This window comes from Aquabacterium sp. A08, assembly GCF_011742065.1.
In genome coordinates, this window is record NZ_JAAQQT010000610.1 from 1 (window position 1) to 49,061 (window position 49,061).

The window sequence follows — 49,061 nt, forward strand, 5'->3', positions numbered from 1 at the left end:
TGGCGGCGTTCCGGCACCTGGGCCTCGAACCCCCCGCCGCGGCGGGGGGGCTGTTCGAGGCGGCTTAGAACGACTTCGTCACGCCCAGGTACACGTTGCGGCCCATGCCCGGCACGGCGGTGCCCCACTGGGGGTAGTTGGGCAGGGCGGGGTTGCTCATGGTGGTGCCTTGGCCGGTGTACGCGCCGCCGGTGGGCAGCAGGTACAAACGGTCGAACAGGTTTTCCACGCCAAAGTCCACGCGCCAGTTGCCCCAGCGGTAGCTGCTGCGCAGGTGTACCAGCGCGTAGCCTGGGGTGGAGATTTCGTTGCGGGCGCGGGAAACGTCGGTCTTGCTTTGCACCAGCACCAGTTCCACCCGGTTGTCCCAGCCGGCTTGTTGGTGCGTCAAGGTGAGTTTGGCGTTGAGCGGCATCACGTTGTAGAGGCCGTCACCGGTGTCGCGGTTGCGGCCATGCGTGTAACTGAGCAGGCCTTGCAAGCCCCATTGCCCCCAGCCGTTCTGGCCCAGCGGCATGCGGCCCGACAGGTCCAGGCCGTAAAGCCGGGCCGACTGGTTGGCGTACCGCAGCACGCCGAACCGGTTGACCGCCGGTGTGAGCGGGACTGCGTCGATGTAGTCGTCCACCCAGGTGATGTGGGGCGTGACCTGGAAGGCGGAACGCCGGTCGGCGCTGGCCCACGCGTAGGTGGCCGACAGGGTGTCGGCCTTTTCTGGGCGCAGGGCCAGGTTGCCGACGTAGCCGTTGCCGTCGCCCACGAAGTTGTTCATCAGGGCGGCCATTTGCCAGGACGACCAGGCGTAGCGCTCGTAGAGGTTGGGCGAGCGTTCCTTGTGGGCGTAGCCGAATTCCAGCGTTTGCGCGTCGTCCAGCTGCCAGCGGGCCATGGCGGTCAGGTCCACGTTGTGGTCGGTGCGCTGGCGGTCGGCGGCGTTGAAGGCTGCGGCTTCGGCGCCCTGGTTGCCACCACCGGCGGGGTTGTAGCCACGCACCTCGCCGGCGTTCGTGCCCACCCGCTCCACCCGCACGCCCACCAGCCCGGTCCATTGGGCAGACAGTTGGCCTTCCCATTCGGCAAAAAGCGCGGCACGGTCGCGTTGTCCGTTGTTCACGTTCCAGAACGTGCCTGGGAACATGCCGCCGCCCGAGGGCGGCCACCAGTCGTTCAGGGTGTACTGCTGCCACTCGGTGCCCAGGCGCAGCACCCCGTTGTCTTGCAGCCGGACGTCGCCCTTCAGGGTCAGGCCGGTGGTGGTGCCTGCGGTGTACATGGGCATGCCGGCGGCACAACCGCCCATGCCGCCGCTGATCGGTGCACAGGGGTAGCCGTTGAACGGGTCGCCAGGCACGTTGGACTGGCCGCTGTACCAGTAGCGCTTGTCGGCCCCAAAGTCCATGTAGTGGTCCACCGTCTCGTGGTACACGCGGGCCTGCAGTTGGCCCCAGTCCATTTGGCCGGTGTAGCTCAGGTTCAGGCTTTGTTGGTCGTTGCCCAGCAGGTCCATGCGCTGGTTGGGGTAGAGCTGGTACGGCATATCCTGCACGTTCAGTCGGGCTTCCAGCAGGTGCCCCTCGCGCTGCACGGCCACGCTCAGGGCGTGGTTGCGGGTGAGGTAGGCGGTGGAGCCCACTTCGTCGCGTGCCAGGGTGTGACCGGGTCGACCGGTGAAGTCGTAGGTCTTGAAGTCGCCGCCGGCGGTGTAGTTGTCGGCTTGGCTGACAGAGCCGTCGTAGCGCACGCTGGTCCGTTCGGTGGCGTAGGTGGCCGACACGTGGGCGCCTTGCGCGCCGTTGTTGCTGCGGTAGAAAGCGCCCACCTCACCGGTTTGCAGCGGGGTTGTGCCGGGTGGGGCAAACCGGGGGACTTTCGATTCGGCCACGATGCTGCCCCCGATGCTGTCGCCACCCACGCTGACCGGCGAAATGCCTGCGTACACATTCAGGGTGCCCAGCGCCGAGGGGTCCAGGTAGGACAGCGCCGGGTTCATGTGGTTGGGACAGGAGGCGATGAGGTCCATGCCGTCCACCTTGATGCGCAGGCGATCGTCGGCCAAGCCGCGCAGCGCGGGCAGGCCGGAGACGCCGCCGGCCGCGTTGACGGACGCGCCCGCAACGTCCCGCAGCAGGCTGGCGGTGTCGGAGGTGTGGGCCCGTTGCGCGGCCAGGTCGGTGGGGCTCAGGCGTTGCCCTTCGCCCAGGGTCGGAGGGCTGTCGGCCTGGACGGTGACCGTGGCCAGGGTGCCTGGGCTGGTCGGCGTGGCGTGGACTTGGGCGCAGGCGCCGCCCGCGGCGAGGCTGAGCACAGGCAGGGCCAGCCAGGGGCAGGCCCGGTGCAAAGCCGCGGGCAGCGGCAAGAGGCTGTGGGGCGCACGGCGGGGTGCGGGCGTGTCGGTGCCAGGGTGAGGCATGGAGCTTCTCCAGGGGGTTGCAAACAGGGCAGTCGCCGCCGGCGGCGCATCTGCCGCGGGCGCGACCCATCGGGTACCGGGCCCCGGCGGGGGCCGTGTGTTGGGGGCGGGTCGGTGGCGCTGTGGCACACCGTGCTGCCGCTTCAGGTTGGGCCGGTGTGGGCCATGGCGGGGATGACGCGGTGCGGCACCACGGCCAGGCTCTGCCCAAGGGGCAACAGCCGACCTCGGCCATCGGCACGGAGGGCGAACTTAAAGGCGCGTCAGGCGGCGCAGGGCGGTGCGCGCGATTGGGCCGGCAACCAGACGGTGGCGGCGTGTGCGCTGCGGTAGAAAGCGGGGGGAAGGTCGGTCAGCCGGGCCGGCAGAGCCAGCGTGGTCTGGGCCGGCGGACCGCATGCGGCGTCCCCGTGCGGGGTGCACCAGGGGCAGTGCTTGGAGGGGCTGGGTTCGGACGGCGCGGTGTCGGTCGTCACGCCGGTCTCGGCTTGCACCCACAGCATGCCGGTGGCGGTGCACACCTCCACCCAGGCGGGTGGGGCCTGGTGGGCCACCCAGGCCTGCGCCAGGGTCGGGGCGAGCGCGCTCCATACCACCGCCAGCCAGGCCAGCCAAGCGGCGGTGCGGCGGTGAAGTCGCAACCCATTCATGTTTTCATTTTATCAAATTGGCTCAGCTGACGAATTCGTCCCGACCGCCGAGGTTCAGGTGCGCCGCGTCGGCCCAGCCCACCAGGGTCAGGCCATCGGGCGTCCAGAGCACGCGGTTGATGGCGGCGTTGCCCAGCACCCAGGTGCGCGGGGCCTGGAGTGCCAGGCCGGTGCTCAGGCGGTACAGCACGTCCAGCACGCCGCCGTGCGCCACCACCACGATCTGTTCGCCCAGGTGGCGCTCAGCCAGTTCGGTGAAGGTGCGTTCCACCCGTTCGCGCAGCGCCAGCAGCGATTCGCCCCCGGGCGGGGCGAAGTCGGGCACGCGGCGGCGCCACTGCTCGGCCACCTCGGGGTGTTGGGTCTCCAGTTCGGCCCAGGTCGATCCCTGACACACGCCAAAGTGCCGTTCGCGCAGGCCGTGGTGGTGCTGCACCGGCCGCGCCAGCGCGGCGCCGATCGCCGCGGCGGTTTGTGCGGCGCGCTGCAGGTCGCTGGCGTAGACGGCGGTCACGTCCTCGCCGCGCAGGGCCTCGGCGGTGCGTTGCGCCTGCCACAGGCCGGTGTCGTTGAGCGGGATGTCGAGCTGGCCCTGGATGCGGGTGTCCTTGTTCCAGGCGGTTTCGCCGTGGCGGATGGCCAGGATGCGGGTGCAGTGCAAACGAACTCCTTGTGCGGGCGCGCCAACGTGGCGGGGGGCAACGGTTGTGCCTAGAATGGTAACAACCGACGGGCCGCGGGCCCGCCACGCACCAGGAAATCCCATGAGCGCCTCCTCCGTCCAGAAGGACATCGACGAACGCACCAACCTGACCGGCTCCAACAAGTTCGAGATGCTCTTGTTCCGCTTGGGCCCCTCGGCCGGCAGTGACCGGTCCGAGCTGTTTGGCATCAACGTGTTCAAGATCCGCGAGATCGTGGCCATGCCGCCGGTGACCGCGATGGCCGGCGCCCCCCAGCACGTGCTCGGGGTGGTCAACCTGCGCGGCCAGGTGATTCCGGTGATCGACCTCCCGGCGGTGGTGGGCTGCACGCCCCAGACCGGCCTGAACATCATGCTGGTGACCGAGTATGCGCGCACCACCCAGGCGTTTGCCGCCGAGTCGGTGGAGGACATCGTGCGGCTGGACTGGAACCAGATTTTGTCGGCCGACGGCACCGTGGCGCGCGGCTACGTGACCAGCATTGCCCGGCTGGACGGCGACCAGAACAGCACCCGGCTGGCGCAGATCCTTGACGTGGAGTCGATTCTGCAGCGGGTGCTGCCCAACGAGGCAGTGGACGTCAAGGCCGAAACCGTGGGGCCGGTGGTGCGCATCAAGACCGGCAGCGTGGTGGTGGCGGCCGACGATTCCTTCGTGGCGCGCAGCATGATCGAGCAGGAACTGAAGGTGCTGGACCTGCCCTTCGTGATGGCCAAGACCGGCCAGGAGGCCTGGAACCGGTTGCTGGAGATGGCCGCCGACTGCGAGGCCCAGGGCATTCCGGTGCACGACAAGGTGGCGGTGGTGCTGACCGACCTGGAAATGCCCGAGATGGACGGCTTCACCCTGACGCGCAACATCAAGAAAGACCCGCGCATGCGTGGGTTGCCGGTGGTGATCCATTCGTCCCTGACCGGCGACACCAACGAAAACCACGTGCGCAGCGCCGGGGCCGACGCCTACGTGGCCAAGTTCGCGGCCAAGGAACTGGCCGACGTGCTGCGCACCGTGTTGGCGCGCTACGACCACCTGCCGGCCTGAGGCCAGCGATCGGGCCTGGGGACCCGGTTCACCCGGTGCAGGGGCCGACGGGGCGCCTGGGGCTGTGCTCAACGCGGCACGTCGATGACGACGCGACGCGGACCCGTGGGCGGTTGCGGGAAGCCGTCCAGCGCGGCCTGCACCAGGGCTTGCCACAGGACCGGGGTGTCGTGCCAGGGGCCGTCGTGCGCGGCCCGGGTTTCGTAAGCCACCACGCCGGTGCGGGTGTCGCGCAGCAGCACCGCCACTTCGCGCTGGTAATAAGGCGGGGCCATGCCGGCGAAGGGGGGCAGGCGCACCAGCCGACCGCTGCCGGTGACCACGTAGTCGCGCCCGGCCAGCCCGGGGCCGGGCCAACGGTCGACCGGGTGTTCCCAGGGGGCATGGGGCATTTGCAGTGAGCGGGCGCTCACTTCTACCGACCAGCGCGCACCCTGGGGTGCGTCGGCACTGGTCGGGACCAGACCTGCGGCCACCAGGCGTTCGGCCACCCAGCCTTCCAACTGGGTCTGCTCCGGCGCCGCCCGGGTTTGCGACGGCAGGCGCTCGATCCGGAAGCGGTCGCCCGCCGCCGGCGCCGCTTGGGCGGGCCAGCGCGGGTAGCTCTGCACGTCGTTGTCCAGCCGGATGACGCCGGCACAGCCGCCCAGCCACAGCGCCGAGGCGCAGGCCAGGCCGAGCGCGGCCCCGCGCAGGCCGCGACCGAGCCGGCCTGCGCGCAGGGAAGCGGGGGCCGAGGCGGTTGGGGCGGTGACGGCAACGGACATGGTGGGCAGCGCAGGCCGGTGTCAGCCGGCGGACGTCAGGGCAATGACCTGTTCCCCTGGCGGCGTCGGCGCGGCGGGCAGGGGTTCCTCGTCAAAGGCGGTGTCGCCGTTGTCGTCGGGCACGCCGGTGGTCTGCAGCGTCTCGAACGGGAACAGCTGGCGGTCCATCAGGTGGCTGGGCACCACGTTCTGCAGGGCGCGCAGCATGTTGTCCAGTCGGCCGGGGAATTTCTTGTCCCATTCGAGCAGCAGGTTGCCCACCTGCACGCGTTGCAGGTTCTCCTGGCTGCCGCACAGGGTGCAGGGGATGATGGGGTATTGCTGCACCTGCGCCCAGCGGACGATGTCTTTTTCGGCCACGTAGGCCAGCGGGCGGATGACCATGAACTCGCCGTTGTCGCTGACCAGCTTGGCCGGCATACCCTTGAGCTTGGCGCCGAAAAACATGTTCAGGAACAGGGTCTGCAGCATGTCGTCGCGGTGGTGACCCAGGGCGATTTTGTTGCAGCCCAGCTCGCGCGCCACCTTGTACAGAATGCCGCGGCGCAGCCGGCTGCACAGGCTGCACATGGTCTTGCCCTCGGGAATCACCTTTTTGACGACGCTGTAGGTGTCCTGCGTTTCGATGTGAAAGGGCAGGCCCAGCTTGGCCAGGTATTCGGGCAGGATGTGCGCCGGAAAGCCGGGCTGCTTCTGGTCCAGGTTGACGGCCACCAGCTCGAAGTCGATCGGGGCGCGCTGGCGCAGCTTCATCAGGATGTCGAGCAGGGTGTAGCTGTCCTTGCCGCCCGAGAGGCAGACCATGACCCGGTCGCCGGCTTCGATCATGTGGTAGTCGCCGATGGCCTGACCCACCTGGCGGCACAGGCGCTTTTCCAGCTTGTGGTCTTCGCGTTCGATCTTCAGCGCCTGGGCGGCGGAGGCGGGGGGTGCCGGGGTGGCGGTGTCGGGGGTCATGTGCATTCCTCAGGGGTCACCATTGCCCGCTTTCCATGCGGATGGCGACCTCGCAGTCGTCAAAAATTTCCAGTTTCGCGATTTTCACCCGCACACCGATCACGCCGGGCAGCTGCATCAGCCGGTGTGCCAGCTTGCCGATCAGGCTTTCCAGCAGGTTGACGTGTTCGGCGGTGCATTCGTCGATGATGATTTCGCGCACCTTGCGGTAGTCCAGCACGTGGCTGATGTCGTCGTCGTGCGGCATCAGCGGCTGGGTGCCCTGGTTCAGCTCGGCGTCCACCTGGATGGGCTGGGGGCCGGTTTTTTCGTGGTCGAGGATGCCCAGGTTGGCGTCGAAGCGCAGGCCGGTCAGCGTCAGGATCTGGGTGCCGGCTTTGGAGGCGGGGTGGTTCATGGCGAGTCGGGCTTGAGGCGGAACACTTCCACCCCCACCGCTTCGCAGTCGGGGTAGACGTCGGGCTTGCGGGTGGACAGGCGCACCGCGCGCACGCCCGGGTGGGCCAGCAGGCGGTCGGCCAGGTCGTCGCACAGGGTTTCCTGCAGTTCGATGTGGCCTTGCGCCAGCCGCAGCGCCACCTCGGTGCGCACAAAGTCGTAGTCCACCACCTCGTGCAGGCGGTCCAGCGACGGCGTCGAGCGCGCCAGCGGCACCCACAATTCCACGTTGACAAGCAAGCGCTGGGCCACGCCTTTTTCAAAATCGTGCGCGCCGATGTGGGCCTGCACCTCGTGGTTGCGCAGGAACAGACGGCGGCAGGTCAGCGCCAGGTCGTCCATCAGGCTGTGGTGCATGGGCAGGGTCAGGTCGTTCATGGCATCAAAGGGGGGTGGCCGCTGTCCACGGCGAACATCACGTCGCGCGCCAGCGGCACCAGGTGCTGGCCGTTGTCCACGCACAGGGTGGTGCCGGTCAGGCCGGCGGTGCTGGCCAGGAACAGGCAGGTGCGGGCCACGTCGGCCGGGTCGATGGGGCGGCGCAGCAGGTTGACGCGGCTGGCGCGCTCGAAATTCTCGGGCGATTGCGGGCCGCTGAGGAACATCAGCCCCGGCGCCACGCCGCACACCCGCACCTGGGGCGCCAGCGCCTGCGCTTGCAGCGACACCGCGCGTTCCAGGGCCAGCTTGGTCAGCGTGTACGAAAAATAGTCGGGGTTGAGGTTGTAGACCTTCTGGTCCAGCACGTGCAGCACGCAGGCGCTGCCGTGGGCGGCTTCGTTGTCGGCGGCGGGCCAGTCGGCGGCCAGCCGGCGGCCCAGCGCCAGCGGGGCGATCAGGTTGACCTCCAGCTGGCGCCGGGCCAGGTCGGCATCGAAGGTGGCGCCGGTGTCGGGCTCGAAGGCCGAGGCGTTGTTCACCAGGCAGCGCAGCGGTCCGGCCACGGCACGTGCCGCGTCCATCAGCGCGTCGCGGCCGGCGTCGGTGGTCAGGTCGCCGTCCAGCGGGGTGGCTTGGTGGCCCTGGGCGCGCAGTTGCTCGCACAGGGCCAGCGCCGCCGCGCCCGATTGCCGGTACTGGCAGACCACGTGCCAGCCCGCCTGCGCGAACGCGGTGCAGATGGCCGCGCCCAGCCGCACCCCGCCGCCGGTGACGAGCACGGCGGGCGCTGCGGGGGAAGACGGGGCGGGGTACAAGGCAGTGGACATGGAGGCGGCGGGCAAGGCCGGTGGGCGCGGCCACCGTATGATGGCACCGCCCCTTGTTCCCAGAAGCGACCCACCGTGAGCGAACCATCCCCAACCGACCGGCTGAAAGCCCATATTGTCCGCGAGCTGGCCGGCGCCGGCGGCTGGCTGCCGTTTGACCGCTTCATGGCGCTGGCTTTGTACACCCCGGGCCTGGGCTATTACGCCAACGACACCCTCAAGTTCGGCACCATGCCGGGCGGGGGCAGCGACTTCGTGACCGCGCCCGAGCTGTCGCCCTGGTTCGGCCGCACCCTGGGTCGCCAGGTGGCACAAGCCCTGCGCGCCACCGGCACCGATGAGGTGTGGGAATTCGGCGCAGGCACCGGCGCGCTGGCGCACCAAGTGCTGAAGCAACTGCGCGCCGAAGGCGTGGCCGTGCACCGCTACCGCATCGTGGACCTGTCGGGCACCCTGCGCGAACGCCAGCGCGCGCGCCTGGCCGAGTGGGCCGACGTGGTGGACTGGGTGGACCAACTGCCCGAGGCGCTGAACGGCGTGCTGCTGGGCAACGAGGTGTTGGACGCGATGCCGGTGCAACTGCTGGTGCGCCTGAACGGCGCATGGCACGAACGCGGCGTGGCGCTGGCCCCGGCGGCCGACGGCACCGCTGCCTTGGCTTGGGCCGACCGCCCGACCGACCTGCGCCCGCCGCTGGCCGTGCCCGGCCCGCACGACTACCTGACCGAAATCCACCCCCAAGCCGAGGCTTTTGTGCGCACCCTGGCCGAACGCTGGCAGCGCGGCGCGGCCTTTTTCATCGACTACGGCTTCCCCGAGGCCGAGTACTACCACCCGCAGCGCCACATGGGCACGCTGATCTGTCACCGCGCCCACCGCAGCGACCCCGACCCGCTGACCGACCTGGGGCTCAAAGACATCACCGCCCACGTCAACTTCACCGGGGTGGCGCTGGCTGCACAGGACGCCGGCCTGCAGGTGATGGGCTACACCAGCCAGGGGCGCTTCCTGCTGAACGCGGGCCTGCTGGACCTGGCCGCCGAGGCCCCGCTGACCGACCGCGCCCACCTGGCCAAGCTGGTGAACGAGCACGAAATGGGCGAGCTGTTCAAGGTGCTGGCGTTGGCGCCGGCTGCCAGCGCCGACGACTGGCTGCCGCTGGGCTTTGCCCAGGGCGACCGCACCCACACCTTGTGAAGGCCGCCGCATGATCCGCTGGATGATCGTCATCTTTCTGGCACTGGTGCTGATCAGCTGGTTCACCCCTTTGTTGCAAAAGCTGGGTTTCGGCAAGCTGCCTGGCGACCTGCGCTTTCGCGCCTTTGGGCGCGAGTGGTTTTTGCCCGTCACCACCACGCTGCTGCTCAGCGGCGCGGCCAGCCTGATCCAGCGGCTCCTCTGACCTGCGGGCTATACGGTTGCCGGTATCTTGAAAAGGCCGGCAGGGCCTGCACATACATGGCCAGCCGTTACCGAAAGTCTTCGCCATGACCGATCCCCTGCACCTCGTCTGCCCGCACTGCCACACCACCAACCGCGTCGCCCCGGCCCACCTGACCAGCGCGCCGGACTGCGGCAAATGCCACCGCCCGCTGTTCACCGCGCGCCCGGTGGCGCTGGACGAGGGCAATTTCGACAAGCACATTGGCCGCAGCGACCTGCCGGTGCTGGTGGACTTCTGGGCGCCCTGGTGCGGCCCATGCCGCGCGATGGCGCCGGCGTTTGAGGCGGCCGCGGCGCAGTTGGAGCCCGAGGTGCGCCTGGCCAAGGTCAACACCGAAGCCGCGCAGCAACTGGCCGCCCGGTTCCAGATCCGCAGCATTCCCACGCTGGCGCTGTTCCAGGGTGGGCGCGAAATCGCGCGCCAGCCCGGTGCCATGGGGCAGGCCGACATCGTGCGTTGGGTGCGGGCGCACCTGGGGCGCTGAAGCCGGCGGGGGCCGGTGTGCCGCTCAGGCGCCGCGGGCCCGCCAGCGCTGCAGCAGCCGCGCACCGAACAGGTTGACGCCCAGGCCCAGCATCAGCAGCGCGCCCCCGGCCAGGTGCACCGGCTGCAGGGCCTCGTCGAAGGCCAGCCAGCCCGTGGTCAGCCCCACCACCGGCACCAGCAGCGTGAACGGCGAGACCTGGTTGGCCGGGTAGCGCGACAGCAGGTAGGTCCACAGCCCGTAGCCCAGCAGGGTGGCGCCCCAGGCCAGGTAGGCCACCGCCCCGAGCGAGGCCAGGTTCAGCCCCGCCAGTGCGGCGTGCATGGCCTGCGGCCCTTCCAGCCACAGCGACAGGGCCAGAAAGGGCAGCGGCGGCACCAGGCTGGCCCAGACCACGAAGGCGAACTGGTTGATGGGCCCGAGCCGGCTGATCTGGCGCGAGACGATGTTGCCGCACGACCACGACAGCGCCGCGCCCAGGGTGAAGACAAAGCCCAGCCAGGGCATGGCCGCGCCGTGGGCACTGCCGATGCAGCCCAGCCCCAGCGCCGCCAGCCCCAGGCCCACCAGCTGCGGCCGCTGCCAGCGTTCGCGCAGCCACCAGGCGCCCAGCAGCAGCGTGAAAAACGCCTGCGCTTGCAGCACCAGCGAGGCCAAGCCGGTGGGCATGCCCACGTACAGGGCGGTGAACAGCAGCGCGAACTGGCCGACCGAAATCGTCAGCCCATAGGCCAGGTACCAGCGCAGGGGCACCCGGGGCGGGCGCACCAGCAGCACCGCGGGGAAGGCGGCCAGCACAAAGCGCAGGGCGCCCAGCAGCATCGGAGGCAGACCGGCCAGCCCCACCTTGGTGATGGCGAAGTTCACGCCCCACACCAGCACGATCAGCCCGGCCAGCGCCAGGTCTCGGGGTTTCAGACCCATGGTGCTACACCGTGGCGCCCAGGGCCTGGGCCACGGCCTGGGCCCGGGCCTGGGCAATGGCGCGTGCCACTTGCAGGCCAGCCTTGGCTGGGTCGGTGGCGTGGGCCAGCACGGCTTGCGCGATGGGTGCGGTGTCCACTGCCAGCGCCGCGTCCAGCGCCGCGTGCAGGCGCGCGGCCTGGGGGTAGGCGTCGTCCGCGCGGCCCAGGCGGCCGCGGGCGTCGCATTCGCAGGCCCGCAGCACCTCGGCAAAGCGTTGCGGGCGGCGGATCGCGTCGCAGCGTTCCAGCAGGCGCAGCGTGGCCTCGGCACCCAGCCCCAGGCTTTGGTGGACGTGGCCGTGTTCGCGCGCCACCACCTCGGCCAGCTCCTTGCAGTCGCGCGGCACCCGCCAGCGCTCGCACACCGCTTGCAGCAGTTTCACGCTGCGCGCTTCGTGGCCGATGTGGCGCGGCAGCACATCGGCCGGGGTGGTGCCTTTGCCCAGGTCGTGGCACAGGCAGGCGAAGCGCACGGTCAGCGGCGTTTGCAGGCGCGCGGCCATGTCGAGCACCAGGTTCAGGTGCACGCCGGTGTCGATTTCGGGGTGGTATTCGGCCCGCTGCGGCACGCCCCAGAGCCGGTCCACCTCGGGCAGCAGCACCTTCAGGGCGCCGCAGTCGCGCAGCAGGCCGAGCATGCGCGAGGGGCGCGGCTCCATCAGCCCGCGCGACAGTTCCTGCCACACCCGTTCGGGCACCAGGTGGTCCACCTCGCCGTGGTCCACCATCTGGCGCAGCAGGGCCTGGGTGTCGGGGGCCACGGTGAATTCGGGCCAGCGGGCGCAAAAACGGGCCATGCGCAGCACCCGCACCGGGTCTTCGTGGAAGGCGTCGGTCACGTGGCGCAGCACGCGGGCCTGCAGGTCGCGCCGGCCGCCGTAGGGGTCCACCAGCGCGGGGTGCTGCGGGTCGAAGCGGCCGTCGGCGTCCAGCGCCGCGGCGGGCAGGGCCATGGCGTTGACGGTCAGGTCGCGCCGGGCCAAGTCTTCTTCCAGGGTGACGTTGGGGTGGGCCTGAAAGGCGAAGCCGTGGTAGCCGCGGGCGGTTTTGCGCTCGGTGCGGGCCAGCGCGTATTCCTCGCGCGTAATGGGGTGCAGGAACACCGGGAAGTCGCGACCCACCGGCAGAAAACCGCGCGCCACCATGGCCTCGGGCGTGGCGCCGACCACGACCCAGTCGCGGTCGGCGTGCGGCGTGCCGTCGGCACCCGGGTGGGGGGTGTGGTAGTGGCCGAGCAGGCCGTCGCGCACGGCCCCGCCCACAAGGTAAATGTCCATCGGCCGATTGTGCCGCGGCGCCGCGCTGCGGGGGCGGATCGCTGTCGCGGCGGCGGCTGGGGTCAGCGGTGCAGGCGGTAGGGCTCCTCGAAGTCGAGGAAGTCCTGCTCGGCCAGGGCGCCGTCGATCCAGGCCTGCACGCCGGGCAGGGCGCGCACCCGCGCCACGTAGGCGGCCACCGTGGGCGACACCGGCAGCGCGTAGCCGTGCAGCCGCAGGCAGACCGGGGCGTAGTAGGCGTCGGCGATGCCGAAGTCGCCGAACAGCATGGGACCGCCGTGGCGGGCCAGGAGGCCTTCCCACAGGGCGCTCAGGCGGGCCACGTCGGCGCGCACGCCGGGCTGGTCGCGCCAGACCAGCGCGCCCACGTCGGGCAGGTGGGCTTCCACGTTCATGGGGCAGGCGTTGCGCAGCGCGGCAAAGCCGCTGTGCATTTCGGCGCAGGCGCTGCGGGCCACGGCGCGGGCCGCCGGGTCGCGCGGCCACAGGGCGTGGTCGGCAAAACGTTCGGCCAGGTACTCGGCCATGGCCAGGGTGTCCCACACCGTCAGCGGGCCGCCGGGGGCGGCGTGGTCCACCAGCACCGGCACCTTGCCGGTGGGGCTCACGCCGGCCAGCGTTTGCTTGAAGCGCGAATCGGCGTCGAACGAATCGAAGCGCACCATCACCTCGTCAAACGGCAGGTTGAACTGCCGCAGCAGCACCCACGGCCGCATCGACCAGGACGAGTAGTTTTTGTTGCCGATGTAGAGCTGCAGCATGGTGCGGGGGTCTGGGGGTCAGGCGTATTTTTCGAGGATGCGGGTGGAGCGTTCCACGTCGGCCTCGGCCTCGGTGCCGGTCACGGCCTCCATCACCGAGCAGGCCATCATCCGGTAGAAGGCTTTGTCCATGGCTTTGCGCGCGGCCGACATTTGCTGGGCAATGTCCTCGCAGGGGCGGCCGCTTTCCACCATGTCGGCCAAGGCGCGCACCTGGCCCTCGATGCGCCGCAACCGGTTGATCACGTCGCGCTGGTGCTCGCTGCGGTAGGCGTTGGGCAGGCGCGTGGTGGCGGGGGCCGCAGCGGCGGTTTTTTTGGCGGTGGGCACGGGGAAAGCCTTTCGGTATGGCCTGAAACAACCAGGAGTGTGCCAAAAAACCGCGGGCGGGTCTGTAAGCGCGGGACAGTCTGTGTCATTGTTTTCTGTAAAACCCTACCCCCTAGGGTAGATACGGATGTGGGCGGTCCAGCCGTCCGGTTACCGTTGGCGCCGGGATTTGATTTATGTCAAACAAAGTGCCCAACAGCACGGACGAGGAGACACGGATGCAGACATGGAAACGCCTGGCCTTGGCCACGGCCACCACCCTGGTATTGGGGGCGACCAGCGGGTGCGGCACCCTGGGCACCATAGGCAAGCTGGAGGACGGGGCCGCCGCCGAAGCCGGCCGGATGTGGGACCGCTGGGTCGATGGCCAGGGCGACATCGCCGTGGCCACCACCTGGGAACGCAAGGTGAAGGCTGGGGTCAGTGCCAGCGACATCGCCGACATCCTCAAACAGGTCGCGGTGGAGCGCAACATGCGCGACGTGGGGGTGTTGCCCCTGTCCAAGGAACTGGAGGCGCGTTCCGGCCAGCCGGAAAAGCACCTCACCGTCTATTCTTACTGCAGCCCGCTGACCGCCCGCAAGATGGTGGACTTCAGCCCGCACATGGCCGCCTACCTGCCTTGCCGCATCAGCGTGGTGGAGCGCGACGACGGCCTGTGGTTGTACACCCTGAACATGGACATGATGGTCAAGATGGGGCGCAAGCTGCCATCGCCCCTGAAAGAGGAGGCCATGGCCGTGCGCGATACGATCCACGAAATGATGGAGAGGGCCTCGCAAGGGGCGTTCTGACGGTTTGGTTCCAACACACCCCCAGCGAACGAGGAGCAAGCAGATGGGCAAACGGATTTCCTGGACACACGCGGCCGTGGCCGCGGCGGTACTGGCCGGCGGTGGTGCCGCCCATGCCACCAACGGCTACATGCCGCACGGTTTTGGCATCAAGGCCAAGGGCATGGGCGGGGCCAGCACCGCGCTGGCGCACGACGGCTTTGCCGGCGTCAACAACCCGGCCTCGTCGGCGTTTGCCGGCAACCGCTGGGAAATCGGCGGGGAGATTTTTCAGCCCAAGCGCTCGGCGGGGTTCGACGGTCTGACGCCGCAGGTGCAGAGCGGCCGGGAGGCATTTCTGATCCCCGAGTTCGGCTCCAACGTGGTCTTGTCTGACAAACTGTCTCTGGGCCTGACGGTCTATGGCAACGGCGGCATGAACACCAGTTACGCCCCGTTCCCGGACAACTCCAACCTGTTTGGCGGCACGGGCAAACTGGGGGTGGACCTGATGCAACTCATCATTGCCCCCACGGTGGCTTACAAGGTGGCAGATGGCCATGCCCTCGGTGTCTCGCCCCTGCTGGTGTACCAACGGTTCAAGGCCTACGGTCTGGACGGCATGGGTCTGCCCAACCAGGGCAACGACCACAGCCGTGGTTTGGGCGTGCGTGTCGGTTACTTTGGCAAGTTGAGCGACAGGGTGAGCGTCGGGGCGTCCTACTCGCCCAAGATCAGCATGTCCAAGTTTGACAAATACGCCAACCTGTTCGCCGAACAGGGCGATTTCGACATTCCCGAGAATTACAGCATGGGTGTGGCGTTGCAGGTGACGCCCACGGTGCAGGTGGCGCTGGATTACCAAGGTATCCAGTACAGCAAGGTCCGCTCGATTGGCAATCCCAGCAACAGCATGGGTGCGCCGGGGTCGGCCGATGCCCCTGGGTTTGGCTGGCAAGACATCAACGTCGTCAAACTGGGGGTTCAGTGGCAAATGAGCCCGCAGTGGACCCTGCGTGCGGGCTACAACGACGGCGACAACCCGATTCGCCCCCAGGATGTTCAACTCAACATTCTGGCCCCGGGTGTCATTGAAAAGCATTTGACCTTGGGAGCGACCTATCGGCCCAACAACCAGGAAGAGTTGAGTTTTGCGGTCTGGCACGGCAAAAACAACGCCGTGAATGGGCCGGCCTATTTGGGTCTGGATGGCGAAAACAACCCGGTTTTTGGGTCGGCCACCATCCGCATGAAACAAAACGGCTTCGGCTTCCAGTACGCCCGCAAGTTCTGACGCTCCAGCCTGGCCTGTGACCCCGTTGCACGGTCACACACACAACAAAGAACCCGGCGCTGGACAGGCGCCGGGTTTTTTAATTCGCCGCTTAGCGCGGTTGGGTGTAGCGCTGGCGGATGCGCAGCAACGGGTCGGCCAGGCCGGCCGTGTCCAGGTAGGCGGCCGCCACCGGCTCCAGCGCCGTGGGCGCAATGCCCAGGTCGGCCTGGGTGGGGGCGGTGCCGCTGGCCACGTTGGGCACTTCCATGGAACTCAGGTTGTCGGTGCTCATCAGCGGTTCGCCGGGCAGGCATTCCATGAACAGGGCCTGGAAATAGCCCAAGGCCCGGGGCAGCCCGAACACCGGCCGCGGGTGGCCCGACAGCCGGCCCGACAGGCGCACCAGATCGGCCAGGGTGTACACCTCGGGGCCCACGCAGTCGTAGGTCTGGCCCACGGCCTGGCCCTGTTGCAGGCTGCGCACCACGGCCTGGGCCACGTCGCCCACCCACACCGGCTGGAAGCGGCTGCAGGCCCCGGCCAGCGGCACCAGCGGCAGGCTGGCCTGCAGGCGCGCGAACAGGTTGAGGAAGCGGTCCCCGGCGCCAAAGATGACGCTGGGGCGCAGTACCGTGAGGTCCAGGCCGGCCTCGCGCAGCACCGCCTCGCCGCGGGCCTTGCTGCGCAGGTAGCGCGACGGCCCATCCACGCTGGCGCCCAGGGCGCTCACGTGCACCAGCCGGCGCACGCCGCTGGCCTGCATGGCGCGGGCCAGGGTCTGCGGCAGGGTCACGTGCACGCGTTCAAACGCCCGTTCGCTGCCGTGCAGGATGGCCACCAAATTGACCACCGCGTCGTGGCCGGGCAGCAGCCGCGCCAGTGCGGCTTCGTCGTGCACGTCGGCCACGGTCACGTCCACCAGCGGCAGGGTCTGCACCGTCTGGGCGTTGACGGGCCGGCGCGTGGGCACGGTGGCCCGGATGCCAAGGCGGTTGAGTTGTTCGCACACTTGGCGGCCGACAAAGCCGGTGCCGCCCAAAACCAGGACTTTTTTCATAAATACGCGCAACAGGAGGGGGGAAGGGTCAGGGAAGGTCGTTGTTCGGGGCCTGGGCGGTGGCCAGGCGCGGGCCGATCGGGGCCAGCCGGTCGCCCAGGCGCTGGGGCTGGCCGCTGATGAGCGCGGCGTAGTTGGTGGTGTTGGCCAGCACGCGCTTGACGTAGTCGCGCGTTTCCTCGAAGGGGATGTTCTCGATCCAGACCGGGGCTTCCAGCACCGGGCCGTTGCGCCAGTTGCGCGGTCGGCCAGGACCGGCGTTGTAGGCGGCCGCGGCCATGGCCATCGAGCCCTCGAAGTCGTCTAGCGCCAGTTTCAGGTAGGCGGTGCCGATGGCGATGTTGGTGTCGCGCTCGGTGATCTGTTCGGGCTTGAAGTCGCGCAAGCCGATGCGTTTGGCCGTCCAGCTGGCGGTGGCGGGCATGACCTGCATCAGCCCCGAAGCGCCCACGTGCGAGCGGGCCTGGGTGATGAAGCGGCTTTCCTGGCGGATCAGACCGTACACATAGGCCGGGTCCAGGCCGATGTCGCGGGCGCGCTGCAGCACCGCGGTACGAAACGGCATGGGGAAACGCTGGGCGTGGTCCACCTCGCCTTGGGTGCGCTTGCTGGTGTTGATGCAGCGGTCCCAGACCTCGCGTTCGCAGGCCAGGTCGGCGGCGGCCAGCAGTTCGCGCTCGGGCATGCCGCCGGGGCTGTGCAGGGCCACGCTGTAGTGCCATTCGCGCACACCTTCGGTGCGCAGGCCCAGCTCGATGGCGGCCAGCGCCCGCTGCAGCCCGGGGTGCTGGCGCGCCGCGGCTTTTTCGGCCGCGGTCAGCGGCGCCGGGGCCGGTGGGGTCACCACCGGGCGGTTCAGCGCCTCCAGCGACAGCTGTTCGTAAAACCCGGCGCTGCCGGCGGTGCGCTCGTACAAGGCGCGGGCCTGGGTACGGGCTTCGGGCGTGCCCTGGGCAGCGTAAGACCGCGCCAGCCAGTAGCGCCAGACCGGTTCCTCGCGCTGTGCTGCCCCCATGGCCAGAATCGCCGCCTGCACCTGCGGCCACTGGCCGGCGCGCAGGGCGGCCCGGGTTTTCCAGGCCAGCAGGTCGTCGTTCAGGTGGCGGTTGTCGGCCTGGGCAAAGTGCGCCATCGCGTCGGGCGACAGGCGTTGCGCGGCCCGTTTGCCGATCACGCCCCAGACCCAGCCCAGCTCCTCGTCGGTGAGCTGCGCCTTCCAGCGCAGGCGCGAGGCTTCGGTGGCGGCGACCTCGGGGTCGCGCACCGCCAGGCGGATCAGCGCCAGCGTCACCAGCTCCTTGGTGCGCGGGCGGATGGCGGTGACCTTTTCGTCCAGGTAACGCGCCGGGTCGGTGTGCACCGTTTGCACCAGTGGTACCCAGGCCGGGTTCAGCAGGCCCACCGCCTGGGTGGCGACGGCGGGCTGGTTGTTTTCCAGGGCCCAGCGGGCGCGATGCCAGGCGGCCTCGGCGGGCAGGTCGCCGCTGGCCAGCAGGCGGCCGGCCAGGGTGGCGCAACCGTCGTCGGCGCGGCGCTGGGCCAGCCACAGGCTGCGGGCCTCGGCGGCCACGCTGGCCAGGGGCCGTTCGCGCTGGGCCAGCAGGGCGTAGCACTGCACCTCGCGGTCGTCCTGCATGCGGTAGTGCGGCAGTTCCTGGGCGAAGGTGGTCCAGTCGCGGGCCTTGCCCAGCTGCAGCAGCCAGTCGTTGCGCAGGCGGTCCTCGTGGTAGGTGCCGGCGTGGCGTTGCAGGAAGGCACGGATTTCGGTCGGGTCCGCGGTCTGGAGGCGCGCCCGCAGTTCCCAGTAGGCGGCCTGGGGCTCCAGCAGGTGGCCCTGCAGTTGGGGCAGCAGGGCGCTCAGGCGCTGGGTGTTGCCGGCCTGGAAGGCCTGGCGCATGTCGAGCAGGGCGCGTTCGGCGCCGGTCTGCGCCCCGGCAGACGGGAGACAGAAGGCGGCGGCCACAGGCAGTAAGATGCGGGTGAGCACCGCCATCAGCCGCTTTGGCGTGGGTGTGAATTGCATAGGGGAATTATGGACAACAAACACCCCGTTGCCCAGCTGGGCCAGGGAGGACTGAAGGCCCAATGGCGCAAACGCCTGGTCGAGGAGCGCCTGCACCTGGAAGACCGCCTGGCGCGCAACGACGCGCTGCAGCGCGTGATGCGTGTGTGGCTGGTGGACCGACCCGACGTGGTCATCGGCGCCTACTGGCCCATCAAGGGCGAATTCGACCCGCTGCCGGCGCTGTTCCGCTGGCAGGAGGCCGGCATGGAGGCCGACGCGCTGGGCGCCAGCCGGCGCCGCCAGATCGGCCTGCCGGTGATCAACAAGGTCACGAAAACGCTGACCTTCCACACCTGGTACCCCGGTTGCCCGATGGAGGAAGACGCCTACGGCATCCCCAAGCCCAAGGACACCGAAACCATCGAACCGACGCTGCTGTTCGTGCCCTGCGTGGGCTACGGCCCGGGCGGCTACCGGCTGGGCTACGGCGGCGGCTTTTACGACCGCACCCTGAGCGAGCTGCGGCCCAGGCCCTTCACCGTGGGGCTGGGGTACACCCACGGTTTCCTGCCCGACCTGGAGCCCGAGCCGCACGACGTGCCGCTGGACGCGATCCTGAACGACAACGGGGTGGTCTGGCCGCTGGCCTGAGCCGCTGGCTCAGGGGTGGTCGACGCTGGTGTGGACCTCGGCTTGGGCGTGGATGCGCTCGTGCCGCACCAGGTACAGCCCGCTGGCCACGATGATGGCCGCGCCCAGCAGGGTGTAGCCATCGGGCAGCGTGTACCACAGCAGCCAGTCCAGCCCCACGCCCCAGGCCAGGGCGGTGTATTCGAACGGCGCCACCGCCGATGCTTGGCCGTGCCGGAACGCTTCGGTGATGGCCAGCTGGCCGCCAAAGCCGGTGAGCGCCAGGGCCAGCAGCAGGCCGGCGTCTTCGGCGCGCAGCGGCACCCAGCCCGGCAGCGCCAGCACCCCGGCGAACAACGCCAGCAGCAGCATGGACCAGAGCACCAGGCTTTCGGGCGCGTCCGTGCGGCACAGCAGCCGCCCCGCCACGGCCGAGGCCGCGTAGCAGGCCGCCGCGCCCAGCACCGCCAGGCCGGCCCAGCCCAGGAAGGCGTCGGGACTGGGGCGCAGCGCCACCAGCACCCCCAGCAGCCCGACCGCCACCGCCCAGCCGTGGGTGCGCGGCACCCGTTCGCCCAGGAACCCCACCGCCAGCAGCGTGATGAGCAGCGGCGCCACGAAAAACAGCGTGTAGGCGTTGGTCAGCGGCAGGCCGCGCACGCCATAGGTGAACAGCCCCAGCATGCCCACCGACAGCACGCCGCGCAGCAGGTGCAGCGGCCAGCGCAAGCGCCAGACCCGGCCCCAGGCGCCGCGCCAGCTCAGGTACACGAACACCAGGGGCAACGCCACCAGGCCGCGCAAGGCAGCGACCTGCAGCGCCGGGTAGTGCGCCGCCAGCAGCTTGAGCACCGTGTCCATGAGCGCAAAAAACCCCACCGCCACGACCATGGCGGTGATGCTGCGCAGGTTGCCGGGGGCGCGGGGTGGGGCGGTCATCGGCGCCGACTATAGCCGGCGCCGGGCCGGCGTGGCGGGCACGCCGGCGACAGGCCTCACATGTTGCGGCGGTACTGGCCGCCCACCTCGAACAGGGTCTGCGTGATCTGCCCCAGCGAGCACACGCGCACCGCGTCCATCAGCACCTCGAACACGTTGCGGTTGTCGATCACCGCCTCCTTCAGACGCTGCAGCATGGCCGGCGCCTGGTCCGCGTGGCGGCGCTGGAAGTCGGCCAAGCGGGTGAGCTGGCTCTGCTTTTCGTCGTCGGTGGAACGCGCCAGCTCCAGACTTTCCAGCACCTCGTCGCCCTTGGGGTTGCGGAAGGTGTTGACGCCGATGATGGGGTATTCGCCCGTGTGCTTGAGCATCTCGTAGTGCATGGATTCGTCCTGAATCCGCCCACGCTGGTAGCCGGTTTCCATGGCACCCAGCACCCCGCCGCGCTCGGCGATGCGCTCGAACTCGCGCAGCACGGCCTCTTCCACCAGCTCGGTCAGCTCGTCGATGACGAAGGCGCCCTGGTTCGGGTTCTCGTTCTTGGCCAGGCCCCATTCGCGGTTGATGATGAGCTGGATCGCCATGGCGCGGCGCACCGACTCCTCGGTGGGCGTGGTGATGGCCTCGTCAAACGCGTTGGTGTGCAGGCTGTTGCAGTTGTCGTACACCGCGATCAGCGCCTGCAGCGTGGTGCGGATGTCGTTGAACTGGATTTCCTGCGCGTGCAGCGAGCGGCCGCTGGTCTGGATGTGGTACTTGAGCTTCTGGCTGCGCTCGTTGGCGCCGTATTTGTCGCGCATCGTCACCGCCCAGATGCGCCGTGCCACGCGCCCCAGCACCGTGTACTCCGGGTCCATGCCGTTGCTGAAGAAGAAGCTCAGGTTGGGCGCGAAGTCGTCGATGTGCATGCCACGCGCCAGGTAGGCTTCCACAAAGGTGAAGCCGTTGGACAGCGTGAACGCCAGCTGCGAAATCGGGTTGGCCCCGGCCTCGGCGATGTGGTAGCCGGAAATGGACACCGAGTAGAAGTTGCGCACGTCGTGGTGCACGAAGTACTCGGCGATGTCGCCCATCACCTTCAGGCTGAACTCGGTGCTGAAGATGCAGGTGTTCTGGCCCTGGTCTTCCTTCAGGATGTCGGCCTGCACCGTGCCGCGCACGTTCGCCAGGGTCCACTCGCGGATCTTGGCGGCCTCGGTGTCGGTCGGCTCGCGGCCGTTGTCGGCCTTGAACTTGTCCAGGTTCTGGTCGATGGCGGTGTTCATGAACATCGCCAAAATGCTCGGCGCCGGACCGTTGATGGTCATCGACACGCTGGTGGTCGGGTTGCACAGGTCGAAGCCGCTGTACAGCACCTTCATGTCGTCCAGCGTGGCGATGCTCACGCCGGAGTTGCCCACCTTGCCGTAGATGTCCGGGCGCGGGTCCGGGTCGGCGCCGTACAGCGTGACCGAATCGAAAGCGGTGGACAGGCGCTTGGCCGGCATGCCTTCGCTCACCATCTTGAAGCGGCGGTTGGTGCGGAAGGCGTCGCCTTCGCCGGCGAACATGCGGGTCGGGTCTTCGCCCTCGCGCTTGAAGGCGAACACACCCGCGGTGTAGGGGAAGCTGCCGGGCACGTTGTCCAGCATCAGCCATTTGAGGATTTCGCCGTGGTCCTCGTACTGGGGCAGCACCACCTTGCGGATGGTGGTGCCCGACAGGCTTTTCGTGGTGAGCGCGGTGCGGATTTCCTTGTCGCGGATCTTCACGACGTACTCGTCGCCGCCGTAGGCCTGCTGCATGTCGGGCCACTGCTGCAACAGCTTGCGGGCGGCCGGGTCCTGGTCGAACTCGCGTTGCTGCGCCAGGTCCACCACGGCTTCGGCGGCTTTGGGCCGGTGGGCTTTGCCCACCTTGAGCATGTCGGCGGTGGCGTAGAGCTGCTGGATTTCGCGCGCCAGCCGGGCCTGCTGCAGCGCTTTCTTCTTGTAGCCGCGCACGGTGTCGGCGATTTCGGCCAGGTAGCGGGTGCGCGCGGGCGGCACGATCGGGGTCTGGTTGCTGCTGTGGCGCACGCTCACGAGGGGCAGTCGGCCCTCGGTCAGCGACAGGCCCAGGTCGCCCAGGCGCACCTTCAGGGCCTGGTACAGGGCGGTCACGCCGTCGTCGTTGAAACGCGCGGCCATGGTGCCGAACACCGGCATCTGCTCGGTCGGCGTGCCCCAGGCTTCCTTGTTGCGCTGCACCTGCTTGGCCACGTCGCGCAGCGCGTCGCTGGCGCCCTTGCGGTCGAACTTGTTGATGGCCACGAACTCGGCAAAGTCCAGCATGTCGATTTTTTCGAGCTGGCTGGCCGCGCCGAATTCGGGCGTCATCACGTACATCGGCACGTCCACGTGCGGCACGATGGCGGCGTCGCCCTGGCCGATGCCGGAGGTTTCGACGATCACCAGGTCAAACCCGGCCACCTTGCAGGCCGCCACCACGTCGGGCAGCGCGGCCGAAATTTCGCTGCCAAAGTCGCGCGTGGCCAGGCTGCGCATGTACACCCGCGCGCCCTGCTGCCAGGGGCCGATGGCGTTCATGCGGATGCGGTCGCCCAGCAGCGCGCCGCCGCTCTTGCGCCGCGAGGGGTCGATGCTGATGACCGCGAGGCGCAGGCGGTCGTCCTGGTCCAGCCGGAAGCGGCGGATCAGCTCGTCGGTGAGCGACGATTTGCCCGCACCGCCGGTGCCTGTGATGCCGAGCACAGGCACCTTCAGGCCCTGGGCACGGGTGCGCAGCTGGTCCACCAGGCCGGCGTCGGCCGAGCCGTTTTCCAGCACGGTGATGAGCTGGGCCAGGGCGCGCCAGGCGGTTTCGGTCTGCCCTTGGATGGCGTCGATGGACGTCGGCGCGTAACCCGAAATGTCCTGGTCGCAGCGCATCACCATCTCGCCGATCATGCCGGCCAGGCCCATGCGCTGGCCGTCTTCGGGGCTGTAGATGCGGCCCACGCCGTAGTCGTGCAATTCGCGGATTTCGCTGGGCACGATCACCCCGCCACCGCCGCCGAACACCTGGATGTGCGCGCCGCCCCGTGCCTTGAGCAGGTCCACCATGTATTTGAAGTACTCCACGTGCCCGCCCTGGTAGGAGCTGATGGCGATGCCCTGCGCGTCTTCCTGCAGCGCCGCCGTCACCACCTCGTCCACCGAGCGGTTGTGGCCCAGGTGGATCACCTCGGCCCCCATGCCCTGCAGGATGCGGCGCATGATGTTGATGGCCGCGTCGTGCCCGTCGAACAGGCTGGCGGCGGTCACGAAACGGACCTTGTGGGTGGGGCGGTACTCGGCCAGGGCTTTGAATTCGGCGGACAGGTCGGTCATGTCGCGGGTCTCCGGGGGCTGTTGTGGCAGGGCGTCAGCCGCCATTCTGGAATGGGTGGCCAACTTTACGTTTACGTAAACGTCAATCTTAATCGCTTTCCCATGAAAAAGGGGCGCCGCGGCGCCCCTGGGTTTGCCCGCAGTGGCCTCAGCCGCCGGGGGTGCCGTACATTTTTTGTGGCAGCCAGGTGATGATGTCCGGGAACACGAAGCACAGCGCCACCATCAGCAGTTGCAGCAGCACGAACGGGATGACGCCGATGTAAATGTCCTTGATCGTCACGCCCTTGGGCACCGCCCCTTTGAGGTAGAACAGCGAGAAGCCCACCGGCGGCGTCAGGAAGGAGGTCTGCAGCACCAGCGCGATCAGGATCAGGAACCAGGTCATGTCCAGCCCGGTCGCCTTGATGACCGGCGCCAGCAGCGGCAGCACGATGAGCACGATCTCGAACCAGTCGAGAAAGAAGCCGGCGATGAACACCACCAGCAGCACCACCAGCACCAGACCCGTGGGCGACAGGCCCAGGTTCTTGAAAAACTCGCTGATCAGCTCGTCCCCACCGATCAGCCGCAGCACGTAGGCGAACACCGTGGCGCCGATGAAGATGGCGAAGATGAAGCAGGTGGTCAGCGTGGTCTCGATGCCCACCTGACGGATCACGCTCCAGCTCAGTCGCTTGTTGGCCGCGGCCAGCAAAATGGCGCCAAAAGCGCCCAGGCCCGAGGCCTCGGTGGGCGTGGCAATGCCGAAGAAGATGGAGCCCAGCACCAACAGGATCAGGCTCATGGTGGGTAGGGTGGACAGGAAGGCCACGCTCAGCTGCTTGAGCGTGAGCTTCTCGGCGTCGGCCGCGCGCGCCGGCACCAGGTCGGGCCGCACCAGGCCCACCACCAGCAGGAACACCATGTACAGCAGGCCCAGCGCCACGCCCGGAACCAGCGCGCCCATGAACAGGTCGCCCACCGAGGTGGCCACCTGGTCGGCCATCAGCACCAGCATGATGGACGGCGGGATGAGAATGCCCAGCGTGCCCGACGCCGCCACCACCCCCGAAGCCAAGCGCTTGGAATAGTTGTTCTGCAGCATCACCGGCATGGACAGCACCGCCAGCAGCACCACCGACGCGCCCACGATGCCGGTGGACGCCGCCAGCAAGATGCCGATGACGATCACCGTCAGACCCAGCCCACCCTTGATGCCGCCGAACACCTTGACGAAGTTCTTCATCATGATGTCGGCCACACCGGAGCGGTCCAGCATCAGACCCATGTAGACGAACATGGGCAGCGACACCAGCACCCAGTTGGACATGATGGCGTCAAAGCGGTCGACCACCCCGGAGAACTTCATCCAGTTGGTCATCAGGAAGGTGTCCAGCCCGGCGTACTGGCCCAGGTAGATGCCAACGGCGGCGAACAGCAGTGAAATGCCGCCCAGCAGCCACGCCACCGGGTAGCCGGTGAACAACGCACCGATGAAGATCACCATCAGGGCGATGGACAGGTATTCGTAAAAAGGCATGGTGCCCGGCTCCTGTGTTGTGGTTTTGTGTGGGAGTGGGGGCGTGACTCAGCGGCCGCCAAACAGCGCGGCCCAGACCCGGGACAGCCGTCCCAGGCCCACCAGCGCCAGCAGCACGAACGCACTGACGATGAAGGATTTGATGAACCAGCGGTAGGGCAGGCCGCCCGGCGCGGCCGAGACCTCGCTCAGGTTCCACGACGTGGCCGTGAACGGCAGCCCGTACCAGATGACGATGAGGGTGAAGGGCAGGAACAGCAGCAGCGTGCCCAGCAGCTCGATCCAGAGCCGGGTGCGCGGGCGGAAGTTTTCGGCCAGCACGTCGATGCGCACGTTGCGTTCGCGCATTTCGGTGAAGGACAGGCCCAGCATGAAGCCGATGGCGTAGAGGTGCCACTGCAGCTCCTCCATCATGATGGAGCCCTTGCCGAAGGCGTAGCGCGCCACCACCTGCACCACGATGACCAGCACCAGCACGGTCCACAGCGCCGAGGCGAATTCGCCCACCCCGGTGATCAGCCGGTCGATGCCCCGGGACAGGGCGGTGGTGGGCAAGGCGATGCCCGAGGCCCCCGCGTTGGACGGGGCATCGGGACTCACGGCGGTGGACATGCTGGTGCTCTCCTCAAGGTCAGGGGGTGGGTGGATCAGTTCTTGTAGTCACGCGGCAGGTAGCCCAGGTCGTGCCACTTGCGGTTCTTGTTCATGAAGGCCGACATGCTGTCGTAGGTCTTCTTGAACATCGGGTCCTTGGCGGACTCTTCGGCCAGCACCTCGCGCGACGCCTTGCCAAACGCGTCCAGCATGGTCTTGTTGAACTGGTGCAGCTTCACGCCTTCTTTCTCGAACTTCTCCAGCGCGGCGGCCTGGGTCGCCTCGGCCTTGGCCATGGCAATCGCCACGCCGGCGGTGCAGGTGGTTTCGATCTGGGCCTGGGTCTGCGGCTTGAGCTTGTTCCACACCTGCAGGTTCACGTACAGGTACTGGTTGGTGGACGGCTGGTGCCAGCCGGGCATGTAGTAGTGCTTGGCTACTTTGGCAAAGCCCAGCTGGTCGTCCACCGACGGCAGCGAGAACTCGGTCCCGTCCAGCACGCCTTTTTCCAACGCCTGGTACAGCTCGCCGCCCGGCAGCATGGTCACCGAGGCGCCCAGCTTCTGGTAGATCTTGCCGCCCAGTGCGGCGGCGCGGAACTTCAGGCCCTGCAGGTCGGCCGGGGTCTTGATTTCCTTGCGGAACCAGCCGGCGCCTTCGGGGCTGATGGAGCCGCACAAGATGGGGTACACGTTGTGCGGGCGGAAGGCCTCTTTCAGCAGCGCGTCGCCGCCGCCGTAGTACATCCAGGCGGCGAACTGCGGCGTTTCCATGCCAAAGGGCAGGGCGCCGTAAATGGCCGACACCGGCACCTTGCCCAGCTCGTAACCCATGAAGCTGTAGCCCGCCTCCACCTTGCCGGTGGAGACCGCGTCAAACACCCCCAGCGCCGGCACCAGCTTGCCCGGCTCGAACACCTGCAGGTTGACGGTGCCGCCCGAGACTTTCTTCAACTGCTCGGACACCCAGGGCATGGTGTCGCCCAGGGCGGTCAGGTTGGAGCCAAAGGACATGGGAATGCCCCAGCGGACGGTTTCCTGGGCCCAGGTGCTCGGTGCGGCGGCAACCAGGGCCGCGCACAGCGGAATGGCTTTCAGCAAGGTTTTCATGGTTTGTCTCCAGTAGGTTTGTGTGCCCAACAAGGCGCCAGCCATTGTGGAGAGCGCTGGCCCGCCGCAGGGACCGGGTTTTCCCGGCCAGTTTTTGGGTTAATTTTCTAAGTCTTTGATTTTTTTTGTGTTTTTTCGGCTTTCACGCGGCTTGAAATTTCTTCAAGCGGGCCGTTGAAAGAAAACGGACCCTGCTGTCGCCTGTGTGCTGGACAGGGGGTGCTGTGGTTGTAGCTTGTGCCGTGACCGGTACATGTCTTTATGATGCGCAAGACCCGCTTTCTCTACCCCAAAGGCCCGCCGATGCGTCCCCTCCAGTTGTTCGACCCCGACTCCAGCACCTACACCTACGTCCTGTTCGATGTGGCCACGCGCGAGGCCCTCATCATCGACCCGGTGGACCTGCAACTGGAACGCGACCTGGCGGTGCTGCGCGATTACGGCTTGCGCCTGGTCTGGACGGTGGAAACCCACGCCCACGCCGACCACATCACCAGCGCCGGCAAGCTGGCCGAGCACGCCGGCGCCAAAACCGCCGCGCCGGCCGGCTGCGGCATCACCACCGCGCTGCGCCAGCTGCACGACGGCGACACCCTGGCCTTTGGCGGCCACACCCTGCGCGTGCTGGCCACGCCCGGCCACACCGCCGGCAGCGTCTCCTACCTGTGGGAGGCCGCGGGCGAGCGCCACGTGTTCACCGGCGACACCTTGTTGATCAACGGCTGCGGCCGCACCGATTTCCAGTCCGGCAGCGCCGAGGCGCTGTACCACAGCCTGACCGAGGTGCTGTTCCGCCTGCCCGACGACACCACCGTCTGGCCCGGCCACGACTACCAGGGCCGCACCCACAGCAGCATTGGCCAGGAAAAGGCCGGCAACGCCCGGGTGGCGGGCAAAACGCGCGACGAATTCGTGGCCTTGATGAGCGGTCTTAACCTGCCACGGCCCAAGCGCATCGACGAGGCCGTGCCCGCCAACCTGACCTCGGGCCAGCGCCACGACGCCGACGGCGCGCTGCTGCAGGTGCCCCGGCCGGCCGCCGGTTACGCCGGCGACGTGTCGCCGCTGTTGGCCTGGCAGTGGGTGCAGGCCGGCGAGGCGGTGCTGGTGGACGTGCGCACCGACGCCGAGCGCGAGTGGGTGGGCTACGTGCCCGACGCGGTGCCGTTGGCCTGGAAGCAGTGGCCCGGCATGGCCATGAACCCGGGCTTTGACGCCGGGGTGCAGGCCGCCGCCGGTGGGCGCAAGCTGGTGCTGCTGTGCCGCAGCGGGGTGCGCTCCATCGCCGCGGCCAAGCGCGCCACCGAACTCGGGCTGGAGGCGTACAACATCCTGGAGGGCTTCGAGGGCGACCCCGACGGGCAGGCCCACCGCGGCCAGCGCGGCGGCTGGCGCTTCCATGGCCTGCCGTGGCGCCAGAACTGAGCGTCTGCTCAAACCGCCACCGGGTTTCTACCCACGCCGCGCCGGCTATCATCTGCCCATGACTTTGCTGGCACTGGATGTGGGTAACACGCGCCTGAAATGGGCCTTGTACGAGGCCCCTGGCGTGGGCGCGCGCATGCTGGCGCACGGCGTGCAGTTTCTGGAAAACATCGAGGCCCTGGCCGAAGGCGACTGGGCCACGCTGCGCGCGCCCACCCATGTGCTGGGCTGTGTGGTGGCCGGCGACGCGGTCAAGCGCCGGGTGCAGGAGCAGCTGGAGCTGTGGGACGTGGCCCCGCAATGGGTGGTGTCCAGCGCCGCCGAGGCCGGCCTGACCAATGGCTACGACCACCCGGCGCGGCTGGGCTCCGACCGCTGGGTCGCCATGATCGGCGCGCGCCAGCGCCTGCTGGCGCGGGGCCAGCGGGTGCCCTGCGTGCTGGTCATGGTGGGCACGGCGGTCACGGTCGAGGCCATCGACGCCGACGGCAAGTTCCTGGGCGGCATCATCTTGCCGGGGCACGGCATCATGCTGCGGGCGCTGGAGTCCGGCACCGCCGGGCTGCACGTGCCCACCGGCGAGGTGCGCAACTTTCCCACCAACACCAGCGACGCGCTCACCAGCGGCGGCACCTTTGCCATTGCCGGGGCGGTGCAGCGCATGGTGGACAACCTGCGCCAGCACACCGGCGTGGACCCGGTGTGCGTCATGACCGGCGGCGCCGGCTGGAAAATGGCCCCGAGCATGACGGTGCCGTTCGAGCTGGTGGAACCCTTGATCTTCGATGGCCTGCTGGCCATCGCCCATCACCGTTTTGCCGACGCCAGCCAGCGCGTGGCCAGCTCCACCCAGTAAGTGCCGCCCAGGGGGATCAGGTCGTCGTTGAAGTCGTAGCGCGGGTTGTGCAGGGTGCAGGGCCCGGCGTCGTGGCCGCCGCCTTCGTAGCCGGCGCGGTGCGCACCGTCGCCGTTGCCAATGAACAGGTAGGCCCCAGGCCGGGCCTGCAGCATGTAGGCAAAGTCTTCCGCACCCATGGTGGGCTCCTGCGCCAGCACCATCGCGTCGCCCACCACGTCGCACATCACCCGGCGGGCGAATTCGGCCTCGGCCGGGCTGTTCACCGTGGGTGGGTAGTTGCGCTCGAACTCGAAGTCGCAACTGGCACCGAAAGCCGCACAGGTGTGCTGGGCGATCTCGCGCATGCGCCGCTCGATCAAGTCCAGCACGTCCAGCGTGAAGGTGCGCACCGTGCCCTGGATCTCGCAGTGGTCGGGTACCACGTTGGTGGCTTCGCCGGTGTGGATCATGGTCACGCTGATCACGCCCGCGTCCACCGGCTTCTTGTTGCGGGTGATGACGGTCTGGAAGGCCTGCACCATCTGGCAGGCGATGGGCACCGGGTCGATGCCGTTGTGCGGCAGGGCGGCGTGGCTGCCCTTGCCGCGGATGACGATCTTGAACTCGTTGCTGGAGGCCATCACCGGCCCGGGGCTGACGGCGAAGCTGCCGGCCGGGTAGCCGGGCCAGTTGTGCATGCCGAACACCGCTTCCACGGGGAAGCGTTCGAACAGGCCGTCCTTGATCATCTCGCGAGCGCCGCCGCCGCCTTCTTCGGCCGGCTGGAAGATCAGCACCACGGTGCCGTCGAAGTCGCGGTGCTGGGCCAGGTGCTGGGCCGCGGCCAGCAGCATGGCGGTGTGGCCGTCGTGGCCGCAGGCGTGCATGCGCCCGGCGTGGCGGCTGGCGTGGGCGAAGGTGTTGAGCTCGGTCATGGGCAGGGCGTCCATGTCGGCGCGCAGGCCCACGGCGCGGCCGCAGGCACCGCCGTCGCGGCCGTGCACCACGCCCACCACGCCGGTGCGGCCCAGGCCCCGGTGCACCTCGATGCCCCATTCCGCCAGCTTGCCGGCCACCAGGTCGGCGGTGCGCACTTCCTGAAAGCACAGCTCGGGGTGGGCGTGCAGGTCGCGGCGCAGCTGCGTCAGCTCGGCGGCGTGCGCCAGGATGGAGTCGTTCAGGGTCATGGCCGGTCTCTCTCGCGTGGAACGGCCATGTTAACGAAAACCCGCCGCTTTGTTCGCGTGGGCGCGCGTGTCGCACAATGGCCGCATGGATTTCACCGCCACCCCCGCCGCCCCTGAAACCGGTGTCCGCACCGTCGTCGGTGCCTGCCCGCACGACTGCCCCGACACCTGTTCCTTCGTCACCACCGTGCAGAACGGTGTGGCCGTCAAGGTGCAGGGCAACCCGCATCACCCGCAAACCGGTGGCGTGCTCTGCGCCAAGGTGTCGCGCTACCACGAGCGCACCCACCACCCCGAACGGCTGCTGACGCCGCTCAAGCGGGTGGGGCCCAAGGGCAGTGGGCAGTTCGAGCCGGTGTCGTGGGACGCAGCGCTGGACGACATCGCCGCCCGCCTGCAGGCCATCGCCGCGCGCGACCCGCGTGCCATCCTGCCCTACAGCTACGCCGGCACCATGGGGCTGGTGCAAGGCGAGAGCATCGCCGCGCGCTTTTTCCACCGCCTGGGTGCCTCGTGGCTGGACCGCACTATCTGTGCCTCGGCCGGCGCGGCCGGGCTGGAGTACACCCTGGGCACCAAACAGGGCATGCGGGTCGAGCATTTCGCCGAATCGCGCCTCATCCTCATCTGGGGCAGCAACTCGGTGGGCAGCAACCTGCATTTCTGGCGCCACGCGCAGGAGGCCAAGCGCCGCGGCGCCCGGCTGGTCTGCATCGACCCGCGCCGCAGCGAAACCGCCGACAAGTGCCACGAACATATCGCCCTGCGGCCGGGCACCGACGCGGCGCTCGCCTACGCGCTCATCCACGCCTGCGTCCAGCACGGCTGGGTGGATCACGCCTACCTGGCGCAGCACACGGTGGGCTGGCCGCAGCTGCGCGAACGGGCGCTGCAGTGGCCCCCGGCGCGCGCCGCCGAGGTCTGTGGCGTGCCGGTGGCGCAGATCGAGGCGCTGGCGCGCGACATCGGCACCTGCTTTGAGCAACGGGCGCCGGTGGCCATCCGGCTGAACTACGGCATGCAGCGGGTGCGCGGCGGCGGCAATGCGGTGCGGGCGGTGGCCTGCCTGCCGGTCGTGCTGGGGGCCTGGCGCCACCGGGCCGGGGGGCTGCTGCTCAGCAGTTCCGGCGCGTTTCCGGTGCAGCGCCAGGTGTTGCAGCGGCCCGATCTGTTCGCCGCCTCGGGTCAAGCGCAGCCCCGCGTGGTCAACATGAGCACCATCGGCGACGACCTGCTGCGGCCCACCTCGGCCGAATGGGGCCCGCGCATCGAGGCGCTGGTGGTGTACAACAGCAACCCGGTGGCGGTGGCGCCAGACTCGTCCCAGGTGGTGCAGGGCTTTGCCCGCGACGACCTGTTCACCGTGGTGCTGGAGCACTTCCAGACCGACACCGCCGACTACGCCGACTACCTGCTGCCCGCCACCACCCAGCTGGAACACTGGGACGTGCACGCCAGCTACGGCCACACCGACGTGCTGCTGAACCGCCCGGCCATCGCTCCGGTGGGGCAGGCACGGCCCAACACGCACATCTTCCGCGAACTGGCGCGCCGCATGGGTTACACCGACCCCTGCTTCCAGGACGACGACGAAACCCTGTGCCGCCAGGCCTTTGGCGATGCGGTGGATTTCGACGCGCTGCTGCGCGACGGCTTCGTCACCCTGCCGCTGCCCGAGGCGCCGTTCGCCCAAGGCGGCTTCCCCACGCCGTCGGGCAAGTGCGAGTTCTTCAGCGAACGCCTGGCCGCGCAGGGGCTGGACGGCCTGCCCGAGGTGCTGCCCAACCACGAGGCTCCGGGCAGCGACCCGCGCCACCCGCTGGCCATGATCTCGCCGCCGGCACGCAACTTTCTCAACTCCACCTTCGTCAACGTGCGCTCGTTGCGCGACGCCGAAGGCCAGCCGCTGCTGGAAATCCACCCGCAAGACGCCGTCCCGCGCGGCATCGCCGACGGCAGCACCGTGCGCGTGTTCAACGACCGCGGCCACTATGTTTGCGCCGCCCGGGTGACCGAGCGCGCCCGCCCCGGCGTGGTCAACGGGCTGGGCATCTGGTGGCGCAAGCTCGGGCTCAATGGCACCAACGTGAACGAACTCACCAGCCAGCGCCTGACCGACCTGGGCCGGGCGCCCACGTTTTACGACTGTTTGGTGGAGGTGGCGCCGGCCTGAGCGACCGGCCGCGGGGTCACTCCAGCGTGTCCATCAGGTCGATGTAGCGCTGCATCGCGTCGTCGGCGCTGGTGCCTTTCAAGGCGGCCCAGGCGTCCCACTTGGCGCGGCCCACCAGGTCGCCGAAGCCGGGCTTGGTGGCGGCGTTGTCGCCCTCGGTGGCCTGCTTGTACAGCGCGTAGAGCTTCAGCAGCGTCTGGTTGTCGGGGCGCTGGGTCAGGTCTTTGGTTGCGGCCACAGAAGCTTCAAAAGCGGCTTTCAGGTCAGACACGGGGGGGTTCCTTCGTCAATGGGTTGCGTCGAGCGTGCATTGTGCAACGCGTCCGCACGGTCGCAGGCTCGGTCAGCCCCGCAGGTGTCGCTGCATCGATAATTGGGTGTTCACTTCAGTAGGAGCACCAGGGCATGATTCTCGTCACCGGCGGCGCCGGCTTCATTGGCAGCAACTTCGTGCTCGACTGGCTGGCCCAGTGCGACGAGCCCGTCGTCAACCTCGACAAGCTGACCTACGCCGGCAACCTGGAAAACCTGGCCAGCCTGCAGGGCGACGCGCGCCACTTCTTCGTCCAAGGCGACCTGGGCGACCGCACCCTGGTGGATGCCCTGCTGGCCCAGCACCGTCCGCGCGCCGTGCTGCACTTCGCCGCCGAAAGCCACGTGGACCGCTCCATCCACGGCCCCGAAGACTTCATCCAGACCAACATCGTCGGCACCTTCCGCCTGCTCGAAGCCGTGCGCGCCTACTGGTCCGCCTTGCCCGAGGCCGAGAAAACCGCCTTCCGTTTCCTGCACGTCAGCACCGACGAGGTCTACGGCACCCTGGCCAAGGACGATCCGCCGTTTGCGGAAACCCACCCCTACGAACCCAACAGCCCCTACAGCGCCAGCAAAGCCGCGTCTGACCACCTGGTGCGTGCCTGGCACCACACCTACGGCCTGCCGGTGCTCACCACCAACTGCAGCAACAACTACGGGCCCTACCACTTCCCCGAAAAGCTCATCCCGCTGATGATCGTCAACGCCCTGGCCGGCAAGCCCCTGCCGGTCTATGGCGACGGCCTGCAGGTGCGCGACTGGCTCTACGTGAAAGACCACTGCAGCGCCATCCGCCGCGTGCTGGAGGCTGGCCAACTGGGCGAAACCTACAACGTCGGCGGCTGGAACGAAAAGCCCAACATCGACATCGTGCACACCGTCTGCGCGCTGCTGGATGAGTTGCGCCCCAAGGCCGACGGCAGCAGCTACCAAGCGCAAATCACCCATGTGCAAGACCGTCCCGGCCACGACCGGCGCTACGCCATCGACGCGCGCAAGATCGAGCGCGAACTGGGCTGGAAGCCGGCCGAAACCTTCGAGACCGGCATCCGCAAGACGGTGCAGTGGTACCTGGATCACCCGGAGTGGGTGCAGCACGTGCAAAGCGGCAGCTACCGGGATTGGGTGAACCAACAGTACGGCGCCGCTGCCGCCGCCCACGCCGCATGAGCCCGCTGCGCATTTTGCTGCTGGGCAAGAACGGCCAGGTCGGCTGGGAACTGCAACGCAGCTTGGCGCCCCTGGGCCACGTCATCGCGCTGGACCGCGACGGCCTGTCGCCCCTGCAAACGGCCCAACTGCCCGCGTGGCAGGGCCTGCCCCCGCTGGACCAGCCCTTGTGCGGCGATCTGTCCGACCTGGCGGGCCTGGCCCGCACGGTGCATGCCGTGCGCCCGCAGGTCATCGTCAACGCGGCCGCCTACACCGCCGTGGACCAGGCCGAGTCCGACGTGGCCCTGGCCCGCCGCATCAACGCCGAAGCCCCGGGCGTGCTGGCCCAGGCCGCGCACGCCGTGGGGGCTTGGCTGGTGCACTACAGCACCGACTATGTCTTCAACGGCAGCGGCCACACCCCCTGGCAAGAGGGCGATGCCACCGGCCCCCTCAACGCCTACGGCCTCACCAAGCTCGAGGGTGAGCAGCGCATCCTGCAGGCCGGACGCCAACACCTCATCTTTCGCACCAGTTGGGTGTATGCGGCGCGTGGCGGCAACTTCGCCAAAACCATGCTGCGCCTGGCGCGCGAGCGCGAACGCCTCACCGTCATCGCCGACCAGTTCGGTGCGCCCACCGGGGCCGAACTCATCGCCGACGTCACCGCCCATGCGGTGCGACACGTCTTGCGCACCGGCGAAGGGCCGGGCATCTATCACTTGGCCGCGGCGGGTGAAACCACCTGGCACGGCTACGCCAACCACGTCATCGCCCAGGCCCGGCGCCTGCGGCCCGAGGCCGACTGGGCGGTCCAGGACGTGGCCCCCGTGCCCACCAGCGCCTTCCCCACGCCCGCGCGGCGCCCGCACAACTCGCGCCTGAACACCACCTTGCTGCAAGCCACCTTCGGTCTGCACCTGCCGCCGTGGCAGCAAGGGGTGGACCGGCTGCTGGCCGAAATTCTGTGAATTTTTGACAGGGAGAAACTCGAACATGACCGCACGCAAAGGCCTCATCCTCGCCGGTGGCTCCGGCACCCGGCTGCACCCGGCCACGCTGGCCATCAGCAAGCAACTGCTGCCGGTGTACGACAAGCCCATGGTCTACTACCCGCTCAGCTCCCTCATGCTGGCGGGCATGCGCGATGTGCTGCTCATCAGCACCCCGCAAGACACCCCGCGCTTCCAGCAACTGCTGGGCGACGGCAGCCAATGGGGCATGAACCTGCAGTACGCCGTGCAGCCCAGCCCCGACGGGCTGGCCCAGGCCTTCATCATTGGCGAGCCTTTCATCGGCAACGCCCCCAGCGCGCTGGTGCTGGGCGACAACATCTACTACGGGCACGACTTCCAGCCCCTGCTCCAGGCGGCCGATGCGCAAACCACCGGCGCCACCGTGTTCGCCTACCACGTGCAAGACCCCGAACGTTACGGCGTGGTGGAGTTCAACGCCCAGGGCCAGGCCATCAGCATCGAAGAAAAGCCCAAACAACCCAAAAGCCACTACGCCGTCACTGGCCTGTATTTTTACGACCCACAGGTGGTGGACATCGCCAAGGCCGTCCAGCCCAGCGCGCGGGGCGAACTGGAAATCACCAGCGTCAACCAAGCCTATTTGCAGCAAGGCCAGTTGAACGTGCAAACCATGGGCCGCGGCTACGCCTGGCTCGACACCGGTACCCACGACAGCCTGCTGGACGCGGGGCAGTTCATCGCCACGCTGGAGCGGCGCCAGGGCCTCAAGATCGCCTGCCCGGAAGAAATTGCCTGGCGCAACGGCTGGATCGGTGCCGAGCAACTGCAACGCCTCGCGCAGCCCCTGGCCAAGAATGGCTATGGGCAGTATCTGCTGGGTTTGCTCAAGTAAAGGTTGCCATGCCCTACACCGTCACCCCCACCGCCATCCCCGAAGTCCTGGTGCTCGAACCCAAAGTGTTCGGCGACGCCCGCGGCTTCTTCTTCGAAAGCTTCAACCAGCGCGACTTCGAGCAAGCCACCGGCCTGCAGGGCGTGCAGTTTGTGCAAGACAACCACAGCAAATCCGCCCGGGGCGTGCTGCGCGGGCTGCACTACCAAATCCAGCACCCCCAGGGCAAGCTGGTGCGGGTGGTGCAGGGCGAGGTGTTCGACGTGGCGGTGGACCTGCGCCAAAGCAGCCCCACCTTCGGCCACTGGGTGGGCGAGGTGCTGAGCGCCAGCAACCACAAGCAGCTGTGGGTGCCGCCGGGCTTTGCCCACGGCTTCTTGACCTTGAGCGAAACCGCCGAATTCCTCTACAAAACCACGGACTACTGGTACCCCGAGCACGAGCGCAGTTTGCTGTGGAACGACGAGGCACTGGGCATCGCCTGGCCATTGCCAGGGCTGCCACTGCTGGCGGCCAAGGATGAACAAGCCACCCCTCTGGCTTTGGCGAATTGTTACAACGCCCAGTGATGGTGCACGTGGTACCCGCCTAGTAGAATCCAACGATTAGTAAAACTCAAGCAGCACATGGGAGTCGCCGCACAGGCACAGTGCTGTCTAGGCTTCACCCATGAATATTCTGCTCACTGGGGGCGCCGGCTACATCGGCAGCCACACCGCCGTCGTGCTAGCCCAAGCCGGGCACCATGTCGTGTTGCTCGACAACCTGTGCAATAGCCAAGCCAGTGTGGTTACCCGCATCGGGCGCATCACTGGTCAAGCGCACCCGCTGGAGGTGTGTGACGTACGCGAAACTGCTCGTGTTCAGCACATCCTTCGCCAGTACAACATTCAGGCAGTAGTTCATTTTGCCGGCCTCAAGGCCGTGGGCGAATCGGTTCAGCAACCGCTGGCGTACTTCAATGCCAACGTGAGCGGTGCCATAAGCCTGTTGGAGGCTATGCAGGCCGAGGGTGTGCGCAAGCTGGTGTTTTCCAGCAGCGCCACTGTGTATGGCCAGCCGCAATACCTGCCACTGGACGAAGATCACCCCACAGGCGCCATCAACCCCTACGGCCGAACCAAGCTGCACATCGAAGAAATGCTGCAGGACCTGGCCGCCAGCGATGCCACCTGGCGCATCGCCATTCTGCGTTACTTCAATCCAGTGGGCGCGCATGAAAGTGGGCTCATTGGTGAAGACCCCAGCGGCACTCCCAACAACCTCATGCCCTACATCGCCCGTGTGGCGGCAGGCAAACTGCCTTATCTGAATGTGTGGGGTGACGACTACGCCACACCTGACGGCACAGGGGTTAGAGACTATATCCATGTCATGGATTTGGCAGAAGGCCATCGAGCTGCGCTGGACTACTTGAACCACAGCACACTGCCCTGTGAGGTGTTCAATCTGGGTACTGGCAAAGGTTATAGCGTGCTGGACATGATCCAAGCATTTGAGCTGGCTACTGGAAAACGCATTCCCTTCCAAGTGGGTCCCCGCCGCTCCGGGGATGTAGCAGCTTGCTATGCAGATAACCAAAAAGCTGCCATGAAACTGGCTTGGCATGCTCAGCACCAACTCGGCCAAATGTGCCAAAGCACCTGGCAATTTGAGAGTGGCTATTTGTGAAGCCTCGTTCTTTGATTGTGCATTGGGGTAACTTGCTGCAATTATTGCGCGGCCGGATTCAAGTCAGCAGTTCTGAAAGTCGGCGTATTTTTAAAGGGATGCTTTCGGTTGCGGCCTTTCTTTTTATTGCAAAATCAATTGCTGCGATAAAAGAGGTGGCGTTGGCCTATAGTTTGGGCACAGCGGAGCAGTTGGATGGGCATTTATTTGTTTTCGGCTTGGCGAGCTGGCCAGTCAGCGTCTTCGCTGCTGCTCTCTGGTTTGGCTTGACACCTGTCCTTGTTAAGCTCCGCTCTAAAGACGCTGTCGCCGCTCGAGAAATAGCCAAAGATTTATCGAGCTTGTCTGCCTGGATGGCAGTTTTAATGTCTTTTGTAACTGCTGCGGTCCTGTCGTGGTTCTTGGAGAGTGGTCTTGCAGGTTTGGGGTCTGCAGCGACCTCGGCAGCAATTCAAAGTGTTGTTTTTGTTTCATTTTTTGTCTTTTTCAGTGGTCTCGCAGCTTTTTACTCAACTTGGTTGATGAGTGCTCAACGCCATGCCAACACCCTGCTGGAAGCATTTCCGGCGGCTTGTATTTCTGTCAGTTTGTTGGTCTGGCCTTGGTTGTTTTCCAGTGACCTGGGCGTTACGCCATTGAATATAGGTTTGGTTTTCGGTGCTGCTATTCAGCTCTATGTCTTGCTTAAACTCACAAAAGCTGATGTCGGTTTATCGATGGCTTGGCCTTCTAGGCATTCAAATGTTTGGCGATTGCTGCGAGGTATTGGTGTAGCGTTGGTGGCTCAGATCATCATGTCTAGCACGGTTTTGGTTGATACCTTGGTGCTGGGGCACATGGGTGGAGGAGCCATTACCAGCTTTTCGTATGCGAGCCGCATCATGGCATTGGCCATAAGCATGACGGCAATGGTGATCGGGCGGGCTGTGCTGCCCGTATTCGCTGCTCAAACAGACAGAGCAACCAGTTGGTCCCTAGCCAAGTCGTGGGGCAGGCGCATGTTCGCTTTGGGTTGCGCGGGTGCATTGTTCATTGCATTGTTCGCAGAGGCTGCTGTAACGCTGTTGTTTGAGCGTGGGGCCTTCACCCCGTCTGACACGGTGCGTGTGGCCGAGTTGCTCACTTGGCTCGGCTTTCAACTGCCTTTTTATATGGCCAGTACGGTCTGGTTCAACTGGCTGGTGTCAGATGGTGCGCAGAAAGCCTACTTGGCCATGGCTTTGGTTGGTTTATTGGTCAAGCTGGTTGCAGTGGGGTTTTTGTATCCTCTGGGTGCAGCAGGCTTGGCTGTCTCGACGGTTTTGGTTTGTTTGGTGCATTGGTTGGTGGTTTTTTGCTTCGTGTTGCGCCATGCAAGAGAAAACCGTAGTCTGGAATTCTGAATGCCTGCGCTCTCTGTTGTAATCCCTTGCTACAATGCGGAAAAAACCCTGCATAACACTTTGCAGTCTGTTCTTTTGCAGGACTACCAAGATTTTGAAGTGATCTGTGTAGATGACGGATCTTCTGACAACACCTTGGATGTGGCTCACAACGCCGCGCGTCTTGATGGGCGTATCAAGGTGCTCACACAGGAGAATCAAGGAGCATTGGCTGCCCGATTGACTGGTGTTCGTATTGCAACGGCTGATCTTTTGACGTTTGTGGATGCCGATGATGAGTTGGAGCAAAACCATTTTTCAACCATGATCAATGCGTTTTCATCGGAGGCTGTCATGGTTGTGTCTGGGTATGCGCAATTCGATGGTGATGGCAATTTGATTTCGCAGATTTGCTTCGCGTCAAAAGTTCTAGGTTCTGGAGAGGCTTTGTCCCTGTTGGTTGGTGGGTGGCGCGGTGGAATGTATCCTTTGTGGAACAAAATTTACAGACGGAAATTGGTTCTTGAAATTGATTTATCTGGTTCTCCTGAATTCTTAGCAGAAGACCAGTTCTTTAATGGGAGATATCTGCTTCATAGCCAAGGTGCCAAGGTTGTTTTTGTGGATAATTTGGGATATCGGTATATCGAGCGGGAGAATTCCCTGATTACTGGATATAAGCACCAGCAAATTTCTGATTTCTTCATTTGGCTGCGCGAGCGCGAAGTTTGGGCCTCCATTTCATCTGATTTGGGTGCTGAGTCTAGAGATTATCGCATTGTGAATCTGGATGAGGCTCTCAATTTTTACGGAAAAATTTGGCGATCCGCCGAATGCAAAGGGTTGCGTGCTTTTGAATCGAGCCTTTGGTCTCATAGGCACTTGGTCTCATGGTCTGCTGCGTTTAGAAGCCCCTACCGCTTTGCGCGTTTGATCAGTTTTGGCTTACGCTGGGTGCGGTCGAGGTGGATATGCAGAAATCGAACATGACAGAGACCCTGACAGCGTCGAGCCAAACCCTGCCCGTTCTGGCGTTGTTTTTGCCTTCTCTGGGGGGCGGCGGCGCCGAACGGGTCATGGTCACGCTGGCCAATGGTTATGCGGAACGTGGGCAAGTGGTGCATCTGGTACTGGGTGAGGCCGTAGGTGTGTATCTGGCCGATCTGCACCCTGCGGTGCATGTTGTGGACCTGAAGGTTCCCCGCGTACTGCGCGCCTTGCTGCCTTTGGCGCGTTACCTCAAGCGCGAGCGCCCAGCGGCGTTGCTGTCGGCCATGAACCACGCCAACGTCGTCGCGTTGGTGGCCGCGCGGATGGCAGGCGCGCGCACGCGTGTGGTCGTTGCTGAACATAACACGATTTCGGTGGAGTCCGAACGCGTTCGGGGGGTTGGGGCCAAGGCGGTGTACGCACTGGTCAAACGCCTTTACTCCCAAGCGGCCGCTGTGGTGGCGGTGTCGCGCAACGCCGCCGAAGACTTGACGCGTTTCGCGCGCTTGTCCGCTGGGCGTGTCACTACCATTTACAACCCATTCGACTTGGCCCAGATTGCCAAGTTGGCCATTCAACCTGTTGACCATCCGTGGTTTGCCCAAGGGCAGCCGCCGGTTGTGCTGGCCATAGGCCGGCTGACCGATGCCAAAGATTTTCCCACACTGCTCAAATCCTTTGCGCTGCTCCGTGCGCGCCGACCTGCTAGGCTACTCATATTGGGCGAGGGCAATGCCCGTGCAGAATTAGAGACCTTGGCACTTGAGCTGGGCCTGACAGCCGATACCTTTCAAATGCCTGGTTTCGTGACTAACCCCTACAGCTACTTGGCACGGTGCGGGATGTTTGTGCTGTCTTCCCGGTGGGAAGGATTTGGAAATGTGTTAGTTGAAGCCATGGCCTGCGGAGCGCCCATCGTCAGCACGGATTGCCCGAGCGGACCCCGCGAAATCTTGGAAGGTGGGCGGTGGGGGCGTTTGACAGCGGTTGAGAACCCGTCAGAACTTGCCGAGGCCATGGACGATGTGCTCAATATGCCCAGGGAAAACCTCCCCAATGTGCGTCTGCGTGCAGCCGATTTTGACATGCGGCATGCCCTAAAAGCGTACTGGGCGGTGTTGATGCCCAGTCAATCCAATCCGTTTCAATGAAATGAACCAGATTCAGCCGCCTTTGCGGGTGTTGCATGTCATCACAGGCCTTGAAGACGGCGGCGCCGAAGCCGTCCTTTTCCGTTTGATCTCGGCGGATCAAAAATGTGTTCATGCGGTCGTTTCTCTGATGGGTGTCGGCAAATATGGCCCACTGCTGCGCGAAACGGGTGTGGAGGTGCTTGCGCTTGACATGCCCAGGGGCCGACTCAGCCTGCGTGGCGTGTGGAACTTGTTTCGTTGCATGCGCCGCTGGCGGCCTGATGTGGTTCAGACCTGGATGTACCATGCCGACTTTTTAGGGGGCGTGCTCGCTAGAGTTATTGGTATTCCAGTGGTCTGGGGCTTGCACAATACCATTCTCGACCCCAATCGCTCATCCAGAGTCACAATTTGGGTGGCCAAAGCATGTGCCAAATTGTCTGGCCTCGTACCCAAGCGGATTGTGGCATGTGCGCACAGTGCGGCAAAGGTGCACCAAGGGTTAGGTTACGATAGCAAACGCATGGTCGTAATTCCAAATGGTTATGACTTATCGAGATTCAAGCCTGATGCCGAGGCTCGGGCTCGCCTGCGTCGAGAATGGAATGTGCCCGATACAACGCCTTTGATTGGCATGGTGGCTCGTTTTGATCCGTACAAGGACCATGCCAATCTGATTGCTGCCTTGGGCATTCTCAGTCAAGAACACCAGCGATTTCGTGTGGTGCTGGTAGGTACGGGAATGGATGAGGCGAACTTGGAACTCACAAAGCTGATTGATAAGGCGGGTATTAAGAGCCGTGTCATGTTGCTGGGCCAGCGGCCGGATATTCCTGACGTGATGAATGCGCTGGACCTGCACGTGCTTTCCTCCTCCGCAGAGGCATTCCCGAATGCAGTTGCGGAGGCTATGGCATGCGGTACGCCCTGTGTTTGCACAGATGTGGGTGATGCACGTTGGATTCTAGGAACAACAGGTTGGATGGTTCAAGCAGGAAGGCCTGGTGACCTTGCACAGGCATGTGCTAAAGCCCTGTGTGCGCTGTCAGATGTGAATGGTAGCTTGCTCATCAGCAAGCAGGTGCGCAACCATATTGAAAGTAATTTCACAATTGATGTGATGCTTGGATCATATTGTTCTGTATGGGTAGATGTTGCTGTTTGATGTGATTTTATTTTGATTGATAGGGTATTTCTTGAAGCCGCTAAATATAACGATTATTTCCCACTACGCTCCTTCTGTGGCAAATTTTCGTGGGCCGCTAATTACTGCTTTGCGCTCGATTGGGGCGAAAATTTCAGTCATGGCGCCCGATTGGGACGTTGGTTCTCAACAGCTGGTTGGGTCGATGGGCGCGGAGACTACAGATTTTAACCTTTCACGTGCCGGGCTGAACCCGCTGCGTGACTTGGCAACTTTGATTCAACTATGGCGATATTTCCGTGTTTATAAGCCACGCGTAGTGTTTACCTATGCCGCCAAAACAAATATATGGGGTATGTTGGCAGCGGCGTTGGCGGGTGTGCCCCACCGCGTTGCCATGGTTGAAGGCATGGGCTATGCATTTACTGAAGGTGTCAATGGGCGCTCATTCAAGCAGCGGTGGCTTGGTTGGGTAATAGCACAGCTCTACCGTGTCGCGTTTAGGTTGGCCCACAAAGTAGTCGTGCTCAATGCAGATGATGCGCGGGAATTGCAGCAGCTCTGCGGTTTGCGACCCGATAAAACAGTCCTACTCGGTGGCATAGGCGTACCTTTGCAGGACTGGCCATTGTGCCTGCCTCACACTCGCCCAGTCACATTCACATTGATTGCTCGGCTTCTTCGTGAAAAAGGCATTTTTGAGTACCTTCAAGCCGCACGGCTTGTAAAGTCTAGGTACCCGCATGTTCGCTTTTGGTTGTTGGGAGGGCTAGATACAAACCCCGGTGCGGTTAGCGAACAGGACATCAAGCCGTGGCTGGATGACGGTGTGGTGGAGTGGCCGGGCCAAGTCAACGTCAAACCCTGGCTTGCGCAGACCAGCGTGTTCGTGCTCCCGTCCTATCGCGAGGGGGTGCCGCGCAGTACCCAAGAAGCCATGGCCATGGGGCGCCCGGTGATCACCACCGATGTGCCAGGCTGTCGTGAAACGGTGGTGGACAGCGTGAATGGCTACATGGTGCCCCCGCGCGATGTGCCCGCTTTGGTTGCTGCCATGGAGCGTTTCATCAAGCACCCCGAATTGATCGGTCGAATGGGAGCCGAGAGCCGTCGCTTGGCAGAAGAGCGTTTTGACGTCCGTGTGATCAACCAAAAGTTGCTGGCGGTGCTGGGTCTGGAGCGGCCTGAATGAAACGCTTGTTTGACGTAACGTGGTCCTCTCTGGCATTGGCGCTGCTCTTTTTGCCTTTGTTGGTGCTGATATTGTTGGTGCGAAGCAAACTTGGCAGCCCTGTATTTTTTCGCCAAGTTCGCCCTGGATTCAAGGGCAAACCATTTGAAATGGTGAAGTTCCGCACCATGACGGATGAGCGCGGCACCGATGGACTTTTGTTGCCAGACGCCGACCGCCTGACTCCCTTCGGCCGCTGGTTGCGAGCCTCTAGCCTGGACGAACTGCCTGAACTCTGGAATGTCCTCAAAGGCGACATGAGCCTGGTCGGGCCTCGACCACTGTTGATGGAATACCTGCCTCTCTACTCACCGAAACAGGTCCGCCGCCACGAGGTGCGCCCCGGCATCACCGGCTGGGCCCAGGTGAACGGCCGCAATGCCATCAGTTGGGAACAAAAGTTTGCGCTCGATGTGTGGTACGTGGACAACCACAGTCTGTGGTTGGACATCAAAATCCTCTGGCTCACCGTGAAGAAGGTGTTGGTGCGTGATGGCATCAGCGCGGCGGGCGATGCCACCATGCCCAAATTCACGGGCAGCAGGCCAGAAGAAAACTCACCATGAAGCAGGTCGCTATATTCGGTGCAAGTGGCTGTGGGCGTGGTGTCATGCCACTGGCTCGTGATCAATGGGCGGCCAGCGGCGAGCCCCATTCATTGGTGTTCGTGGACGATCACCCGCCCGCCGCCGAGTGCAACGGCCACCCTGTGATGACCTACACCGAATGGTTGGCCCAACCCGCCACCAGCCGACACATCAATATTGCCATCGCCAACAGCGCCGTGCGCCAGAAGCTGGTAGAGCGCTGCATAGCTGATGGTGTGCAGTTCTTTGAAGTGCGCGCCGCGAACACAGTACAACTGGACGATGTGCAACTGGGCGAGGGGGCCATACTCTGCCCCTTCGTCACCCTGACCAGCAACATCCGAATCGGCAAACACTTCCATGCCAACCTGTACAGCTACGTGGAGCACGACTGTGTGATCGGCGACTATGTGACTTTCGCCCCCGGTGTGAAGTGCAACGGCAATGTGGTGGTGGAAGACCATGCTTACATAGGCACAGGCGCCGTACTTAAGCAGGGTCAGCCCGGTCGACCGCTGGTGATCGGCCGCGGTGCCGTGGTGGGCATGGGCGCCGTGGTCACCAAGAGCGTCCCCCCGGGTGTCACCGTAGTGGGTAACCCGGCCAAGCCGCTGCTTAAACCTTGACAACTTATGTTGAATACCTCTTTTGCACCATGGCCCAGCTTTACGCTTGAAGAGGCGGAAGCGGTACAGCGTATTTTGCTGTCTAACAAGGTGAACTACTGGACTGGTAGCGAATGCCGTGAGTTTGAGCGCGAGTTTGCCGCCTGGGCCGGCACACACCATGCAGTGGCATTGGCCAACGGAACCCTTGCGTTGGATGTCGCGCTGAAGGCGCTGGGCATAGGCCCTGGCGATGAAGTGGTGGTGACGCCACGCACCTTCATTGCCAGTGTCTCGTGCGTGGTGAATGCGGGTGCCACGCCGGTGTTTGCCGACGTGGACGCAGATTCGGGCAACCTGACTGCTGAGACGATTGCAGCAGTCTTGACGACAAGAACCAAAGCGGTTATTTGTGTGCACCTGGCCGGTTGGCCTTGTGACATGGACCCGATCATGGCGCTGGCGGCCGAAAACGGTCTGAAGGTGATTGAAGACTGTGCCCAAGCCCACGGCGCCCGCTACAAGGGCCGCAGTGTGGGTGGCATTGGCCACGTAGGGGCCTGGAGCTTTTGCCAGGACAAAATCATGACCACCGGTGGTGAAGGCGGCATGGTGACCACCAACGACGAAACCCTTTGGCGGGCCATGTGGTCCTATAAAGACCACGGCAAGAGCTACGAAGCGGTGTACGAGCGCCAGCATCCTCCTGGCTTTCGGTGGCTGCATGAGAGCTTCGGCACCAATTGGCGCATGCTGGAAATACAGGCTGCGATTGGCCGTATACAGTTGCACCGCATGGCTGAATGGACTGTCCGCCGTCAAGCCAACGCGGCCGCTTTGGTGGCTGCGCTGCAGCCGTTTGCCGGTGAAGATGGCCCGGTGCGTTTACCGCAGTTGGGCTGCAGTGATTGCTCCGCAGGCTGTGGTGCAGGTGGTACGAAACACTGTGCCGTTGGTTGCGTGCACGCGCAATACAAATTCTATGCCTATGTGCGTCCGTACAACCTAGCACCCGGCTGGAGTCGTGATCGCATCATTGAAGCCATCATCGCCGAAGGCGTGCCTTGCTACCAAGGCAGTTGCAGTGAGGTGTATCTGGAGAAGGCCTTCGACCGCACTCCCTTGCGTCCGCAGGGTCGCCTGCCGGTGGCGCGACAGTTGGGTGAAACCAGCTTGATGTGGCTGGTCCACCCCACCCTGAGCCACTCAGATATGAAAAGGGCAGCCGACGTGACGGCACATGTGTTGCTAGAGGCTATGCGGCGATGAAAGTTGATGTTCACGGCTTGAGCGTGAAAAGCCTGCTCTTGTCCATGCCACGCATGGCCAAACGTGCGCTGGCCCTGGCGGCAGATACAGCCTTGTGTGTGCTGACCGTTTGGCTGGCTTACTACTTGAGGCTCGGTGAGTTTGTAGCTCTGTCTGACAATGCTTTGTGGGCGGTCGGTGCGTCCATCAGCATAGCGCTGCCTATTTTTATAGTCTCTGGTCTCTACCGCGCGATTTTTCGTTACAGCGGCTGGCCAGCTTTGTTGGCGGTAGCCCGAGCGGTTGGCATATACGGGCTGTTGTATGCATCCATATTCACTGCCATTGGCATTGCTGGCGTGCCCCGCACGGTCGGCATCATCCAGCCCATTTTGCTCCTGTTGTTTGTCGGCGCCTCCAGGGCGCTGGCCCGCGTCTGGCTGGGTGACCAGTACCAGAGCATTTTGAAGCGGGCCGCTAGGCCCAAGGTGTTGATTTACGGCGCCGGCAGCACGGGCCGCCAGTTGGCAGCGGCCATGGCCAACAGCCACGAAATGCAGGTGGCAGGTTTTCTGGACGACGACGACCGCCTGCACGGTCATGTGCTGAATGGTCAGCCCATCTACAACCCGGCCGATCTGGAGCATGTGGTGGCCACGCTCCACATCAGCGATGTGCTGTTGGCCATGCCCAGCCTCGCGCGCCGCCGCCGCAACGAAATCCTCGGCCAAATCGGCAGCGCCCGCGTGGCGGTTCGCACGCTGCCCAGCGTGACCGATTTGGCCCAGGGCAAGGTCAGCATTTCCGATTTGCGAGAGCTCGACATTGACGACCTGCTGGGCCGCGAGCCTGTGGCGCCCAACCACCTCTTGCTCGCCAAGAACGTGGTCGGTAAGGTGGTGACGGTGACGGGCGCCGGTGGCTCCATTGGCAGCGAACTCTGCCGTCAGATTCTGGCCGTGGGGCCAGCCAAGTTGCTGTTGATCGAGCAAAGCGAATTCGCCTTGTACGCCATTCACCAGGAACTGGAAGAAAAGCTGGCGCAGAGCCCAGCGCCCAACAAGCCCACGCTGGTGCCCCTGCTGGCCTCCGTGCAGGACGACGAGCGCATGCGCGAAATCCTGTCCACCTGGCGCCCGGCCACGGTGTACCACGCGGCTGCTTACAAGCACGTGCCGCTGGTGGAACACAACCCGGCCGCCGGTATCAAGAACAACGTGCTGGGTACGCTGCGCACCGCCCATGCCGCCGCAGAAAATGGCGTGGCCGACTTCGTGCTCATCAGCACCGACAAGGCGGTGCGCCCCACGAACGTGATGGGGGCCAGCAAACGCCTGGCCGAAATGGCTTTGCAGGCCCTGGCTGCCACCCAGGCCAGCACGCAGGGCGGCACCAAGTTCAGCATGGTACGTTTTGGCAACGTGCTGGGTTCATCGGGCTCGGTGGTGCCCAAGTTCCGCCAGCAAATCCGCGACGGCGGGCCCATCACGCTCACCCATCCGGAGGTCACGCGCTACTTCATGACCATCCCTGAAGCAGCGCAACTCGTCATCCAGGCCGGGGCCATGGCCAAGGGCGGCGATGTGTTTGTGCTCGACATGGGCCAGCCTGTGCGCATCATCGACCTGGCGCGGCGCATGGTGGAACTGTCGGGCCTGACGGTGAAAGACGACGAGCACCCGGACGGCGACATTGCCATCGAGGTGACCGGCCTGCGCCCCGGCGAAAAGCTGTACGAGGAACTGCTGATAGGCGACAACCCCAAGCCCACGGTACACCCCCGCATCATGAAAGCCCACGAAGAGTTCATCCCCTGGGCCGAATTCGAGGCCAAGCTGCGCTCGCTGGAACTGGCCCTGAACGTCAACGACGTGGGCGTGGTCCGACTGATGCTGCAACAACTGGTGGCCGGCTACGTGCCCAATGACGACATCGTGGATTGGGTGTACATGGAGCAAGGTGCTGATGCCAGGGTGCTGGCGAGCGCTGGCTAATAAGACATGACGCTTTCATCCATTTCAAATCGCTGTAACACAGCTGCCATGTGGACCCTGGTGGGGGCATTCGGTGCCTTCCCCATAGCCTTGGGTTTGACCAACGCCCTGATGCTGCTGGCCGTGTTGTTGTGGTGCCTGGGTGGCCACTGGGCCGAGCGATGGAAGGCCGTCAGCCGCAACCCCGTGGCCTGGCTGGTGCTGGCCCTGTACGGGCTGATGCTGTTGGGGGTGCTGTACACCCCCGCGCCCGCTGACGACTGGCAATTGCACCTGAAGAAATACATCAAGCTGCCCATGGTGGTGGTGTGGCTGGCGCTGTTGTGGCAGGCGGCCACCATTCGCCAGCACGCGCTGAACGCGTTTGCCGCGGCCATGGCTTTCACGGCCGCCTCCACCTGGCTGAATGTGTGGTTCCAGCTGCCGTGGTCGCAAAGCAAGAACCAGGGTTGGGGCGTGACCCACCACGTGTTTGGCGACTACATCACCCAGAACGTGATGATGGCCCTGTTCGTGTTGCTGGCGTTGTTTCGCGCCCGTACAGGCCAGGGCTGGGTGCGTGGGGCCTGGGCCGCCACGGCTGTGCTGGCGGCGGTGAGCATCACCCATTTGTCCGACGGCCGCACCGGCTATGTGCTGTTGGCCGTGGCGGTGGGCGTGTTCGTTCTGACGCAACTGAAGGGCAAGGTGGCGGTGGCCGCCATGTTGGCTGGCTTGTTGGGGCTGGGTGGGTTGCTGGCCACATCCGACACCATGCGTGCGCGCTTTGACAAAGCCGTGGCCGAGGCGCAGCAACACGACAGCGACAACACCTCATCCATTGGCCACCGGCTGTACAACTACAAGACCACCCCCAAACTGGTGGCCGAAAAACCGTTGCTGGGCTGGGGCACGGGCGCCTACCACACACAAATTTGCCATGTGCTGGACAAGCCCGAGCAGTGCCCCACCTTCAGTTGGCACCCCCACAACCAGTACCTGTTCTTGGCGGCCGAGCACGGCATGGTGGGCCTGGGCCTGTACCTGGCCCTGTTGGTCAGCATGGCGTGGGTGGCGTTGCGCTCCACCGACCCACAGGCCCGCACCCTGCTCCTGGGCCTGACCGCACTGCTGGCCGTGAACAGCCTGTTCAATTCCCCGCTGTGGAGCGCCCGCGAGAGCCACTTCTTCACCCTCATGGCCGCGCTGCTGGTCAGCAGCGCCTGGGCCAGCCGGGAGGCTGGCCCATCCAAGCCGCTTACTTGATCCCCGCCAAGTCCCGCAGCACCTGCACCTTGTCGGTCCGCTCCCAGGTGAACTCGGGCTCGTCGCGGCCAAAGTGGCCGTAGGCGGCGGTCTTGCTGTACACCGGACGCAGCAGGTCCAGCATCTGGATGATGCCGCGCGGGCGCAGGTCGAACACCTCGTTCACTATTTTTGCGATCTGCTCGTCGGGAACCACGCCGGT

47 protein-coding genes and 1 pseudogene are annotated in these 49,061 nt (G+C 65.6%); 26 read left to right on the forward strand and 22 right to left on the reverse strand.

Going from position 1 to position 49,061, the window contains the following annotated elements; all coding sequences use genetic code 11:
• Positions 1–64: 64 nt before the first annotated feature.
• The 3 genes from HA630_RS09955 to HA630_RS09965 form a co-directional block, all read right to left on the reverse strand.
• A complete protein-coding gene (locus HA630_RS09955) occupies positions 65–2,410 on the reverse strand; it encodes a TonB-dependent receptor (protein ID WP_166834417.1) in 2,346 nt (781 codons plus the stop codon).
• Positions 2,411–2,673: 263 nt separating this feature from the next.
• The gene (locus HA630_RS09960; protein ID WP_166834419.1) at positions 2,674–3,060 is read right to left on the reverse strand and encodes a DUF2946 domain-containing protein; all 387 of its coding nucleotides are present in this window, start codon (positions 3,058–3,060) and stop codon (positions 2,674–2,676) included.
• A 22-nt stretch (positions 3,061–3,082) separates the two neighbouring features.
• Entirely contained in the window at positions 3,083–3,721 is a 639-nt protein-coding gene (locus HA630_RS09965) for a histidine phosphatase family protein (RefSeq protein WP_166834421.1), read from the reverse strand.
• Positions 3,722–3,824: 103 nt separating this feature from the next.
• Between HA630_RS09965 and HA630_RS09970 the strand changes: the two genes are divergently transcribed.
• A complete protein-coding gene (locus HA630_RS09970; RefSeq protein WP_166834423.1) occupies positions 3,825–4,805 on the forward strand; it encodes a chemotaxis protein in 981 nt (326 codons plus the stop codon).
• Positions 4,806–4,873: 68 nt separating this feature from the next.
• On the opposite strand, the gene HA630_RS09975 is transcribed toward HA630_RS09970, so the two are convergent.
• From HA630_RS09975 to HA630_RS09995, 5 genes are read right to left on the reverse strand one after another with little or no spacing between them, the layout of a single operon-like run.
• Positions 4,874–5,572, reverse strand: a complete 699-nt coding sequence (locus HA630_RS09975; RefSeq protein ID WP_166834425.1) for a hypothetical protein — start codon at positions 5,570–5,572, stop codon at positions 4,874–4,876.
• Positions 5,573–5,593: 21 nt separating this feature from the next.
• A complete protein-coding gene (gene ttcA / locus HA630_RS09980; protein ID WP_166834427.1) occupies positions 5,594–6,535 on the reverse strand; it encodes a tRNA 2-thiocytidine(32) synthetase TtcA in 942 nt (313 codons plus the stop codon).
• A 10-nt stretch (positions 6,536–6,545) separates the two neighbouring features.
• The gene (locus HA630_RS09985; RefSeq protein ID WP_101049103.1) at positions 6,546–6,926 is read right to left on the reverse strand and encodes a dihydroneopterin aldolase; all 381 of its coding nucleotides are present in this window, start codon (positions 6,924–6,926) and stop codon (positions 6,546–6,548) included.
• The gene (locus HA630_RS09990) at positions 6,923–7,345 is read right to left on the reverse strand and encodes a dihydroneopterin aldolase (RefSeq protein WP_243855432.1); all 423 of its coding nucleotides are present in this window, start codon (positions 7,343–7,345) and stop codon (positions 6,923–6,925) included. The genes HA630_RS09985 and HA630_RS09990 overlap by 4 nt, the downstream gene beginning before the upstream one ends.
• Positions 7,342–8,175, reverse strand: a complete 834-nt coding sequence (locus HA630_RS09995) for an SDR family oxidoreductase (RefSeq protein ID WP_166834429.1) — start codon at positions 8,173–8,175, stop codon at positions 7,342–7,344. Before HA630_RS09995 ends, HA630_RS09990 begins: the two co-directional genes overlap by 4 nt.
• Positions 8,176–8,250: 75 nt before the next feature.
• Here HA630_RS09995 and HA630_RS10000 point away from each other — a divergent pair, with 75 nt between their 5' ends.
• The 3 genes from HA630_RS10000 (at position 8,251) to trxC (ending at position 10,103) form a co-directional block, all read left to right on the forward strand.
• Positions 8,251–9,372: a class I SAM-dependent methyltransferase gene (locus HA630_RS10000; protein ID WP_371809237.1), complete on the forward strand. Its 1,122-nt coding sequence runs from the start codon at positions 8,251–8,253 to the stop codon at positions 9,370–9,372.
• Positions 9,373–9,382: 10 nt separating this feature from the next.
• On the forward strand, positions 9,383–9,577 hold the full coding sequence (locus HA630_RS10005; RefSeq protein WP_166834431.1) for a DUF2905 domain-containing protein: 195 nt from the start codon (positions 9,383–9,385) through the stop codon (positions 9,575–9,577).
• A gap of 85 nt (positions 9,578–9,662) precedes the next feature.
• Positions 9,663–10,103 (forward strand): thioredoxin TrxC, encoded by a 441-nt coding sequence (gene trxC, locus HA630_RS10010; protein ID WP_166834433.1) that lies wholly within the window; start codon positions 9,663–9,665, stop codon positions 10,101–10,103.
• Positions 10,104–10,127: 24 nt separating this feature from the next.
• Here trxC and HA630_RS10015 read toward each other — a convergent pair whose 3' ends face one another.
• From HA630_RS10015 to HA630_RS10030, 4 genes are all read right to left on the reverse strand, one after another.
• Positions 10,128–11,027, reverse strand: coding sequence for an EamA family transporter (locus tag HA630_RS10015; protein ID WP_166834435.1), 900 nt, complete (start codon positions 11,025–11,027; stop codon positions 10,128–10,130).
• Between the two features lie 4 nt (positions 11,028–11,031).
• Positions 11,032–12,345, reverse strand: coding sequence for a multifunctional CCA addition/repair protein (locus HA630_RS10020; RefSeq protein WP_166834437.1), 1,314 nt, complete (start codon positions 12,343–12,345; stop codon positions 11,032–11,034).
• Between the two features lie 62 nt (positions 12,346–12,407).
• Entirely contained in the window at positions 12,408–13,106 is a 699-nt protein-coding gene (locus HA630_RS10025; RefSeq protein WP_166834438.1) for a glutathione S-transferase family protein, read from the reverse strand.
• A gap of 18 nt (positions 13,107–13,124) precedes the next feature.
• Positions 13,125–13,436, reverse strand: a complete 312-nt coding sequence (locus HA630_RS10030) for a metal-sensitive transcriptional regulator (RefSeq protein ID WP_166834439.1) — start codon at positions 13,434–13,436, stop codon at positions 13,125–13,127.
• A gap of 218 nt (positions 13,437–13,654) precedes the next feature.
• On the opposite strand from HA630_RS10030, the gene HA630_RS10035 reads away from it, so the two are divergent.
• On the forward strand, positions 13,655–14,230 hold the full coding sequence (locus HA630_RS10035) for a DUF302 domain-containing protein (protein ID WP_166834440.1): 576 nt from the start codon (positions 13,655–13,657) through the stop codon (positions 14,228–14,230).
• A 43-nt stretch (positions 14,231–14,273) separates the two neighbouring features.
• Positions 14,274–15,503, forward strand: a complete 1,230-nt coding sequence (locus HA630_RS10040; protein WP_166834441.1) for an OmpP1/FadL family transporter — start codon at positions 14,274–14,276, stop codon at positions 15,501–15,503.
• A gap of 91 nt (positions 15,504–15,594) precedes the next feature.
• On the opposite strand, the gene HA630_RS10045 is transcribed toward HA630_RS10040, so the two are convergent.
• Both HA630_RS10045 and HA630_RS10050 read right to left on the reverse strand, forming a co-directional pair.
• On the reverse strand, positions 15,595–16,542 hold the full coding sequence (locus tag HA630_RS10045; RefSeq protein ID WP_166834442.1) for a complex I NDUFA9 subunit family protein: 948 nt from the start codon (positions 16,540–16,542) through the stop codon (positions 15,595–15,597).
• 28 nt (positions 16,543–16,570) lie between these two features.
• Positions 16,571–18,565, reverse strand: a complete 1,995-nt coding sequence (locus tag HA630_RS10050; RefSeq protein WP_243855433.1) for a lytic transglycosylase domain-containing protein — start codon at positions 18,563–18,565, stop codon at positions 16,571–16,573.
• 9 nt (positions 18,566–18,574) lie between these two features.
• On the opposite strand from HA630_RS10050, the gene HA630_RS10055 reads away from it, so the two are divergent.
• The gene (locus tag HA630_RS10055) at positions 18,575–19,198 is read left to right on the forward strand and encodes a 5-formyltetrahydrofolate cyclo-ligase (protein ID WP_166834443.1); all 624 of its coding nucleotides are present in this window, start codon (positions 18,575–18,577) and stop codon (positions 19,196–19,198) included.
• A 9-nt stretch (positions 19,199–19,207) separates the two neighbouring features.
• Here the strand turns inward: HA630_RS10055 and HA630_RS10060 are convergent, their stop codons facing one another.
• The 5 genes from HA630_RS10060 to HA630_RS10080 form a co-directional block, all read right to left on the reverse strand.
• Complete coding sequence (locus tag HA630_RS10060; protein WP_166834444.1) at positions 19,208–20,116, reverse strand: DMT family transporter; 909 nt, start codon at positions 20,114–20,116, stop codon at positions 19,208–19,210.
• A 56-nt stretch (positions 20,117–20,172) separates the two neighbouring features.
• Positions 20,173–23,466, reverse strand: a complete 3,294-nt coding sequence (icmF, locus tag HA630_RS10065) for a fused isobutyryl-CoA mutase/GTPase IcmF (RefSeq protein ID WP_166834445.1) — start codon at positions 23,464–23,466, stop codon at positions 20,173–20,175.
• A gap of 148 nt (positions 23,467–23,614) precedes the next feature.
• A complete protein-coding gene (locus HA630_RS10070) occupies positions 23,615–24,988 on the reverse strand; it encodes a TRAP transporter large permease subunit (RefSeq protein WP_166834446.1) in 1,374 nt (457 codons plus the stop codon).
• Between the two features lie 48 nt (positions 24,989–25,036).
• Positions 25,037–25,600, reverse strand: coding sequence for a TRAP transporter small permease subunit (locus HA630_RS10075; protein WP_166834447.1), 564 nt, complete (start codon positions 25,598–25,600; stop codon positions 25,037–25,039).
• A 35-nt stretch (positions 25,601–25,635) separates the two neighbouring features.
• Positions 25,636–26,691 (reverse strand): TRAP transporter substrate-binding protein, encoded by a 1,056-nt coding sequence (locus tag HA630_RS10080; RefSeq protein WP_166834448.1) that lies wholly within the window; start codon positions 26,689–26,691, stop codon positions 25,636–25,638.
• 303 nt (positions 26,692–26,994) lie between these two features.
• On the opposite strand from HA630_RS10080, the pseudogene HA630_RS23610 reads away from it, so the two are divergent.
• The 3 genes and pseudogenes from HA630_RS23610 to HA630_RS10090 all read left to right on the forward strand — a co-directional run.
• Positions 26,995–27,687 (forward strand): annotated as a pseudogene (locus HA630_RS23610) (MBL fold metallo-hydrolase); the annotation flags it as partial.
• A gap of 21 nt (positions 27,688–27,708) precedes the next feature.
• A complete protein-coding gene (locus tag HA630_RS23615) occupies positions 27,709–28,116 on the forward strand; it encodes a rhodanese-like domain-containing protein (RefSeq protein ID WP_243855437.1) in 408 nt (135 codons plus the stop codon).
• A gap of 58 nt (positions 28,117–28,174) precedes the next feature.
• The gene (locus tag HA630_RS10090; protein WP_166834450.1) at positions 28,175–28,972 is read left to right on the forward strand and encodes a type III pantothenate kinase; all 798 of its coding nucleotides are present in this window, start codon (positions 28,175–28,177) and stop codon (positions 28,970–28,972) included.
• On the opposite strand, the gene HA630_RS10095 is transcribed toward HA630_RS10090, so the two are convergent.
• Positions 28,924–30,141 (reverse strand): M20 aminoacylase family protein, encoded by a 1,218-nt coding sequence (locus HA630_RS10095; protein WP_166834451.1) that lies wholly within the window; start codon positions 30,139–30,141, stop codon positions 28,924–28,926. The genes HA630_RS10090 and HA630_RS10095 overlap by 49 nt on opposite strands.
• A gap of 85 nt (positions 30,142–30,226) precedes the next feature.
• Between HA630_RS10095 and HA630_RS10100 the strand changes: the two genes are divergently transcribed.
• Positions 30,227–32,314 (forward strand): molybdopterin-dependent oxidoreductase, encoded by a 2,088-nt coding sequence (locus tag HA630_RS10100; RefSeq protein WP_166834452.1) that lies wholly within the window; start codon positions 30,227–30,229, stop codon positions 32,312–32,314.
• A gap of 16 nt (positions 32,315–32,330) precedes the next feature.
• Here HA630_RS10100 and HA630_RS10105 read toward each other — a convergent pair whose 3' ends face one another.
• The gene (locus HA630_RS10105) at positions 32,331–32,585 is read right to left on the reverse strand and encodes an acyl-CoA-binding protein (RefSeq protein ID WP_166834453.1); all 255 of its coding nucleotides are present in this window, start codon (positions 32,583–32,585) and stop codon (positions 32,331–32,333) included.
• A gap of 134 nt (positions 32,586–32,719) precedes the next feature.
• On the opposite strand from HA630_RS10105, the gene rfbB reads away from it, so the two are divergent.
• The 15 genes from rfbB (at position 32,720) to HA630_RS10180 (ending at position 48,859) form a co-directional block, all read left to right on the forward strand.
• Positions 32,720–33,799, forward strand: a complete 1,080-nt coding sequence (rfbB, locus tag HA630_RS10110; protein ID WP_166834454.1) for a dTDP-glucose 4,6-dehydratase — start codon at positions 32,720–32,722, stop codon at positions 33,797–33,799.
• A gap of 5 nt (positions 33,800–33,804) precedes the next feature.
• On the forward strand, positions 33,805–34,752 hold the full coding sequence (gene rfbD, locus HA630_RS10115; RefSeq protein ID WP_166834482.1) for a dTDP-4-dehydrorhamnose reductase: 948 nt from the start codon (positions 33,805–33,807) through the stop codon (positions 34,750–34,752).
• A gap of 25 nt (positions 34,753–34,777) precedes the next feature.
• Positions 34,778–35,650, forward strand: coding sequence for a glucose-1-phosphate thymidylyltransferase RfbA (gene rfbA / locus HA630_RS10120; RefSeq protein ID WP_166834455.1), 873 nt, complete (start codon positions 34,778–34,780; stop codon positions 35,648–35,650).
• An 8-nt stretch (positions 35,651–35,658) separates the two neighbouring features.
• On the forward strand, positions 35,659–36,219 hold the full coding sequence (gene rfbC / locus HA630_RS10125; RefSeq protein WP_166834456.1) for a dTDP-4-dehydrorhamnose 3,5-epimerase: 561 nt from the start codon (positions 35,659–35,661) through the stop codon (positions 36,217–36,219).
• 100 nt (positions 36,220–36,319) lie between these two features.
• Positions 36,320–37,321 carry a UDP-glucose 4-epimerase GalE gene (gene galE / locus HA630_RS10130; RefSeq protein ID WP_166834457.1) on the forward strand — a complete coding sequence of 334 codons (1,002 nt, stop codon included), beginning with the start codon at positions 36,320–36,322 and terminating at the stop codon, positions 37,319–37,321.
• Entirely contained in the window at positions 37,318–38,703 is a 1,386-nt protein-coding gene (locus HA630_RS10135; protein WP_166834458.1) for a lipid II flippase MurJ, read from the forward strand. Before galE ends, HA630_RS10135 begins: the two co-directional genes overlap by 4 nt.
• Complete coding sequence (locus tag HA630_RS10140; protein ID WP_166834460.1) at positions 38,704–39,672, forward strand: glycosyltransferase family 2 protein; 969 nt, start codon at positions 38,704–38,706, stop codon at positions 39,670–39,672.
• On the forward strand, positions 39,669–40,823 hold the full coding sequence (locus HA630_RS10145) for a glycosyltransferase (protein ID WP_166834462.1): 1,155 nt from the start codon (positions 39,669–39,671) through the stop codon (positions 40,821–40,823). The genes HA630_RS10140 and HA630_RS10145 overlap by 4 nt, the downstream gene beginning before the upstream one ends.
• Before the next feature lies 1 nt (position 40,824).
• Positions 40,825–41,970: a glycosyltransferase gene (locus tag HA630_RS10150; protein WP_208300053.1), complete on the forward strand. Its 1,146-nt coding sequence runs from the start codon at positions 40,825–40,827 to the stop codon at positions 41,968–41,970.
• Between the two features lie 76 nt (positions 41,971–42,046).
• Positions 42,047–43,141: a glycosyltransferase family 4 protein gene (locus HA630_RS10155; RefSeq protein WP_371809238.1), complete on the forward strand. Its 1,095-nt coding sequence runs from the start codon at positions 42,047–42,049 to the stop codon at positions 43,139–43,141.
• On the forward strand, positions 43,138–43,746 hold the full coding sequence (locus HA630_RS10160) for a sugar transferase (protein WP_166834465.1): 609 nt from the start codon (positions 43,138–43,140) through the stop codon (positions 43,744–43,746). The genes HA630_RS10155 and HA630_RS10160 overlap by 4 nt, the downstream gene beginning before the upstream one ends.
• Entirely contained in the window at positions 43,743–44,393 is a 651-nt protein-coding gene (locus HA630_RS10165; RefSeq protein WP_166834466.1) for an acetyltransferase, read from the forward strand. The genes HA630_RS10160 and HA630_RS10165 overlap by 4 nt, the downstream gene beginning before the upstream one ends.
• A 6-nt stretch (positions 44,394–44,399) precedes the next feature.
• Positions 44,400–45,641: a DegT/DnrJ/EryC1/StrS aminotransferase family protein gene (locus HA630_RS10170; protein ID WP_166834468.1), complete on the forward strand. Its 1,242-nt coding sequence runs from the start codon at positions 44,400–44,402 to the stop codon at positions 45,639–45,641.
• Positions 45,638–47,614 (forward strand): nucleoside-diphosphate sugar epimerase/dehydratase, encoded by a 1,977-nt coding sequence (locus HA630_RS10175; protein ID WP_166834470.1) that lies wholly within the window; start codon positions 45,638–45,640, stop codon positions 47,612–47,614. The genes HA630_RS10170 and HA630_RS10175 overlap by 4 nt, the downstream gene beginning before the upstream one ends.
• Before the next feature lie 48 nt (positions 47,615–47,662).
• The gene (locus HA630_RS10180; RefSeq protein ID WP_166834472.1) at positions 47,663–48,859 is read left to right on the forward strand and encodes an O-antigen ligase; all 1,197 of its coding nucleotides are present in this window, start codon (positions 47,663–47,665) and stop codon (positions 48,857–48,859) included.
• Here HA630_RS10180 and HA630_RS10185 read toward each other — a convergent pair.
• On the reverse strand, positions 48,852–49,061 hold a 210-nt coding region (locus HA630_RS10185; RefSeq protein ID WP_166834474.1), incomplete at its 5' end, for a methionine adenosyltransferase domain-containing protein. The two genes, HA630_RS10180 and HA630_RS10185, sit on opposite strands and share 8 nt — an antisense overlap.

What these genes read in the sequence shown, in the direction of transcription:
- HA630_RS09955 (WP_166834417.1), bottom strand. Translation starts at nt 2,410, where the DNA reads ATGCCTCACCCTGGCACCGACACGCCCGCACCCCGCCGTGCGCCCCAC.
- HA630_RS09960 (WP_166834419.1), bottom strand. Translation starts at nt 3,060, where the DNA reads ATGAATGGGTTGCGACTTCACCGCCGCACCGCCGCTTGGCTGGCCTGG.
- HA630_RS09970 (WP_166834423.1), top strand. Translation starts at nt 3,825, where the DNA reads ATGAGCGCCTCCTCCGTCCAGAAGGACATCGACGAACGCACCAACCTG.
- HA630_RS09975 (WP_166834425.1), bottom strand. Translation starts at nt 5,572, where the DNA reads ATGTCCGTTGCCGTCACCGCCCCAACCGCCTCGGCCCCCGCTTCCCTG.
- ttcA (WP_166834427.1), bottom strand. Translation starts at nt 6,535, where the DNA reads ATGCACATGACCCCCGACACCGCCACCCCGGCACCCCCCGCCTCCGCC.
- HA630_RS09985 (WP_101049103.1), bottom strand. Translation starts at nt 6,926, where the DNA reads ATGAACCACCCCGCCTCCAAAGCCGGCACCCAGATCCTGACGCTGACC.
- HA630_RS09990 (WP_243855432.1), bottom strand. Translation starts at nt 7,345, where the DNA reads ATGAACGACCTGACCCTGCCCATGCACCACAGCCTGATGGACGACCTG.
- HA630_RS09995 (WP_166834429.1), bottom strand. Translation starts at nt 8,175, where the DNA reads ATGTCCACTGCCTTGTACCCCGCCCCGTCTTCCCCCGCAGCGCCCGCC.
- HA630_RS10005 (WP_166834431.1), top strand. Translation starts at nt 9,383, where the DNA reads ATGATCCGCTGGATGATCGTCATCTTTCTGGCACTGGTGCTGATCAGC.
- trxC (WP_166834433.1), top strand. Translation starts at nt 9,663, where the DNA reads ATGACCGATCCCCTGCACCTCGTCTGCCCGCACTGCCACACCACCAAC.
- HA630_RS10015 (WP_166834435.1), bottom strand. Translation starts at nt 11,027, where the DNA reads ATGGGTCTGAAACCCCGAGACCTGGCGCTGGCCGGGCTGATCGTGCTG.
- HA630_RS10020 (WP_166834437.1), bottom strand. Translation starts at nt 12,345, where the DNA reads ATGGACATTTACCTTGTGGGCGGGGCCGTGCGCGACGGCCTGCTCGGC.
- HA630_RS10025 (WP_166834438.1), bottom strand. Translation starts at nt 13,106, where the DNA reads ATGCTGCAGCTCTACATCGGCAACAAAAACTACTCGTCCTGGTCGATG.
- HA630_RS10035 (WP_166834440.1), top strand. Translation starts at nt 13,655, where the DNA reads ATGCAGACATGGAAACGCCTGGCCTTGGCCACGGCCACCACCCTGGTA.
- HA630_RS10040 (WP_166834441.1), top strand. Translation starts at nt 14,274, where the DNA reads ATGGGCAAACGGATTTCCTGGACACACGCGGCCGTGGCCGCGGCGGTA.
- HA630_RS10045 (WP_166834442.1), bottom strand. Translation starts at nt 16,542, where the DNA reads ATGAAAAAAGTCCTGGTTTTGGGCGGCACCGGCTTTGTCGGCCGCCAA.
- HA630_RS10050 (WP_243855433.1), bottom strand. Translation starts at nt 18,565, where the DNA reads ATGCAATTCACACCCACGCCAAAGCGGCTGATGGCGGTGCTCACCCGC.
- HA630_RS10055 (WP_166834443.1), top strand. Translation starts at nt 18,575, where the DNA reads ATGGACAACAAACACCCCGTTGCCCAGCTGGGCCAGGGAGGACTGAAG.
- HA630_RS10060 (WP_166834444.1), bottom strand. Translation starts at nt 20,116, where the DNA reads ATGACCGCCCCACCCCGCGCCCCCGGCAACCTGCGCAGCATCACCGCC.
- icmF (WP_166834445.1), bottom strand. Translation starts at nt 23,466, where the DNA reads ATGACCGACCTGTCCGCCGAATTCAAAGCCCTGGCCGAGTACCGCCCC.
- HA630_RS10070 (WP_166834446.1), bottom strand. Translation starts at nt 24,988, where the DNA reads ATGCCTTTTTACGAATACCTGTCCATCGCCCTGATGGTGATCTTCATC.
- HA630_RS10075 (WP_166834447.1), bottom strand. Translation starts at nt 25,600, where the DNA reads ATGTCCACCGCCGTGAGTCCCGATGCCCCGTCCAACGCGGGGGCCTCG.
- HA630_RS10080 (WP_166834448.1), bottom strand. Translation starts at nt 26,691, where the DNA reads ATGAAAACCTTGCTGAAAGCCATTCCGCTGTGCGCGGCCCTGGTTGCC.
- HA630_RS10090 (WP_166834450.1), top strand. Translation starts at nt 28,175, where the DNA reads ATGACTTTGCTGGCACTGGATGTGGGTAACACGCGCCTGAAATGGGCC.
- HA630_RS10095 (WP_166834451.1), bottom strand. Translation starts at nt 30,141, where the DNA reads ATGACCCTGAACGACTCCATCCTGGCGCACGCCGCCGAGCTGACGCAG.
- HA630_RS10100 (WP_166834452.1), top strand. Translation starts at nt 30,227, where the DNA reads ATGGATTTCACCGCCACCCCCGCCGCCCCTGAAACCGGTGTCCGCACC.
- rfbB (WP_166834454.1), top strand. Translation starts at nt 32,720, where the DNA reads ATGATTCTCGTCACCGGCGGCGCCGGCTTCATTGGCAGCAACTTCGTG.
- rfbA (WP_166834455.1), top strand. Translation starts at nt 34,778, where the DNA reads ATGACCGCACGCAAAGGCCTCATCCTCGCCGGTGGCTCCGGCACCCGG.
- rfbC (WP_166834456.1), top strand. Translation starts at nt 35,659, where the DNA reads ATGCCCTACACCGTCACCCCCACCGCCATCCCCGAAGTCCTGGTGCTC.
- galE (WP_166834457.1), top strand. Translation starts at nt 36,320, where the DNA reads ATGAATATTCTGCTCACTGGGGGCGCCGGCTACATCGGCAGCCACACC.
- HA630_RS10140 (WP_166834460.1), top strand. Translation starts at nt 38,704, where the DNA reads ATGCCTGCGCTCTCTGTTGTAATCCCTTGCTACAATGCGGAAAAAACC.
- HA630_RS10145 (WP_166834462.1), top strand. Translation starts at nt 39,669, where the DNA reads ATGACAGAGACCCTGACAGCGTCGAGCCAAACCCTGCCCGTTCTGGCG.
- HA630_RS10150 (WP_208300053.1), top strand. Translation starts at nt 40,825, where the DNA reads ATGAACCAGATTCAGCCGCCTTTGCGGGTGTTGCATGTCATCACAGGC.
- HA630_RS10160 (WP_166834465.1), top strand. Translation starts at nt 43,138, where the DNA reads ATGAAACGCTTGTTTGACGTAACGTGGTCCTCTCTGGCATTGGCGCTG.
- HA630_RS10165 (WP_166834466.1), top strand. Translation starts at nt 43,743, where the DNA reads ATGAAGCAGGTCGCTATATTCGGTGCAAGTGGCTGTGGGCGTGGTGTC.
- HA630_RS10170 (WP_166834468.1), top strand. Translation starts at nt 44,400, where the DNA reads ATGTTGAATACCTCTTTTGCACCATGGCCCAGCTTTACGCTTGAAGAG.
- HA630_RS10175 (WP_166834470.1), top strand. Translation starts at nt 45,638, where the DNA reads ATGAAAGTTGATGTTCACGGCTTGAGCGTGAAAAGCCTGCTCTTGTCC.
- HA630_RS10180 (WP_166834472.1), top strand. Translation starts at nt 47,663, where the DNA reads ATGTGGACCCTGGTGGGGGCATTCGGTGCCTTCCCCATAGCCTTGGGT.